General features: G+C 38.5%; 49 protein-coding genes and 1 tRNA gene (1 of these 50 running past the window's edge). 9 read left to right on the top strand and 41 right to left on the bottom strand.

All coding sequences use genetic code 11. The features are described 5' to 3' along the window. The 18 genes from galU to RWZ05_RS00165 form a co-directional block, all read right to left on the bottom strand. A protein-coding gene (galU, locus tag RWZ05_RS00250; protein ID WP_273299132.1) for a UTP--glucose-1-phosphate uridylyltransferase GalU crosses the window boundary here: on the bottom strand, positions 1-736 show its 5' portion. 128 nt of this gene lie to the left of the window's left edge; only the first 736 of its 864 coding nucleotides appear in the window; its start codon is at positions 734-736; the stop codon falls past the left edge of the window. 13 nt (positions 737-749) lie between these two features. Further along, positions 750-2,303 carry an LptA/OstA family protein gene (locus RWZ05_RS00245; protein WP_314640923.1) on the bottom strand — a complete coding sequence of 518 codons (1,554 nt, stop codon included), beginning with the start codon at positions 2,301-2,303 and terminating at the stop codon, positions 750-752. A gap of 37 nt (positions 2,304-2,340) precedes the next feature. Continuing rightward, entirely contained in the window at positions 2,341-3,453 is a 1,113-nt protein-coding gene (locus RWZ05_RS00240; RefSeq protein ID WP_314640921.1) for a hypothetical protein, read from the bottom strand. Between the two features lie 108 nt (positions 3,454-3,561). Beyond that, complete coding sequence (locus RWZ05_RS00235; protein WP_004693328.1) at positions 3,562-4,008, bottom strand: hypothetical protein; 447 nt, start codon at positions 4,006-4,008, stop codon at positions 3,562-3,564. Between the two features lie 256 nt (positions 4,009-4,264). Next, positions 4,265-5,272 carry a hydrogenase expression/formation protein HypE gene (hypE, locus tag RWZ05_RS00230; RefSeq protein ID WP_314640918.1) on the bottom strand — a complete coding sequence of 336 codons (1,008 nt, stop codon included), beginning with the start codon at positions 5,270-5,272 and terminating at the stop codon, positions 4,265-4,267. Between the two features lies 1 nt (position 5,273). Further along, positions 5,274-6,392 carry a hydrogenase formation protein HypD gene (gene hypD / locus RWZ05_RS00225; RefSeq protein WP_314640916.1) on the bottom strand — a complete coding sequence of 373 codons (1,119 nt, stop codon included), beginning with the start codon at positions 6,390-6,392 and terminating at the stop codon, positions 5,274-5,276. Continuing rightward, positions 6,352-6,603, bottom strand: a complete 252-nt coding sequence (locus tag RWZ05_RS00220) for a HypC/HybG/HupF family hydrogenase formation chaperone (protein ID WP_105097814.1) — start codon at positions 6,601-6,603, stop codon at positions 6,352-6,354. The genes hypD and RWZ05_RS00220 overlap by 41 nt, the downstream gene beginning before the upstream one ends. A 167-nt stretch (positions 6,604-6,770) precedes the next feature. Beyond that, on the bottom strand, positions 6,771-9,053 hold the full coding sequence (hypF, locus tag RWZ05_RS00215) for a carbamoyltransferase HypF (RefSeq protein WP_314640913.1): 2,283 nt from the start codon (positions 9,051-9,053) through the stop codon (positions 6,771-6,773). Positions 9,054-9,088: 35 nt separating this feature from the next. Next, positions 9,089-10,498 carry a thioether cross-link-forming SCIFF peptide maturase gene (gene scfB / locus RWZ05_RS00210; protein ID WP_105097812.1) on the bottom strand — a complete coding sequence of 470 codons (1,410 nt, stop codon included), beginning with the start codon at positions 10,496-10,498 and terminating at the stop codon, positions 9,089-9,091. 166 nt (positions 10,499-10,664) lie between these two features. Then, a complete protein-coding gene (gene scfA, locus RWZ05_RS00205; RefSeq protein ID WP_004693318.1) occupies positions 10,665-10,808 on the bottom strand; it encodes a six-cysteine ranthipeptide SCIFF in 144 nt (47 codons plus the stop codon). 68 nt (positions 10,809-10,876) lie between these two features. Further along, positions 10,877-11,677 (bottom strand): ECF transporter S component, encoded by an 801-nt coding sequence (locus tag RWZ05_RS00200; RefSeq protein WP_314640909.1) that lies wholly within the window; start codon positions 11,675-11,677, stop codon positions 10,877-10,879. A 50-nt stretch (positions 11,678-11,727) separates the two neighbouring features. Next, positions 11,728-12,570, bottom strand: coding sequence for a hypothetical protein (locus RWZ05_RS00195; RefSeq protein WP_314640907.1), 843 nt, complete (start codon positions 12,568-12,570; stop codon positions 11,728-11,730). Then, complete coding sequence (locus RWZ05_RS00190; RefSeq protein WP_314640905.1) at positions 12,563-12,967, bottom strand: hypothetical protein; 405 nt, start codon at positions 12,965-12,967, stop codon at positions 12,563-12,565. The genes RWZ05_RS00195 and RWZ05_RS00190 overlap by 8 nt, the downstream gene beginning before the upstream one ends. 114 nt (positions 12,968-13,081) lie before the next feature. After that, entirely contained in the window at positions 13,082-15,223 is a 2,142-nt protein-coding gene (locus RWZ05_RS00185; RefSeq protein ID WP_314640902.1) for a heavy metal translocating P-type ATPase, read from the bottom strand. Positions 15,224-15,239: 16 nt separating this feature from the next. Further along, complete coding sequence (locus tag RWZ05_RS00180; RefSeq protein WP_295793180.1) at positions 15,240-15,500, bottom strand: DUF6110 family protein; 261 nt, start codon at positions 15,498-15,500, stop codon at positions 15,240-15,242. Between the two features lie 109 nt (positions 15,501-15,609). After that, on the bottom strand, positions 15,610-15,810 hold the full coding sequence (locus RWZ05_RS00175) for a FeoB-associated Cys-rich membrane protein (RefSeq protein ID WP_314640896.1): 201 nt from the start codon (positions 15,808-15,810) through the stop codon (positions 15,610-15,612). 232 nt (positions 15,811-16,042) lie between these two features. Continuing rightward, the gene (gene feoB, locus RWZ05_RS00170) at positions 16,043-18,415 is read right to left on the bottom strand and encodes a ferrous iron transport protein B (RefSeq protein ID WP_314640895.1); all 2,373 of its coding nucleotides are present in this window, start codon (positions 18,413-18,415) and stop codon (positions 16,043-16,045) included. 12 nt (positions 18,416-18,427) lie between these two features. Then, entirely contained in the window at positions 18,428-18,658 is a 231-nt protein-coding gene (locus RWZ05_RS00165) for a FeoA family protein (protein ID WP_314640892.1), read from the bottom strand. Positions 18,659-19,215: 557 nt separating this feature from the next. Between RWZ05_RS00165 and RWZ05_RS00160 the strand changes: the two genes are divergently transcribed. Beyond that, positions 19,216-20,514 (top strand): DEAD/DEAH box helicase, encoded by a 1,299-nt coding sequence (locus RWZ05_RS00160; RefSeq protein ID WP_314640889.1) that lies wholly within the window; start codon positions 19,216-19,218, stop codon positions 20,512-20,514. A gap of 165 nt (positions 20,515-20,679) precedes the next feature. Here RWZ05_RS00160 and RWZ05_RS00155 read toward each other — a convergent pair whose 3' ends face one another. Beyond that, on the bottom strand, positions 20,680-22,989 hold the full coding sequence (locus RWZ05_RS00155) for a DNA topoisomerase 3 (protein ID WP_314640888.1): 2,310 nt from the start codon (positions 22,987-22,989) through the stop codon (positions 20,680-20,682). 178 nt (positions 22,990-23,167) lie between these two features. Here RWZ05_RS00155 and RWZ05_RS00150 point away from each other — a divergent pair, with 178 nt between their 5' ends. Next, the gene (locus RWZ05_RS00150; RefSeq protein ID WP_314640885.1) at positions 23,168-24,763 is read left to right on the top strand and encodes a peptide chain release factor 3; all 1,596 of its coding nucleotides are present in this window, start codon (positions 23,168-23,170) and stop codon (positions 24,761-24,763) included. Between the two features lie 491 nt (positions 24,764-25,254). After that, positions 25,255-26,502 carry a sodium/glutamate symporter gene (locus RWZ05_RS00145; protein ID WP_314640883.1) on the top strand — a complete coding sequence of 416 codons (1,248 nt, stop codon included), beginning with the start codon at positions 25,255-25,257 and terminating at the stop codon, positions 26,500-26,502. A gap of 51 nt (positions 26,503-26,553) precedes the next feature. On the opposite strand, the gene RWZ05_RS00140 is transcribed toward RWZ05_RS00145, so the two are convergent. Beyond that, entirely contained in the window at positions 26,554-27,231 is a 678-nt protein-coding gene (locus tag RWZ05_RS00140) for an ISL3 family transposase (RefSeq protein WP_314641450.1), read from the bottom strand. A gap of 94 nt (positions 27,232-27,325) precedes the next feature. Between RWZ05_RS00140 and RWZ05_RS00135 the strand changes: the two genes are divergently transcribed. Next, positions 27,326-28,573 carry a sodium/glutamate symporter gene (locus RWZ05_RS00135; protein ID WP_314640881.1) on the top strand — a complete coding sequence of 416 codons (1,248 nt, stop codon included), beginning with the start codon at positions 27,326-27,328 and terminating at the stop codon, positions 28,571-28,573. Positions 28,574-28,744: 171 nt separating this feature from the next. Here the strand turns inward: RWZ05_RS00135 and rsmA are convergent, their stop codons facing one another. Beyond that, complete coding sequence (rsmA, locus tag RWZ05_RS00130; RefSeq protein ID WP_314640878.1) at positions 28,745-29,599, bottom strand: 16S rRNA (adenine(1518)-N(6)/adenine(1519)-N(6))-dimethyltransferase RsmA; 855 nt, start codon at positions 29,597-29,599, stop codon at positions 28,745-28,747. 8 nt (positions 29,600-29,607) lie between these two features. Continuing rightward, positions 29,608-30,141: a ribonuclease M5 gene (gene rnmV / locus RWZ05_RS00125; RefSeq protein WP_314640875.1), complete on the bottom strand. Its 534-nt coding sequence runs from the start codon at positions 30,139-30,141 to the stop codon at positions 29,608-29,610. Between the two features lie 105 nt (positions 30,142-30,246). Here rnmV and RWZ05_RS00120 point away from each other — a divergent pair, with 105 nt between their 5' ends. The 3 genes from RWZ05_RS00120 to msrA all read left to right on the top strand — a co-directional run bounded on the left by RWZ05_RS00120 (position 30,247) and on the right by msrA (position 33,491). Then, entirely contained in the window at positions 30,247-31,185 is a 939-nt protein-coding gene (locus RWZ05_RS00120) for a LysR family transcriptional regulator (RefSeq protein WP_314640873.1), read from the top strand. A gap of 245 nt (positions 31,186-31,430) precedes the next feature. Then, positions 31,431-32,552 carry a 5-methyltetrahydropteroyltriglutamate--homocysteine S-methyltransferase gene (locus RWZ05_RS00115; protein WP_314640871.1) on the top strand — a complete coding sequence of 374 codons (1,122 nt, stop codon included), beginning with the start codon at positions 31,431-31,433 and terminating at the stop codon, positions 32,550-32,552. Then, positions 32,553-33,491: a peptide-methionine (S)-S-oxide reductase MsrA gene (gene msrA / locus RWZ05_RS00110; RefSeq protein WP_314640870.1), complete on the top strand. Its 939-nt coding sequence runs from the start codon at positions 32,553-32,555 to the stop codon at positions 33,489-33,491. A 251-nt stretch (positions 33,492-33,742) separates the two neighbouring features. Here msrA and RWZ05_RS00105 read toward each other — a convergent pair whose 3' ends face one another. The 19 genes from RWZ05_RS00105 to nhaA (RWZ05_RS00015) form a co-directional block, all read right to left on the bottom strand. Further along, positions 33,743-34,720: a 3D domain-containing protein gene (locus tag RWZ05_RS00105; RefSeq protein ID WP_314640869.1), complete on the bottom strand. Its 978-nt coding sequence runs from the start codon at positions 34,718-34,720 to the stop codon at positions 33,743-33,745. 426 nt (positions 34,721-35,146) lie between these two features. Then, complete coding sequence (ppk1, locus tag RWZ05_RS00100) at positions 35,147-37,264, bottom strand: polyphosphate kinase 1 (RefSeq protein WP_314640868.1); 2,118 nt, start codon at positions 37,262-37,264, stop codon at positions 35,147-35,149. Next, positions 37,254-38,819, bottom strand: coding sequence for a phosphatase (locus tag RWZ05_RS00095; protein WP_314640867.1), 1,566 nt, complete (start codon positions 38,817-38,819; stop codon positions 37,254-37,256). The genes ppk1 and RWZ05_RS00095 overlap by 11 nt, the downstream gene beginning before the upstream one ends. Continuing rightward, entirely contained in the window at positions 38,819-40,366 is a 1,548-nt protein-coding gene (locus RWZ05_RS00090; RefSeq protein WP_314640865.1) for a Ppx/GppA phosphatase family protein, read from the bottom strand. Before RWZ05_RS00090 ends, RWZ05_RS00095 begins: the two co-directional genes overlap by 1 nt. 202 nt (positions 40,367-40,568) lie before the next feature. Then, the gene (locus tag RWZ05_RS00085) at positions 40,569-41,339 is read right to left on the bottom strand and encodes a TatD family hydrolase (protein WP_314640864.1); all 771 of its coding nucleotides are present in this window, start codon (positions 41,337-41,339) and stop codon (positions 40,569-40,571) included. Then, positions 41,339-43,285: a methionine--tRNA ligase gene (metG, locus tag RWZ05_RS00080; RefSeq protein WP_314640862.1), complete on the bottom strand. Its 1,947-nt coding sequence runs from the start codon at positions 43,283-43,285 to the stop codon at positions 41,339-41,341. Before metG ends, RWZ05_RS00085 begins: the two co-directional genes overlap by 1 nt. A gap of 34 nt (positions 43,286-43,319) precedes the next feature. Continuing rightward, positions 43,320-44,168, bottom strand: a complete 849-nt coding sequence (rsmI, locus tag RWZ05_RS00075; protein WP_314640860.1) for a 16S rRNA (cytidine(1402)-2'-O)-methyltransferase — start codon at positions 44,166-44,168, stop codon at positions 43,320-43,322. Next, positions 44,158-44,883, bottom strand: coding sequence for a methyltransferase (locus RWZ05_RS00070; protein ID WP_314640858.1), 726 nt, complete (start codon positions 44,881-44,883; stop codon positions 44,158-44,160). The genes rsmI and RWZ05_RS00070 overlap by 11 nt, the downstream gene beginning before the upstream one ends. Then, positions 44,876-45,721, bottom strand: coding sequence for a stage 0 sporulation family protein (locus RWZ05_RS00065; RefSeq protein ID WP_314640857.1), 846 nt, complete (start codon positions 45,719-45,721; stop codon positions 44,876-44,878). The genes RWZ05_RS00070 and RWZ05_RS00065 overlap by 8 nt, the downstream gene beginning before the upstream one ends. Further along, a complete protein-coding gene (locus RWZ05_RS00060) occupies positions 45,722-46,762 on the bottom strand; it encodes a hypothetical protein (protein ID WP_314640855.1) in 1,041 nt (346 codons plus the stop codon). Positions 46,763-46,837: 75 nt separating this feature from the next. Next, a complete protein-coding gene (locus tag RWZ05_RS00055; RefSeq protein WP_314640853.1) occupies positions 46,838-47,524 on the bottom strand; it encodes a thymidylate kinase in 687 nt (228 codons plus the stop codon). Between the two features lie 2 nt (positions 47,525-47,526). Beyond that, a complete protein-coding gene (locus tag RWZ05_RS00050; protein ID WP_314640850.1) occupies positions 47,527-49,008 on the bottom strand; it encodes an aminotransferase class I/II-fold pyridoxal phosphate-dependent enzyme in 1,482 nt (493 codons plus the stop codon). 57 nt (positions 49,009-49,065) lie between these two features. Continuing rightward, positions 49,066-49,644, bottom strand: a complete 579-nt coding sequence (pth, locus tag RWZ05_RS00045; protein ID WP_314640849.1) for an aminoacyl-tRNA hydrolase — start codon at positions 49,642-49,644, stop codon at positions 49,066-49,068. A 10-nt stretch (positions 49,645-49,654) separates the two neighbouring features. Further along, a complete protein-coding gene (locus RWZ05_RS00040) occupies positions 49,655-50,608 on the bottom strand; it encodes a ribose-phosphate pyrophosphokinase (RefSeq protein ID WP_314640848.1) in 954 nt (317 codons plus the stop codon). A 126-nt stretch (positions 50,609-50,734) separates the two neighbouring features. Then, the gene (gene glmU / locus RWZ05_RS00035) at positions 50,735-52,108 is read right to left on the bottom strand and encodes a bifunctional UDP-N-acetylglucosamine diphosphorylase/glucosamine-1-phosphate N-acetyltransferase GlmU (RefSeq protein ID WP_314640846.1); all 1,374 of its coding nucleotides are present in this window, start codon (positions 52,106-52,108) and stop codon (positions 50,735-50,737) included. Positions 52,109-52,230: 122 nt separating this feature from the next. Beyond that, a complete protein-coding gene (gene purR, locus RWZ05_RS00030; RefSeq protein ID WP_314640845.1) occupies positions 52,231-53,049 on the bottom strand; it encodes a pur operon repressor in 819 nt (272 codons plus the stop codon). 219 nt (positions 53,050-53,268) lie between these two features. Next, positions 53,269-53,877, bottom strand: a complete 609-nt coding sequence (locus tag RWZ05_RS00025) for a peptidoglycan-binding protein (RefSeq protein WP_314640844.1) — start codon at positions 53,875-53,877, stop codon at positions 53,269-53,271. 261 nt (positions 53,878-54,138) lie between these two features. After that, on the bottom strand, positions 54,139-55,311 hold the full coding sequence (gene nhaA, locus RWZ05_RS00020) for a Na+/H+ antiporter NhaA (RefSeq protein ID WP_314640843.1): 1,173 nt from the start codon (positions 55,309-55,311) through the stop codon (positions 54,139-54,141). A 35-nt stretch (positions 55,312-55,346) separates the two neighbouring features. Continuing rightward, positions 55,347-56,504 (bottom strand): Na+/H+ antiporter NhaA, encoded by a 1,158-nt coding sequence (gene nhaA / locus RWZ05_RS00015; protein WP_314640842.1) that lies wholly within the window; start codon positions 56,502-56,504, stop codon positions 55,347-55,349. A 191-nt stretch (positions 56,505-56,695) separates the two neighbouring features. Here nhaA (RWZ05_RS00015) and RWZ05_RS00010 point away from each other — a divergent pair. Beyond that, positions 56,696-56,769: transfer RNA gene (locus RWZ05_RS00010), tRNA-Gly, on the top strand. Between the two features lie 103 nt (positions 56,770-56,872). Further along, the gene (locus tag RWZ05_RS00005; protein ID WP_314640841.1) at positions 56,873-57,082 is read left to right on the top strand and encodes a TOBE domain-containing protein; all 210 of its coding nucleotides are present in this window, start codon (positions 56,873-56,875) and stop codon (positions 57,080-57,082) included. The last annotated feature ends 589 nt before the right edge of the window (positions 57,083-57,671 follow it).

Below are 57,671 nucleotides of genomic sequence, written 5' to 3'. Positions count from 1 at the left end.
AGGCCAATGCATAAGTATCAGTCTTAGAAGCTGCTAAGGCATCTGTTAATTGAACTTCGTTACCTACGCCGGGTTTAGTATCTTCCAAGATGTTAAAGATATCTGGTGTCAGAATATAACGACCTAATACAGCAAGTTGAGATGGAGCGTCTTCTTGCTTAGGCTTTTCCACCAAATTATCAACGCGATATAAGTTATCAGCTAAAGCCTCACCAGATACGATACCATATGAGCTAACTTTATCTTCAGGTACAAATTGAGCCCCTAAGATAATACCAGGATGCTCATTATAACAATCGATTAATTGCTTTAAGCATGGATTTTCTGGGTTGTATACAATATCATCACCAAGTAATACTGCAAATGGTTCATCACCAATAAATGCTTTAGCACACAATACAGCATCACCAAGACCGCGGGGTGCTTTTTGACGAATAAAGTGAACTTTAATATCTGCTAAATCCTTGATCATCGCCAATTGTTTGTTTTTACCTTGGCTTTGTAACAATAATTCTAATTCAACACTGCTATCGAAATGGTCCTCAATGGCACGTTTATTACGACCTGTGATGATTAGGATTTCTTCAATACCAGAATCTAATGCTTCTTTTACAATATATTGAATCGCAGGTGTATCTACGATAGGAAGCATTTCCTTTGGTTGTGCTTTTGTAGCTGGCAAAAAACGTGTACCAAAGCCAGCTGCTGGAATAACGGCTTTTCTAATACGTTGCATAGTTATCTCCTAATTAAAAATCTTTGCCAACAAACTTGATCTTCCATTGATCATTTTTGCTTCTATGTGCATCCTTATAAGTTAAGTATAAGTCAAAGGAGTGTAAATCGCGATGCCATGTGTAGTAGATAGAATCAATATCCCCACTCATCATATTATTTTTAACACTTACAGAAATATCATCTAGGCGAGTTAATTTATAAGAGCCACCATAAACAAGCTCCTTAGGAAGCTCTGTCGTATCGAATCGATATGGAGAGTTATTGTAAGATATATTTCTTTGATCATAGCTAACCCAAACATTAGCGCGATTGCCAACTTTGGATTGGAAACGAGCACCCCAATATGGCATGCTACGAATAGTACCATCATAACCATAGTAGTCACGTTGGTAACCACCTAAGAATCGTAAATCTGCGTTTTTGCCGAGTTTAATTGGTTCATGAGAAACCTCTGCGTAGTATTCCTTATGAGAACCTTTTACAGAGCCCTCTTTCCAATAACCAGCATTAACACCACCACGTACAGTAATTGGAGAATTGCCTACATGATATGTATGAGTATCTAGGCGAACTTCACCGATTTTTTCAACCCATACGGTTTCATCATTATACTCATTAGACTCCTTACTGTATCCTACAGAAGCAGTACCCCAAGGTAAATATTGACGATACCCAATTTGTGGCTTGAAGCCAGATTTAGAGTACCAACGATAATCGATATAAGCTTCACCATTCTTACCGATTGGATATTCAGTACTACCATGCAAGCCAATCCCGTCATCACTATTATACGTAGGTTTTGGGATTAAGGAGAATATACTAAATTTCCCCTCTTTGTCATGGCGCAAAGACGCAGTATACGATGGCAACGATAATATTTTAAAGTTTTTAATGTAGAAAGATGGTTTTTTGATAACTACTTTATCCCCAGGATATACCTTTATATCTTGACCTTCCACACGATAGTCTGGAGTATGCACGAAAGCCATCGCATGTTTTGTTGTTAACATACCCTTTTCTATATGCCCAGTTTGACCATCAAAGGTTGCATTTTGCCCCTTTACATAATATGGATCAGTCCAGCCCATCGCTTGATCTGCCGTAAAATGACGATCACTAGTGCGATACGTCATATTTTGACCTGTAATATCTTTTGTTTTACCGCCATCTTCTAAGAATCGATAGCCACCAACTGTACGATACTCGGTAGTTTTCGTATTACCTTCAATACGGGGAGCCATTAAAGTTTGATTACCTTGAGTAACCACTACATCACCTTGTGCATATACATTACCTGTGGAACCACTATAAGCCATTTTATCTGCATCAATACGAGTAGGTAACTGCTCTGTAGGCTCAGCAGATTTTGCCTTTTCACCACGACGTACCACACGGATATTACTATATTCAGGTGTAGATGCTTTAGAGATTTCTCCTGCATAGGATTCACCTACGCTATCCAATTGATCTTGATATACCGTGGTTGACTCCGTAGCGGCCCATACTGGTTGTGCTAAACAAAACACACATGCCGCTGCCAGCCATTGTACTTTACGTTTCCTCATGGTTACTAGAACTCCTCTTGCTTTAAGAATTTGTTAATTATTGATTGCGTTTTACTACAACAATAGGTTGAGATACATTCTCTACCGCATCTTCTGGTTCTTCAACTTCAGTAGTATCTTCAACTACAGCTTCATTTTCTTCAACACCGTTATCTTCTACATATTCTTCAGTTTCACCAGTTGCATTTGGTACAGTTACTGCATCAGCTAATTCATCATCGCTATGCGCCAAACCGTCACCACCGATAACAAGACCTTGAATTGTTACAGAGTCTTGTGGTTGCACATAGATTGTAGAACCAGCAGGATACTCTATATTTTTGCCCTTAACAAATGCACCGCCAATAAGGCCAACAGGTCCAAGTAAAACTGCACCAGCTACAGAAGCACCAGCCGCTTTTATTTCATTACGAGTTTTGTCTTTAGCTTCTTTACCCTGTACAGCAGTGAATTCTGTACCATCGATAGCTGGAATAGTATCGAATGTAATATCTAAGGCACCATTACGACCAAAGGAACGCGCTTTTTTCAAAGACGTAATTGTACCAGAACCTACTGTCCCCGCAGGAACTAATAATACATTGCCATCCATTACATTTTCAGCCACAGTGAAGGATACCGTATCACCTTCATGACTTGTTTTAGATGAAACAGCATCATTTAAAGTCACTTTAAACACTTGATTACCTGCCAATGTACCTACTTGGTTTGTAAGAGTTACATTGCTACCATATACTTTAGTTTTTAAAGAAACAATACGTTTTTGCAAAGAGCCACTGCCAATACGACCATTTACGCTTCGTTCCATTTTCTCTACACGATCAACAAGAGATCCTGCGTTAATACTATTTTGATACGTATATTCTAATGCGTCCATTTCTTCACGCAAAGAAATATTTGTACCACTACCTTCTACGGAGTTATAGAGTGTATCAACACGTTTACTCAATGTCGCAGAGTTTCCATTGAAACCAGTACCATACACGGTTTCATCAAGTTGATTAATGCGGTCCACTACAGCACCATCTTGTACAGAACCATATACAGTAGTTTCCAAAACATTTGTTTTCTCTGTTACTGTACCAGGAGCAGCAAATGCAGTGCCTGAAATTAGGGATGCCATTAAAAGTGTAAGTACTTGCTTCTTCATAAATTCCTCCACAACGTATCTAATGTATAACTGTTATACAACAGAATAAGCACGGGCCTAAGACCGTGCTTATTCCCTGAGTCTACTATTTTATATGCTCAGTGGCCATTAAATTTTCAAATCGATAATAGCAGATACACCTACACCTTGAACGCGAGATGCACCAACTGGGTTTGTGCTATCAACAGGAACTAAACCTTTAACACGAACCATACCGTTAAAGCTACCTTCTACTTGAGCAACGGCTTTAACTTCTTCAATGCTAGATGCAGGACCAGTAACTTGAGCAGCACCAATGTAACCTTTTGTACCGATACTAATGATAGGTACAACTTTAGTTGTATATTCTGTGCTTAAGTTATTTTGTTTCAATAATTTATTTAAGAAAGAGTCAATTTGTGGCCCGAATTTATTAACAACGATACCGATACCACCAATTTTAGCTGCACCGCCAAGAATACTGCTTAGGCCACCAGCTTGAGTAGTCAAGATGCCACCAAATGCAGTAGTAGTTAAACAAATCCCTAGAACAGCTGTAATAATCTTCTTTTTCATAATAAGCCTCCTATAGATACTTATATTTTAACAAATTCTATACCTAGATTCTAGTGAAAGTATAAGAACTTACACATAAAGATACCAGTATTGTATAAAAACACGATGAATAAGTAGTGGATTTTATACAACTTAATTTAATGCTATCATCGTAAAGAATTCATGTCAATATCTATTATTCGGCATAATTAGTTAGTCTAAAACATAGAAAATTATACGCCAAAAAAATGTTAAAATAATTTTTTGATTTATGAAATTAACAAATACGTGGCACTTGATCCTCACCTAATAAATCGATTAGACGAATGCCGCCAATAGCTGTTTGCAATCCTACTTTACCAATATTTTTATCTAAGGTTTTACCAATGAGAACTGCTTCTTTGCCTTCTTCAAAACCATGTAAAACTTGTAGAACTTGGTCGGTAACCTCTGGTTCAACTACTAAAACGACTTTGCCTTCATTCGCTAAATATAGTGGGTCATAGCCTAGAATATCACAAACAGACTTCACTTCATCGTGAATGGGAATCGCCGTTTCTTCAACCTTAATGCCCAGTTGACTTTGATCTGCGATTTCTTTTAATACAGTACCCAAGCCACCTCTTGTAGGATCTCTCAATAAGGCAACTTGAAGCCCTACTTTATCAAGCACAGCATGAACCATCGTATTTAAAGGAGCACAATCTGTTGTTAATGAATCAGATAAATCTAAACCAAATCGCTGTCCCATAACCGCAATAGAGTGATCCCCAATAGCACCAGATAAGATAATATCCATACCCGCTTTTACGCGATGCGGTCCAATATCTATTCCGTCTGGAATCATACCAATACCTGCAGTATTAATATAGATTTTATCCACTTCACCTTTTTTTACAACCTTCGTATCACCAGTAACGATTTGTATATTTGCAGCCTTAGCCATCTCTGCCATGGTACGAAGAATTTCATCTAATTCTTCAAAGGCAAGACCTTCCTCTAGAATGAGGCCACAACTTAAATATTGTGGAACAGCCCCATTCATAGCAAGGTCATTAACGGTACCACATACTGCAAGTTTACCGATATTACCACCAGGGAAAAATGCTGGTTGTACTACATAAGAGTCCGTAGAGAATGCCATGCGCCCTGCTGTAACAGGAAATTGAGCCCCATCGTGTAAAGGAGCCAATAAATCATTAGTAAAATATTTTAAAATAAAACGCTCGGTCAATTCATGACTGAATCGACCGCCATTACCATGGACTAAGCGAACTCGTTCCATATTAATCCTCCCACGTCGATCCACCACTGGAATATCCATATTTGTACCAAGCAGCACAACTACCTTCTACAGAGACCATACAAGCCCCAACGGGATGATCAGCAGTACAACTTTTACCAAATAATGGACATTCACTTGGTTTTATAAGGCCTTGCAAAACTCGTCCACATTGACAACCTTTTGGATCAAGGGATGGTTTCTCTAACTTAATAGGTAGCGCACGCTCTGCATCATAAGCGGCATACTCATCTTTTAAAGCTAAGCCAGAGTTTGGAATAATGCCAATGCCACGCCATGCATCATCACATACGTCGTATACTTCCTTCATCATAGCTTGAGCCACAGGATTTCCCTTCTGCATAACTACAGAATGGTACGTATTACCGACTACAATATGTCCAGTTTTTCGTTGCTCTAAAATATTAGCAATAGCAGACAAAATTTCTAGGCCGTCAAAGCCAGCGATACAAGAAGGAATACCATATTCTTCAGGTAGGAAACCATATGGTTCTTCACCAATAATAACACTTACATGACCTGGCAAGATAAAGCCATCAATATGGCCTTCTTGTCTATCTAGTAATGCCCGCAAAGCAGGTGGTACTAATTTATGAGATACGAGGAAGAAAACATTCTTCAGGCCTGCCGCGTGAACAGCTTTCACAGTAGCACAAATGACTGCTATAGTCGTTTCAAAGCCAATAGCTAAAAAGACTATTTTCTTTTCTGGATATTTTTTACTTAATTCTATTACCTCTAAAGGTGTATAGATTACATGGATATGAGCACCCTTAGTTTGAGCTTCACTGAGGCTACTATAACTACCTGGGACCTTCAACATGTCACCAAAGGTAGCAATAATAGTATCCTCACGTTCTGCATAGGCTAATGCCTTATCCATATATGTTTGATCCGTTACACATACAGGACATCCTGGTCCACTAACAAGTTCAATGCCACTTGGCAATAGTTGACGAAGACCTTCTCGAAAAATTGATACCGTATGTGTACCACACACCTCCATAAGCCGCACAATTTCACCGGGCTCATGAAGTGCATTGATACGTTTTAACAATGCATCAGCTGTGTTCTGCTTTTCCTGCAAAGTAAGCTTCTTCAAGTTCTTCTAACTCCTTAAAGGCTTCTAATGTTTTTTGAGCCTCTTCTTCATCAACAATTTGTACTGCAAAACCTGCATGAACTAATAGCCAGTCCCCTACCTTTGCTTCTGGTACGAGGAGCAAGCTACAGTCTCGTGTAGCACCCGTCAATTCAACAGTGCCAATAGCATCATTTACAGCAATTAATTGGGCTGGTACAGCTAAGCACATACAATCTCCTTATCTTTATTTCTAATAACACTCGTTTATATAGTAAAAATTTACTTTACGCAGAATCTTTAAAAAAAATTCTTGAGAATATATAAATATATCTAATATGATTGTAACACAATTACAATCATTATTTAGTGATTGACGCTACAAGTAACTCAGCATAACTATTGAATTTGACTTCCCAGCCATAATTGACCTAAAGCAAGCCCTCCATCATTAGCTGGTACAGCTTCATTCATATATAAATTGCCTACATGCCATGCACGATACATCAATTCTACTAATTTACGGTTCTGGAATACGCCGCCTGAAATAGCAGCATCACTAATTTTATAACGTTCCATCAAATCCGCTGCAGTTTCACAAACTGCAATAGCAATCGTTTTATGGAAAGATGCAGCTAGATGGGCACGCGATTCACCTTGTACAACACCATCCATAATGGCTTCTACAGTAGGCGTAAAGTCAAGAACTTTCCCATTATAATTATAGTCAAGTAAAGAACCTTTTTCTTCGCCGCATAAGGCTTCTAAGGCAATGGTAATTTGTGCATCATATGTATGTATCATACCTAGCCCTAAGAGAGAACCTACAGCATCAAATAAACGACCACAACTAGTTGCTTGTATCATCGGCATTGTAGATTGTAATGCTTTATCTAAAATTTCCCAACCTTTCGGAAGATTTTCCATCCATTTTTGGTAAGTAGAAGGAATATCATTTCCATAATAATTACGTATGTACCACAAGGCTTGACGCCAAGGTTCAGAGACAGCTTTTTCCCCACCTGGTAAAGGCGCCTCATGAATATGAGCAAGTCGTTGATATTGATTACCTTTACAGAGAAGGAATTCCCCTCCCCATATTGTTCCATCTGGACCATAGCCAGTGCCATCCATAGCAATGCCTAGTATAGGGCCCATCAAATTGTGTTCCGCCATAACAGAGGCTATATGTGCATGATGATGCTGAATAGTCTCAACTGATATTTGTGAGCTTGCACCAATACATACCCCTAAATGAGAGGAGAAAAATTGGGGATGACTATCCACAATGATTCTTTCAGGTTCTATGGAAAATAAATTTTCATATCGATTAATCGTCCACTCTAGCGTTTCATGGGTAGATGCATTTTCTAGGTCACCAATATGAGGCCCTATTAAAATTTCATGCCCTTTATTTAGAGCAAAAGCATTTTTTAAATCACTGCCCATAGCCAGTATCGGCGTTGTCTCTATGCTTTCACAATGAATCGGTTCGGGCACATAGCCACGACTACGACGAATAAATCGTGGTTTATTATTGATAACCATCACCACAGAATCATCAAGAGGTGCGTAGATTTCACGGTTATGAACGAGAAAATAATCTGCTACCTCACCTAGCTCATTAAACGCTTGGTCATCGTTATATAATACGGGATCACCACTTCTGTTACCACTAGTCATAACCCAGGCTGCATCAGAAGGTAATAAGACCTCATGCATCGGTGTATAAGGCAACATTACGCCTAGCATATGATTATCAGGTGCTACGTGAGAACTTAACCGGACAGCGCTATTATGATTTCTTTCTAATAGCACAATAGGACGTTCCATCCCCGTCAATACATCTAGTTCTACATCGCTAATTTGAACTAACTCTATAGCTGTATCTAAGGAACCAACCATAATAGCTAGTGGCTTATGAGGCCTATTCTTACGATTCCGTAAACGTTGTACAGCTGCGTCATTTCGCGCATCGCATACAAGATGATAGCCACCTACCCCTTTTATAGCGATAATACTACCTTCATTGATTAGTTCACGCGTTGTATTCCATACATTTACTGTATCTACAGCCGTGCGATTTACCTTGTATAAAGTATAACGAGGACCACAATAAGAGCATGCATTGGGTTCAGCTCTATACCGACGCCCCTCTATATCTTCATATTCAGCTCGACAAGCTTCACACATGGGAAACTCGTTCATCGTCGTTCGCTCTCGATCATAGGGCAAAGATTTGATGATTGTATATCGTGGACCACAATTTGTACAATTGATAAAAGAATATTCCTGTCTTCGCTTATCTTGTTGTAACTCTTTAAGGCAATCTTCACAAGGAGCCGTGTCTGCACTGATAAAAGTGCTAACATCTTCTCCTAATGGAGATGGTTCAACGGAAAATGTAGTTTCCTCATCTTTTATTGTAAGAGGCTGTACTGTTTGACTAGTGATACGGCATAAACGAGGTTGCTCTTCTTGAATAGCATCTAAAAATAGTTGTAATGCTCCTAAAGGACCTTGTATTTCAACATATACACCACGGCTATCATTGTATACAATACCAGTTAATCCTAGAGAATGGGCACACATAGAAACAAGGGGCCGGAATCCGACCCCTTGAACTATACCGGTATAGCGAATTCCCCAGCGTTCTATAGTTTGATTACTATTTTCTTTCATATGAACTCCTACTATACTCGGAGAATAATTGGTAATTAACCTAAAGCGACAGGAATGCTACCATCGATGCCCGCTTGTTCCAACTCAGCTTGGATCATGATGGCACATTCGATACGTTTCTTTTGCAGACGACACCCAAATTCATACGGTGTTTCTAAGTCGCCACCTAATGTAATATTATTAGCATGGCAGCCACCAGAACAGAAGAATTTAGCCCAGCATTCAGCACATGTTGGTTTTGAGAATACATGGGTGTTACGGAAGTCTTTAGGGATTTCTGTATTTTGCAAGCCTTCATATACATTGCCGATTACGAAACCGTCTTTGCCAACGAATTGATGACAGGGGTAAATATCACCATTGGGAACAATAGCCATATATTCATGACCAGCACCACAACCACGAAGACGTTTTGCCATACATGGACCACGGTACAAATCCATCCGGAAGTGGAAGAAGTTAAACTTTTCCCCCCAACCTTCTAATTGACGTTCCAAATAGATATCTGCCAATTTTTCATATTCTTTTTCAAGCGCTGGCCAATCTTCTTCACGAAGAACATAGTCCCCTTCTTCACCTACAACAGGCTCCATGGACAAATGTTCAAAGCCTAGATCAGACATAGCCATAACATCTTTAGTAAAGTCTAAGTTTTTATGTGTATATGTACCACGCACATAGTATTCTAAACCATGACGCTGTTTTACTGCATTGATAAGGTTTTTAGCAATATATTTATAAGACTCAGCACCACTACCTGCTACTGGTCGCATTGCATTATGCACGGATTCACGACCATCCAGGGATAATACGAGACTCATCTTATGCTCGTTTACATAGTCAATTTTATCTTGTGTTAAAAGCATGCCATTCGTAGTTAATGTAAGCTTAAAGATTTTATTGTGCTGTTCTTGAATGGACTCAATGTATTCAACGGTTTGTTTAACAACATCCCAGTTCAATAGCGGTTCACCACCAAAGAAGTCAATTTCACAATGTTGACGAGGGCCACTCATTTTAATGAGAAAATCTACCGCCCGTTTTGCTACATCAAAGCTCATTAGCTCACGTTTTACACCGCCGTAATCACCTTGGCTAGCAAAGCAGTATTTGCATGCTAAGTTACAATCATGAGCAATATTAAGACATAAAGCCTTAACGATAGGCTTTTCACCTACTACAAGTTTAAATTCTGTACTCATTGGAGCAAATAATTGCTCTGCTTTAATGAGCTCATCTAACTCGTCCATAATCTCATCGAGTTCTACGGCATCTTCTTTAGCATCTAACGCAGCATGTACAGCATCGCGATTTGTGCCATCATATATGTCAAGAACTCTATCGATGAGTTCGTCGATAACGTGAATAATACCGCTATTTACATCTAAGCAGTAATAGTTATCCTTCATCCGAAACTTATGGATCATTGGTTTTAATTCTAACATGGTACCTCCAATTGATATGTATGGTAAAAGTTCTAGTATATAGAACTTTCTAGATAATTGTACCACATTTCTAACGTAAAGGTTATGAAAAGAGTCATAAAGATATACCATACAAGGTATGTATTTAAAACATAAATAAAAAAGGCCCGCTAAGCGAGCCCCTTTATTATTTTTGTTTGCAAACTTGGTTACCAACTGTGCAGCTTGTTTTGCAAGCGGATTGGCAAGATGTTTGACATTCCCCACAACCGCCAGTTTTAGCAGTTTTTTGTAAGGATTCAGTGTTGATAGTACGAATGCGTTTAGCCATGGTTATCCTCCTCAATACTTATCGAATGATATTTATTTTATCATATTTATAAAAAGCCTGTAAAATACTTATTTTGTTATCTTTTCTTCTACAACGCTAGATTCTTTAGTTTCTACTACAGCAGTTCCTGCTAATTCAGGTTCTGTAACGTTAGGTTCTGTTACATTTACATCTTCACCTTTAGTTTTCTTAGGCTTATCTTTGCGCAATACTTTACGCAATGCCATGGCAACTGGTGTAACGATAACAGCCGCAAAAACAGCTTCTGGAATACCATGAGTAACAGATAAGAAAAGAATAGATCCCAATACTTGATCTGGGCTAAGGTTCATTTTAAGGGCAAACATATCTCCGTAAAGCAAGAAGATTAAACCCATAACCATGATTGTATGGAATATTGTTCCCATAAATGCGGTAATGATGATACGTGGGCCTTGAGACACTTTCCACAATACTAGATATACTAAATATGCTAAGATTGGGAATAATACACGAGGCAACACGGAAATAATCGGATTGATAAATAGTGGAGATAAGATATTAGGCGCTGTAATATTTTGCCACAAGCTATAACAACCAAAAATAAAACCTACAAAGCCGCCTACCTTAGGGCCCTCTACAATGGCACCAATCAACGCTGGTACATGTAGTGTTGTTACATTAAGTGGTCCTAATGGGATAATACCATAACCAGAAACACCTAATGCAATCGTAATACCGGCTAATAAACCAATAATAGTAAGTTCACGAATAGTAATACTACTTTTCTTTTGGTTTTTAGCCTTTGGACTCTCCACAGGGCTTTTCTTTTCATTGTCTGGGATTGATACAGTTGTGTTATCATCCGTTAGACGTTCATTGTTGTTCATAAATCCTCCTTCGCTCTCATTCCATTTTGGATATAAGTCGAAACTAGAAATTAAATACTTTCACGACGTCGTGAAATAATACCACGCTCTACCAATGCACCAATAATTACAGCTACACCTATCATACCAGACTCTAAAAGAGCGGGCGTTATAAATACAAGCGGATTACCTTGGTACGTTGGGAAAACGGTGGGAACTAAAGATAAAATAAATTCAGGAATGTAGCCACCATATAAAATATGAGCATTCATAGCAAGCCACATACCTGCAGTAATAACAATGCGCAATAAACGCACACCTTTATATGCTAAATCGCGAGGATATAAGTAAAATACAAATACCAATAAAGATACTAGCAACAAGACAAGCTCAGCAAATAATATATTTACATTTATTGACGATGCATACATAAAATATACCATGGGATCTTGCAAATCAACATATAGAATGGAACCGATATACAAGAATGGAATTGGTATAATATAACCAATCATATCTAGGGCTTCATCAATCATGCCCCAACGATGGGTACGGTTGAAAAACTTTGTTCCTAGTAAACCGCATAGTTCAATAAGAACTTGAACAATAAAGTACACTATAAATAAAAGTAATGCTTTAGTTATATCATTGTCTACATTAAAGCTAAACGGTGTGTGAAGAAAAGAAAATACAGTCCACCACGCCCAACTATATGTATGATAGCCCATATGCAATGGTAAGTCATCATTAAATTTTGCATTCTTTAGGCGGCGCACCATCAATGGTATCACCAGCGATAATACAGGAAATACTAATACTGGTAATGATAAGGCACCACTTAACGAAAGTACTGTTGTAACGGCACTAACAAAGAGCGCGCAAACAAAGGTAAATTGCCAAAAACTTTTATTCATTACGGCCTCCTACTAATCGAGTTAAGCCGTAAGCAACAATTAGACTAATTGTGACACCAATATACATGGACACTAAAAAAGCCACATCTCTGCCTACCGTTGGCCAAGCCCACAACATAGATAAATCTAAACCTAGGAAAATACCTTGGTATGTAATGCCATGAATAGCAATCCAACTCACTACATACGCAATACGGCTTATAGATTTACCATCACCAAAGGTACTGTCTTTAAACGATAAATACGCCCAAGGCATACATAAGGATAATAACAAATACCATACTAAAGCTACTGTCGCACTCGATCCATTATGAATCATATACGTAATAATTGGAATTACCACGATAAATAGATTCAAATAAAAAGATCGTTTACAAATATCTATCAAAATGTTCATATAGATCTCCTATGATATGTAATCTCTTTGTATTTTACAATAATCAAGGATAAAAGTCATCAAAAAGAAAAACCTCCACACAGGTATATGATTACCAAGTATGGAGGTCTTTTATTAAGCTACTACAGAGTCAGCTGTTACATCAATGGTAGGAACAACCTCTTCTTGCTTTTTATCTTCTTTCAACAATGGAGTCATGCTTTCAATGCCTATACCCAATGTGAATAAGTTGTGCAACCAAGCTGTTTGGTTCGGAGGCATAATGCCAAGAACACCGCCGCCTACAAGAGCGCCATTGAAGCCAACGATACCATTGTAGTTAGCTTTGATACGTTTCATCAAGGCTAAGGAAATACGACGTAAATCTACAAGAGCTTGTAAGTTATCGGAAGAAATAGTAACATTCGCAATCTTTTGAGCGATTGGAGCACCTTCATTCATCGCAATACCTACATGAGCTTCAGAAATAGCTGGAGAGTCATTGATACCATCCCCTACCATCATTACTGTATAGCCTTCAGCTTTAGCTTGTTTTACATAAGCCGCTTTATCTTCTGGTAATACTTCTGCATGCACTTCATCGATACCGATTTCTGCAGCTACGCGTTCTGCGTTACGTTTGGAGTCACCAGTCATCATAACAACTTTCTTGATACCAAGATCATGTAATTCAGCTACTACTCGCTTAGCTTCTTCACGAACAGGGTCTTTAATGCAAATAACCGCTGCTAATGTACCGCCAATAGCGAGGTACAAATGAGAAGATGTATTTGGTAAGTTATCAAATTTTTCTTGCTCATCTGCAGGAATCTTAGTTTTTTCATCATCAAAGATATAGTGAGCACTACCAATACGTACACGGTAGCGACCAACTTTAGATGCAATACCATGAGCTACTACGTACTCAACATCAGAGTGCATTTCCTTGTGAGGCAATGCATGGTCTTTTGCAGCACGTACTACAGCTTTAGCCATGGAATGTGGGAAATGCTCCTCGATACAAGCAGCTAATTTTAACATTTCATCTGCATCATGACCGTTGAACGGAATAATTTGTTCAAACTCAGGTTCTGCTTTTGTAAGCGTACCTGTTTTGTCAAATACGATCATATCTGCTTGTGCAATTTGCTCTAAGAACTTACCACCTTTAACAGTGATACCGCGTTTAGATGCCTCTTGCATTGCTGAAAGTACAGCCAATGGAATAGACAATTTCAATGCACAAGAGAAGTCAACCATTACGAAAGACAATGCTTTCATTACATTGCGAGTCAACAAGTATGTTAAACCAGCACCAATAAAGCTAATAGGTACTAATTTATCAGCCATGCGGTATGCTTGTTGTTCCATACCAGATTTCATTTGTTCAGACTCTTCAATGAGGTTAACGATTTTTTCGTAACGAGAAGTTTTAGATGTGCTGTGTACTTCTATGATAGCTTTACCGTCTTCAACAACAGTACCGGCATATACGGAAGTATCTTTATCACGGCGAACCGCTTCTGGTTCACCAGTCATGGAGCTTTCATTAACAAGAACTACACCATCCACAACAACGCCATCCAATGGAATCACTTCACCTTGACGAATGATAATTTGATCGCCAGCTACAACCTCGTTAACAGGTTTGCTCACTTCAATATCATCTACCAATACCCATACTTTATCTACGTTCAAAGACATGCTTTGAGCAAGATTTAATACGGATTTACGGTGAGTCCATTCTTCTAAGATTTCACCAATACCTAGTAAGTACATTACTGCACTTGCTGTAGGGTAATCTTTTTGAAGTAAAGATGCGCCAATCGCTACACCATCAAGAACCTCTACAGTCAACTTGCGTTGCCATAAAGTCTTAATTGCAGTGCCGATAATTTTAAGACCATCCCACCAAGCCCATGCCGCGGCAATTGGAGCAGGTAAAACAGCTTTTTTACCTAAATATAAAGCCGTTTTATTAAGCATCATTTCGCGATACTTTTTATTCACCAAACGCGGAGAATATTCGTTCAAAGCAGGTGCTTCGGACAAGTCTAAATCGCGTAGACCTAGCACTGCTTCACGTACAGCATCAACATCGCCAGTATGTTTAATGGCAACTTGACTGCTGCGAGTGTAGAAGGTTACATCTACAATTGCATCATTAAGCAACAATGTATCCTCTACATAAGCAGCTTCTGCTTCTGTAAAGCGATGACCTGTAACCTTTACATGCAAGCGATTTCTGAGTTTTTTTACTACAGAAAATTGTAACATATGTGCAATCCTCTAATTATTTGTTTTCTTCAAAGATTTCTTCGTTGCGTGCTTCGTTGATTTCTTGAGCTTCTGCCAATACGTCAGATGCAGATGCTTGTACTTTTTCAGCAGTTTCTAATACAGTTTCTTTAGCGCGAAGGCCAGCTGCCACGATACCAGCATATACTTTTTTAGCATCTTTAGAAGTCAAAACTTTAAGACCTACAGTACCCAATGCAAGACCTGCTGCGAATAAGTTAGCGTTTTTAAGATTTTTTGGATCGATGTTGAACATAATGATAACCCTTTCTACTAAATATGATAAAAGATTTAATAACTATATTTGAAAAGAGGAGCCATTATAGAGACTCCTCTTTTCTTACATAACTTGAGTGTTGTTCTGATTACTTATCAGCTCGTTTAATGCCTAATGCTTTATTGGAACCATCACAACAGCAGCTTCCACCACAGCTAGATGATTTACCGGATTCAGATCCACCGCCGCCACAGCCGCAGCCACCTTTACCGCCAACTTGTTTAAACACTTTAAAACCAATATAAGCTAATGCTAGAACAACTATGAGTCCTATAACAAGATTATCCATTATTATGCCTCTTTCTCAATATCAACTAAATCACAATATCTGTCTTAGTGATAAATAAGATAAAAGCAATATCTAAATGATATTTCCCCTTTCTCATTATCATTTAACCACGAATATTGATAATTAGCAAGTATTATTTTTAAATTAACTATAACTAAATCGCAATTATTCAATGCAGTTTGATTTAGCTACCTATAAAGTGGCTAAAACACTGTATATAATGACTCACGAATTAGAAACCTAATGCACGGCCTACATTAAAGAAGATGAAACAAGCAATCCAAGCAAATGTGATTTCATAGAAGAACATGAACGCAACCCATTTCCAAGAGCCAGTTTCACGTTTAGCAACTGCTAATGCTGCTATACATGGTGGATAGATTAAGACAAATAACATCATTGTCAAGGCGACTAGCGGTGTGAAATGAGGGTCATTTTGCAGGTACTCAGTCAATGGTGCTGGATTATCTTCATCGCCACCAACAGCGTAAATAGTACCTAATGTAGAGATAACAACCTCTTTAGCTGCCAAACCAGCTACGAGAGCTACGCCCATTTTCCAGTCAAAGCCCAATGGTTGAAGCACTGGATTAAGTGCTTTACCGAAGGAAGCCGCATAAGATTGTTCAAGTTTTTCCGCTGCTTGTTCTTCCTCAAGTTTTTGGGTTTCCTCATCTAAATTAACGCTATTTTTGTACATAGCCCATGCTGCAGGGAACAATTCTTTATTTTCTTTTTGAATAGAATTGAATAATTCAGGTGCTGCAGAATCTGGTTCTACTGCTATTTCAGGAGCATCTTCTTCTGCGTCTTCAGCCGCTTTAGTAGCTTCTTCTACTTTATTTTTCATATCTTCCACAATTCCATCTACTGCTTCTTTTTGATCATCTGCAGTAATGCCAAATTGTGCTAATGTAGCTGCATCTTTTACTTCAAACTCTTGAGCAACTTGTTCTTTCATTGCATCGAAATCTTTAGAGTATTCTACATCCATAGGGTATGCAGTGATAAACCAAATCAAGATGGATGCTGCCATGATGAAAGTACCAGCTTTAATGATGTACAATTTAGCACGTTCATACATGTGCAACGAAGTAGCTTTCAATGTAGGCATATGATAAGGAGGTAATTCCATTACAAATGGTTCAGCCTCACCAGAGAAAAGGAATTTGCGGAAGATTTTCGCAAAGATAATACCGAAGATAATACCTAAGAAGTATATAGAGAATACTACTAATGTACTATCCCATCCATTTGGGAAGAACGCGTTAGCAAATAAGATGTATACAGGTAAACGAGCAGAACAGCTCATGAATGGTGTAATCAAAATTGTAACCATTCGATCCTTATAGTTATCAAGGATACGAGAGCCCATTATGGATGGAACGGAACAACCAAAACCTAATAATAAAGGAATAAAGGATTTACCATGTAAACCACAAGCGCGCATTACGCGGTCAATAACGAAGGCTGCACGTGCCATATAACCAGTATCTTCCAAGAAGGAAATACCAAGGAATAGCAATAGAATCAATGGCAAGAAGGAAAGTACGGCACCTACACCGGCGATAATACCGTCAGATATGAGGGACTGTAATTGACCTTCAGGAATATTTTGAACTGCAAGAGTTTGTAATGCAGCAAAGCCATCTTCAATCCAACCTTGTGGGATACCACCTACGATGTTTACGAACGCAAACAATAGGTACATAACAATCATGAAGATTGGTAAGCCCCAAATACGGTGCGTTAAGATTTTATCATAACGATCGGAGCGCGTTTCTATTTCTGTTGGAGCTTGTAGTAAAGATTGGTTATATACTTCAACAGCAAAACGATGACGATATTCTTGGAATACTACATCAAGATCAACTTGATCCTTGATTTCTTCGCGGATAGAAGCGGCCTTTTGTAGAACTGTGTCTGTATTTGCAAAGCCTTTAACTTTTTCCACAACATCTGGATCATTTTCTAATAATTTAATAGCAATCCAACGTAGTGGATACGTAACTGTACCAGACTGTTCAAGTGCTGTTACAAGTTCACCGATTTTACCTTCTAATAAATCACCATAGTTAATTGTTACACCAGGTGTTTTTTGAGAAGCAGCTACGCTAATTGTTGCTTCTAATAACTCTTTTGTACCAACATTTGTACGACCTACTGTACTAACGATTGTAGCGCCTGTTAATTCAGCCATTTTTTTTAGGTCGTATTTAATGCCCATTTCTTCAGCAACGTCAGACATATTTAGAGCAATAACCATTGGCTTTTCAAGTTCCAACAATTGTGCTGCTAGATATAAGTTACGTTCCAAGTTAGATGCATCAAGAACGTTTACGATTACATCTGGGTTATCGTTTACGATAACATTACGAGCTACTAACTCATCCAAGGAGCGAGCTGTTAAGCTATATGTACCTGGTAAGTCAATAAATAATAACTCTTGACCATCAAAATTAGTATGGCCTTCTTTTTTTTCTACCGTAACGCCGGCATAGTTACCAACGTGTTGCTTTGCCCCTGTGATATTGTTAAACATTGTAGTTTTACCACAGTTAGGGTTACCTGCTAAGGCAATACGTATTTGCCCTTTTTCTGCCATGTGGACCTCCTATTATATCTCTACATCAATCATACCAGCTTCACTTGTACGAAGTGCTAATTCAAAGTTTTTAACTTTAATTTCTACTGGATCACCCAAAGGGGCAAACTTCATAACATGAATTTTTGTACCTTTTACAAGGCCCATGTCAATCAGACGATGTTTAACATTGCCACTGCCATGTAGAGCAACAATAAGACCGGACTCACCGGGCTTCATGTCTTTCAACTTTTTGATAGCCATACTACACCTCCTATTTATATTTTGTACCTAACAACCTCATATTAACCACACCAAATAAGAATGCGTATTAATATCTTAAATTATTATATCAAATCGAACGTTAATTTCAACAATTATTATCAAATTTATGGTTATTTTCTATCTCATATGTATATTTTTTTCTCATATTAACTATGAAATTTACTTTATCATCTTCCAAGATAAACCCTGTAGGTATAGTATTTATCTATCTACTCTTAATTTATAGCAGAAACACAAAATAATAAATATTACTAAGATTATCATTACTGATAATTTAATCATTCTCATTTATAGCTTTAAGATTTATTTAAACATTAATATTTTAATGTTGTTCATTCTCATAAACATTTTTATATCGTTATTTTTCAATTTATTATCAACTAGTTGTGATTTTCCATATAATTTCACATCTACTTTATTTAAAATCGTCTATGTATCCCCACTAATAATGGTCAAAGATAAGAGTTCAATTTATTTGCCCCTACTATATGCATAGGGTATAATTAATATAATATGTATTAAAGAAAGGACGATCCATGAAATCTTTTAAATCTCTAGGTGTTTGTGATGAACTCATCCAAGCCCTTCAAAAGCAAGGTATCAAGGAGCCGACGCCAATTCAAGAACAAGCCATTCCTGTAGTTTTCAAAGGAAATGATGTAATAGCAAAAGCTCAAACAGGAACAGGCAAGACGCTTGCCTTCTTATTGCCTATTCTTCAACGTGTACATACAGATGTCCATCAAGAACAAGTGCTCATCATTGCACCTACACGTGAACTTATAAAACAAATCGCAGATGAGGCGAAAGAAATTGGATCTATTCTAAATGTAGATATCCTTCCTCTTATCGGTGGTAAAACAATTGAAGCCCAATTACAACAACTAGGTCGCCGTCCACAAGTAATTTTAGGTACGCCAGGTCGCCTACTAGATCACGCTAAACGAGGTTCTTTACATTTAGATTGCATTCGCCGTGTTGTACTAGACGAAGCGGATCAAATGCTTCATATGGGTTTCTTGCCTGATATTGAAAGTCTCATCAGTCAAACAGATGCGAATAGACAATTATTACTATTCTCTGCAACGATTCCAGACAAAATTCGCAACCTTGCAAAGGCATATATGTCTAAACCGGTTTCTGTTACAGCCGAAGGCAAACATGTTACTCTCGAATCCATAGATCAACGAGTGTATATGATGAACCCGGAAGAGAAAACTGAACGGCTCATTAAAATGATCGAAGAAGATAATCCATTTTTGGCAATTGTTTTCTGTAATAAACGAGAAGGTGCCGTTCGTTTATCCTATGAATTAACTGCTGCTGGGCTTAACATCGCAGAAATGCACGGCGATTTGACACAAGGTCGCCGCACACAAATATTACGCGATTTTGCAAAAGCAAAGACACAAATCTTAGTCGCTACAGATATTGCTGCTCGCGGTATCGATATCGAGGGCATTACACATGTTTACAACTATGATGTACCTCGCGATGTAGATTACTATATACATCGTATTGGCCGTACTGGTCGCGCTGGTAATTCTGGTGTGGCCGTAACCTTTGCAACACCACAAGATGAATCTTGGTTGCGCCGCATCGAGCGTGCCATTCAAGCAACACTTACAAAATACACTAAAGACGGTCAGATCAAAACTAAAGGTAATGCTAGCGCTGCACCTAAACGTGCAAAAGCATCTGGTAAACCAAAAGTAAATAGCTCTTATCAAGCTACTAAGGCTAAGGCACACAAAGCACGTGGTCATAAGGGTGCCAACACACGCCAACGTCGTACATCTACGTCGCAAACAGGACGTCGTGGCAAACGTAGATAATACAACCTTTATATTTATTGCTTAATCAATGAAGATACTATTTCTCTACAAAAAATATATCAACAAAAAAGACGCGCACAGCATAGCTGTACGCGTCTTTTTGTTGTCAAACTTGATGAGTAGTTTCTATATATTATTATATATTTAACTATACTAGAATAGTATTTACTTATGGGCATAAATACTTGGTACTCCATCTACATCGGAGCATTGAGTTTTACATTGAGAACGATTACTGCAAATCCAGTTTACTCGACCTCTCACCTCTTGCTTTACAAAGTAACCTTCTTTACATCGTGGACATTTATATTGTTTATCGTCATCAGATATTGCAATATTACTTTCACCATTAGGATTCACACCTTCAATAGATTGCGTATGCTTGCATGCAGGATAATTGGTGCACCCTAAAAAGGCGCCAAATTTACCGTTTCGCTGTTGCAAACGGCCCTTATTACATTTCGGACAAATAGGCAAAGAAGATACATCAATGTCACTATTATCCATAGGACGTTTCCGATTTTGTTTCGTTATAGTGCGAACCACGTTTGGCATCATCTGACCGGAGCTACCTTGTTTATCAAAGCCCAGTTTATCAATCAAATGCTTCAAAAACTGAATCTGATCAGATAAGAAAGAATCTAATGTATCCTCTCCTTCACTCATGAGTGCCAATCGTTCCTCCCATACTGCCGTTTCATCAGGATATAGCAATTCATCAGGCAATGCATCAACTAAGAGATAGCCCGTTTTAGTTGGTGATAGAACTTGCTTCTTTCCCGATGTTTTCATAAATCCACGACTGATGAGCTCATCAATAATATTAGCGCGGGTCGCCTCCGTACCAATACCAGACACCGCTTTTAATTGCTTTTTCAAGTCTTCGTTTTTTACAAACTTGTGAATTTCCTTCATCGCTTGTAACAAAGTAGACGGTGTAAATCGAGATGGTGGCTTGGTTTGCTTCGCCTCTACAGAGGAATCTGTATATAAAACAGTGTCGTTCTTTTTAACCACCGGCAAGTGATCCGTCTCTTCAGGAGCTTCTTTTTTAGAATCTGATTCGGCCCCACGTTCATCGGTTAAATCCGGTTCCTCATTATCTGTTGTAGACTTAGACTTTTGTCGTTTATAAAGGGTCTTCCAGCCTTCTTCAATAACTACACGACCATTAGCAACAAACTCTTCTTTACACTGCTCTACTACAATTTTAGTTTGCTCATAAACATGCTCTCCATAAAACTGAGCAATATAAGCTTGGCTGATAAGGAAGTAAATATTTCGTTCCTCCCGTGACAAGCTATTTATATTACAAGCAACCGTAGTGGGAATAATAGCATGATGGGCCGTAATTTTCTTTTCATTCCAAGCACGACTTTTAATAGAGCGGTCAGCATCACTAGCCCACTGTGCTAAACGCTCATCACCAGCATTCTGTAAATTGTTGAGAATCGCATTACGATCACCATACTGATTCGGTGGTAAATATTCACAATCTGAACGAGGATAGGTGGTCAATTTCTTCTCATATAATTTCTGTGCTGTATCAAGCACAGTTTGCGGATCATAGGAGAAGGCTTTACCTGCCAAAACCTGTAAGGATGACAAGGATAATGGTAAACGCTGTACATCTTTTTTCTTAGATTTAGTAACAGCCTTAATAACACCATCTAATCCACTTTGTAATTGTTCAACTAATGCATCAGCTATAGCCTTATTGATGAGACGACCATCAGGATCTAACCCTTTCTGCTCATCTGTCGGTTGCCATGTGGCCCAAAATACACCGTTAGTATGGTTATATAAAACTTTTACAGTAAAATAATCTACGGGCTTAAATGCAGCTAACTCTCGTTCTCTACGTACAACGAGCGCCAAGGTAGGTGTCTTAACGCGCCCTATCGGCAATGTCACTCTATTACCTTTATAACGTTCAGCTAAGGTGTACGCTCGAGATAAATTCATACCAATGAGCCAATCTGCACGTGCTCTTGCTAACGCCGATTGATATAGATTATGAAAGTCCTTATTATCGCGCAAATCATCTAGTGCAGAACGAATAGATTTTTCATCCAGCGCATTTAGTAGAATTCTCTGTACTGGCTTTGTATTACCCACATAATACAATACTTCGTCAACCAACAGTTGCCCTTCCCTGTCCGGGTCACCTGCGTTGACGATAATATCCGCTTTATTGATTAGGTCTTTTACGGTCTCAAACTGTTGACGACTGCTATCTGTAACGAGTAATTTCCACTCATCTGGCACAATCGGCAGATCTTGAGGGCGCCAACGAATATATTTATCGTCGTAATCGCCTGGTTCTGCTTGATGTAACACGTGACCAACCACCCAAGTCACTACATCATCACCTTGGATAAAATAGCCATTCCGCTTTTGGATATTTTTATTTTCTGGCAAGCATTTACTAATTTCACGAGCCATGGATGGCTTTTCCGCAATAAATAACCGCATGGTCCCCCTCCTTAACATGAAGATAACGGCTATTCCCCAAGCCGTTCTATGAAATCTCATTATACTACAATTTAGTGGTCATAACTAGAAAAATCATGTATAATTTTTACGATATAGACTGTAAAAGTAGAACCGTAATATATATCTACTTATACAAACATACTAATAGAGGTGAACCATGACATTTTTAGAAGAAGTACAACGTCGTCGTACGTTTGCTATCATATCTCACCCGGATGCGGGTAAAACAACATTAACAGAAAAATTACTATTATACGGTGGTGCCATCCACTTAGCAGGTTCCGTAAAGTCTCGTAAAACTGCAAAACACGCTGTATCTGACTGGATGGAAATCGAAAAACAACGTGGTATCTCCGTAACGAGTTCCGTGTTGCAATTTGACTATGACGGTTGTCGCGTAAATATCCTCGATACGCCTGGTCACCAGGACTTCTCCGAAGATACATACCGTACATTGATGGCAGCCGATAGTGCTGTCATGCTTATCGATGTAGCAAAAGGCGTGGAAGCACAAACGAAAAAACTATTTGCTGTATCTAAAGAACGCGGCATTCCTATCTTCACATTCGTAAACAAAATTGACCATTTTGGTCGTAGTCCATTTGACTTGATGGAAGAAATTGAAAATGTTCTTGGCATTCGTACATGCCCTATGAACTGGCCTATCGGTATTAATGGCGAGTACAAAGGTGTATATGATAGAGAACATGAAACTATCGAGCTCTTTGCAAAAGACGAAACACATGGTCAAGAAAAACTAGCCTCTGAAAAAGGTGCTTTAACTGATCCTCGCATGAAAGAGTTATTAGGTGATGATGTATATCAAGCTTTGCTTGATGATATTGAGTTGCTTGACGTTGCAGGTGATCCCTTTGACTTTGATAAGGTTCGTACCGGTGAGTTGACTCCAATGTTTTTCGGCTCTGCCATGACAAACTTCGGGGTTAAACCATTCTTAGAGAAATTCTTAGAACTGGCACCATCCCCTGCTCCACGTCAGGCTGTAGAAGAAATAGTACAACCTACTAGCGAAGACTTCTCCGCCTTAGTATTTAAAATCCAAGCTAATATGGACCCTAACCATCATGACCGTATCGTATTCATGCGTATCTGCTCTGGCAAATTCGAAAAAGGCATGTCCGTATTACATCGACAATCCAACAAAACAATCCGCCTATCTCAACCTCAACAATTCTTAGCTACAGAACGTACTATCGTAGAGGATGCATATCCCGGCGATATTATCGGTGTCTTTGATGCTGGTACTATGGGCGTAGGCGATACTCTATGTGCACCAAAGCACAAGGTAACCTTTGGTGACTTCCCTGTATTCCCTCCGGAATTCTTTGCTCGTGTATCTCCAAAGGATACGATGAAGCGTAAGCAATTCCAAAAAGGTATGACTCAATTGGCTCAAGAAGGTGCAGTCCAGATTTTTGAGCAACCAGGTGCATTAGACGCCTTCATAGTTGGCGCGGTAGGTATGCTTCAATTTGAAGTATTAGAATATCGCCTCAAAAATGAATATGGTGTAGATTTACTAAATCATACATTGCCATATAGTGTAGCTCGATGGATTGACGGTGAAGTAGACATTGCTTCTTTAAAAGGTGTTGATAATGCAATGATCGTAAAAGATAATCGGGATCGTACGGTAGTCCTCATCTCCAACGAATGGCAAATGGGCTGGGTTCAAGAACGTAATCCAGATGTTACCTTCCTAACTACGCCGAAACTACATCATGATCTATAACACTTATACTTTCTATAATGTTTATACAATCTTTAATAGCTATAACTTCTAATTATTTTATGTAGTAGTATATATTTTTTAGTTATATCATTATATGTATATACGGGTTAAATTTCCCCCATATAACTTCAAGAAGCTAAGCAAAGTAAGACTATATAAGAATTTTAAAATTTAAAACTGGAATATATTTCATAGAATTATAAATTTAAGAAATATATTCCAGTTTATTTTTTTATATGAAGAAGGAAAATCACAGCTTTAAGTCGAATACATATAGTATGATTATGTAAAGAAGTAATTTAAAGTATTACTTTTTGACATTTTATGTGTATAAGTAAAAATAATTACTCAAGTATTAAAGGTTTTAATGTTGTTGTGAGTGTTGAAACGAAAACATATAAGATTTTTATACGATGTATATTCTATAGTATTTTTCAACCATTCATGATACCATAAAATACAGGTTTATTTTTATTTAAAGGAGTGATTTTATGCCACTGATTGACTTAGCCTTAGTCAACAATGTATGGACCTTAAAACTGTCCATGATCCAAACCGTAGGTCTCGCTGTTATTACCTTGTTCATAGGTACATGGATTAACAAGCATTCTAAATTTTTACAAAGAATGTGTATGCCTGCACCTGCTGTAGGGGCTCTTCCATTTGCATTTTTAACTGCTATTCTTTCTTATTACAAGATTCTAAACATTACATTTGAAGACTCTCTACAAACATTCTTAATGCTCGCTTTCTTTACCACTATTGGTTTGATGTCTTCCTTGAAAGTCCTCAAAAAGGGCGGTATCTTCATTATCTTCTTCTTCCTCGCATGTGCAGTGTGGATTGTAGTACAAAATACTGCAGGTATCATGATTGCTAAAGCTTTGGGCATTGAACCAATCATCGGCATCATGGCAAGTTCCGTAGCCCTGATGGGCGGTCTTGGTACAGCTGGTGCCTTCGGTCCGTATTATGAACAATTACTTGGCATCCCTGGTACAGCATCTACAGCAGTTGCAGCCGCAACATTCGGTATGGTTGCTGGTACTGTCCTAGGTGCTCCTGTAGGTGAACGTATTATAAAAATGCACAATGTAAAAACACCTTATGCGAATCCTGAATTATTAGAAGATGACGGCATCGACATGATCGAAGATCACGTTGAAGGTGGCGGCAAACAATTCAACTCTCAAGATCTTTTAACTATTTGTATGTGGATTGGCCTTGCATTAGGCCTTGGTACTATCGTAAGTGCTGGTTTATCCATCCTTACTCCACTACCTGCATACATCGGTGCCATGATTTGTGCAGCTGTAATTCGTAACTTTGGTGACTTCAGTAAAGCTTACAAAATCAATGATGCAGCACTCGATGCCGTATCTAACGTAGCATTGTCCTTTTTCGTTACAATGGCTATCAATAGCTTGAAACTAGTTCATTTAATCGATCTTGCATTACCATTGATTACTATTTTAGTAGCGCAAATGGTACTTATCTGTGTATTTGCATACCTTATCTACTTTATCTTTGGTCGCAACTACGATGCTGTTATGCTCGGCGCTGGTGCTATCGGCTTCGGTTTAGGGGCTACACCAAATGCGTTGGTTAACATGTTATCCTTAGCAAGCAAACACGGTCCATCCCCTCGTGCATGGCTCGTAGTTTCCTTGGTAGGTGCATTCTTAATCGACTTTGCGAATGCTTTCCTTATTACAACAATGGTAGGCATACTATACTAAAAAAAGAGTCCTTCGGGACTCTTTTTGGTTCTCTGTCAAATGTTGGGGTGTTCACCCCACGAGTCTTCTTTGGCACCAATCATACGTATGGTTGGTGCCATTCTTTTTGCTCAAAAGTAGAATACGTACTCTAAATCTACCAAAGTGGCGAAGTCCATAGCTTATTCGTTTTAATACCTTAATCTTGTTGTTAGTTCCTTCTGTGTATCCATTAGAATATGGGAGTAAGAAAGCATTGGTTAATTGCGTCATCCATGCAGGAAATGATGTAAAGAAGTTATTAAATTCATTCAAGCCAGATGCTTTCACTAATTCTAACCAATGCATTAAATGTGCTGCTATCCCTTGTTTACCATAGGTCGAAAAGATTTTTCTAAAAGAAAGTTTTAAAGCATATGCTTTTCGTAAATCATCCGAAACTCGGAGTATTTCACAGAGCTTGACGTGCTCAGTTTCCGTTAAATGATCTGGATGTTTCATTAGCACACGTCTATTCTGTTTTAACATACGTGAATAAGCAGCCAGTTTATGTTGCTCACGCTTTCTAACTCGCTCTACCGCCCAATCTACAAGTCGACATACATGGTATCGATCACAGATAATATGCGCATGTGGAAATAGCGCCTCCATGATGCGCTTAAATTGTATGGACATATCCATAACAATAAACTTAACTTGTAGGCGATCCTTGTGCTTGAATGAGGTAAGTGAGTGTTGTAAAGAAAATATATAAGATTTTTATTCAGTGTATATTCTATAGTATTTTTCAACCATTCATGATACCATAAAATACAGGTTTATTTTTATTTAAAGGAGTGATTTTATGCCACTGATTGACTTAGCCTTAGTCAACAATGTATGGACCTTAAAACTGTCCATGATCCAAACCGTAGGTCTCGCTGTTATTACCTTGTTCATAGGTACATGGATTAACAAGCATTCTAAATTTTTACAAAGAATGTGTATGCCTGCACCTGCTGTAGGGGCTCTTCCATTTGCATTTTTAACTGCTATTCTTTCTTATTACAAGATTCTAAACATTACATTTGAAGACTCTCTACAAACATTCTTAATGCTCGCTTTCTTTACCACTATTGGTTTGATGTCTTCCTTGAAAGTCCTCAAAAAGGGCGGTATCTTCATTATCTTCTTCTTCCTCGCATGTGCAGTGTGGATTGTAGTACAAAATACTGCAGGTATCATGATTGCTAAAGCTTTGGGCATTGAACCAATCATCGGCATCATGGCAAGTTCCGTAGCCCTGATGGGCGGTCTTGGTACAGCTGGTGCCTTCGGTCCGTATTATGAACAATTACTTGGCATCCCTGGTACAGCATCTACAGCAGTTGCAGCCGCAACATTCGGTATGGTTGCTGGTACTGTCCTAGGTGCTCCTGTAGGTGAACGTATTATAAAAATGCACAATGTAAAAACACCTTATGCGAATCCTGAATTATTAGAAGATGACGGCATCGACATGATCGAAGATCACGTTGAAGGTGGCGGCAAACAATTCAACTCTCAAGATCTTTTAACTATTTGTATGTGGATTGGCCTTGCATTAGGCCTTGGTACTATCGTAAGTGCTGGTTTATCCATCCTTACTCCACTACCTGCATACATCGGTGCCATGATTTGTGCAGCTGTAATTCGTAACTTTGGTGACTTCAGTAAAGCTTACAAAATCAATGATGCAGCACTCGATGCCGTATCTAACGTAGCATTGTCCTTTTTCGTTACAATGGCTATCAATAGCTTGAAACTAGTTCATTTAATCGATCTTGCATTACCATTGATTACTATTTTAGTAGCGCAAATGGTACTTATCTGTGTATTTGCATACCTTATCTACTTTATCTTTGGTCGCAACTACGATGCTGTTATGCTCGGCGCTGGTGCTATCGGCTTCGGTTTAGGGGCTACACCAAATGCGTTGGTTAACATGTTATCCTTAGCAAGCAAACACGGTCCATCCCCTCGTGCATGGCTCGTAGTTTCCTTGGTAGGTGCATTCTTAATCGACTTTGCGAATGCCTTCATTATTACAACAATGGTAGGCATACTATACTAAAAAAAGAGTCCTTCAGGACTCTTTTTTATAAAACTCTAAGTAACAAAATGGTGCTAGTAAGATCGTTAATCTTACTAGCACCGTTTTAATTTATTTGCCTTTATTTGCTTTTATTGACTTTTATTTGTTAAATATAAAAATCGTCCATTGTATTAAGAATACAATTATTAATTATGCTTGTATTGACGCCCATGCATTAGCTACGTCAGCAAATTCTTGGAGGCTGAAGGTTTCCCCTCTTCGTTGACCGTCAATATTTGCTTTTGCTAATAACTCATCGATTTGATTCTTTGTCAAACCTGTTGTTTTCATCGTATTAGAAAATGTTTTACGACGTTGCGCAAAACCAGCTTTCACAACGCGGAAGAATAGTTTCTCGTCAATCACATCTACAGGAGGTTTATCGCGCAATATACAGCGAATAACGGAACTCGTTACCGCTGGAGCTGGCAAGAAGGATTTAGGTGGTACATCAAGAACAATATCTGGCTCAGTATAGTATTGAACAGCCACAGACAATGCGCCGTAATCCTTTGTGCCCGGTTTGGCTACCATACGCAAGGCTACCTCTTTTTGAACCATTACAACGAGACGCTCAATAGGTAATTTACTTTCCAATAAAGACATGATGATTGGCGTTGTAATATAGTACGGCAAATTGGCAACCACCTTAAACGGTTTATGATTCATGATGGTTGGTACATCAAGTTTCAATACATCACCATGAACGATGCGTACATTGTCATAGGATGCTAAGGTTGTATCTAGTACTTCTAATAAACGACGATCAAGCTCAATAGCCGTTACATCCGCACCGCTTTGTGCTAAACCTTGTGTTAAGGTACCAATACCAGGGCCAACCTCTAATACAGGTTCTCCAGGCGTCAACTCCGCAGCATGAACGATTTCATCGACGATGCCTCGTTTAATAAGAAAGTTTTGCCCTAGCTTTTTACTCATTTTAATGTCGAAGCGTTTACATATATAATGTACTACCTCAGGGCTTGCAATTACTGATTCTAACATTGTGACTCCTATTTCAAACTATTTACTGCCGCTTCATAAGCATCTCGCGTTATACCGTAATGATTTAACCGATATAAGAACTGCTTACCATTTCCATAGCCAATCCCTAATTTTGCACCGATAACAGCTCGACGAGCTGCACTATCAGGCATACCAGATAAACCATGACGAACGAGGTCTACCATTGAAAATTCGTTAGAAGATTCTAAAGAGTCTACATGTAATGTAGATAAAGCTTTTCTGATTGACTCTGGGGATGCTTGTTCTATGCCAATATCATCATTTGCAAAAGCTTCGTCGCGAGGGACAAAGGCATGTTGTGCATGGGGAAATTTTTTCGTCAATACTCGACGAATTCGCTCCCCTGCCGTATCAGGATCAGTTAATATGATGATGCCTCGTTTTTCGTAAGCAACTCGTATCATATCGATAACACCTTTTCGAAGGGTGAAACCCTCAGTTGCTATGCAGTCAGCCTCTACAGCTTGAGCAATACGTTGTATATCAGATTTTCCTTCTACGACGATGACTTGTTTCAGCATAGGTCCTCCTTTATTCTATTAGTACATTGTAACATATATATAACATTGCTTAAATACTTATAATCGAGTAGTATAAGTAGTGTAATATATAAAAGGAGGCCAATTATGACCTTACAACAACTAAAGTATGTCACAACAATTGCCAATATAGGTAGTATTAGTGAAGCTGCCAAGAGATTATTCGTATCTCAACCTAGCCTTACAAAGGCTATCAAAGAACTAGAAAAGGAAATGGGCATTACCATTTTCGATCGTACAAATAAAGGTATTACTGTTTCTAAAGAAGGTGAACGCTTCCTTGGCTATGCACGCCAAGTATTAGAGCAAGCTGCTCTTTTAGAGGAGCAATACAAAAGCCAAAGCGGTGGTAAAAAACAATTCTCTGTTTCTACACAACATTACTCCTTTGCAGTTAACGCCTTTGTAGAACTGTTAAAAGGTGCAGGCATCGACCAATATGATGTATCCTTACGGGAAACACAAACCTATGAAATCATCGATGACGTAGCTCATATGAAGAGTGAAATTGGTTTACTCTATTATAATGATTTCAATCGTCCTGTATTAGAAAAATTAATTCACACCAACGAATTAACTTTTACAGAATTATTTACGGCTCACCCTCATATCTTCATCGGTAAAACACATCCTTTAGCTAATAAAGATGTCGTATCCATGGATGAATTAGAAGACTATCCTTATATCTCCTTTGAACAAGGCGATCATAATTCCTTCTACTTCTCTGAAGAAATCTTTAGTACCGTAGTACGCCCTAAACATATTCGTGTTCGCGACAGGGCCTCCCTCTTTAGCTTACTACTAGGTCTAGATGGATACACTGTATCTAGTGGTGTAATCGATAAAGAAGTAAATGGTGAGAATATCATCTCAGTACCGCTTGCAGAAGAAGGTCTAATGCATATCGGCTACATTACGAATAACAAAATGCAACGTAGTCGCTTAGGCCAAGAATATATCCAAGCCTTAGAGCAATACGTTGGCAACTATGGCAGACATATTCAACTGTCAGAGGATAAAAATTAATTAGAAAACCAAGCACTCTCTTTTATGAACTGCCCCAAACTTGGACACAATTTTGGGATATAGCTCATTTCAGGAGAGTGCTTTTTTATACCTTGATATAACTTAATAAACAAATTCACGTTTCTATATAGCTTTAGGTTATATACAACTCTAATATATTGATATTTTTACATATAGTCATACTTCGTTATAATAAACCTATCGAAATTATCGGTTTTACCGTTTATATAAGGAGGATTATTATTATGTCCAAACAATTAGCACCATTTCATTTTGATATTGTAGGTTCTTTCCTACGCCCTGAAGAATTAAAAAAAGCTCGCGAAGCATTCAATAATGGAAATATTTCTAGAGAAGAATTAACAGCCGTTGAAGATCGTCTCATTACAGACCTCATTCAAAAACAAAAGGCTGCTGGTCTACCAGTTATTACAGATGGCGAGTTTCGTCGTGCCTATTGGCATCTAGATTTCATGTGGGGATTTAACGGCGTAAAAGAAATTGAACTGGAACACGGTTACAAATTCGTTGGTCAAGAAACAGCGCCAGGTTCCCTCGCCCTTACTGGCAAAATCACAGGCACAAACCACCCATTTGTTGAACATTTCAAATTTGTAAAACAATTTGAAGACGAAAATTCTACGGCCCGTCAAACAATCCCTGCTCCATCCCAATTCTTAGCTGAATTATTCCGTGAGGATAACGGCATTACGACACGCTCCTTCTATCCTGATTTAGAAGAACTCATCCAAGACATTGCCACTGCGTATCGTCAAGTTATTAAAGACCTATATGACGCTGGTTGCCGCAATATTCAATTTGATGATTGTACTTGGGGGATGTGCTGTGACCACGCTTACTGGACAGGTCGCCAAAAGGATAAAAGCGTAACCATCGAAGGTGAAACCGCTAAATACTTACGCTTAAACAACTTAGCCATCGAAGGTCGACCTCAAGATTTAGCCTTCACTACCCATGTTTGCCGTGGTAATTATAACTCTACTTGGGCTGCTAGTGGCGGTTATGAACCGATTGCCCCTATTCTATTTGCCAAAGAAAATGTAGATGCTTATTACCTAGAGTTCGACGATGATCGTTCCGGTGGCTTTGAACCATTACGTGAAGTATCTCCTAATAAGAAGGTCGTATTAGGTCTAATTACATCTAAACGTCCAGAGTTAGAAGATAAAGAAGTTATAAAAAAACGTATTCAAGAGGCTACCCAATATATTCCTCTTGAAAGACTTTGCTTATCCCCTCAATGCGGCTTTGCTTCTTGTGAAATCGGCAACCAATTGACCGAAGAAGAACAATGGGCTAAACTAGCATTAGTTAAAGAAATAGCTCAAGAAGTATGGGGTGATTAAATGAATGAACATACTATATATTTAGGAGGCGGTTGCTTCTGGGGCTTGCAAGGATATATTAGAAAAATCGAAGGAGTCATTTCCACCGAAGTAGGCTATGCCAATGGCCCTACTGAAAATCCAAGCTATGAAGATGTCTGCCACAATAGTGGCCACGTAGAAGCCCTCAAGGTGACCTACGATGCAGACTCACTTTCCTTGGACCATTTGATTCAATATTTCCTACGCGCTATCGATCCATTTAGTGTTAATAAACAAGGCGGTGACGTAGGTATTCAGTACCGTACTGGTATTTACTATACTGATAAAGCAGATAAATCGATTATTGAAAGCACCTTAGCCCGTGCTCAAGCCTTTGAAGGCAAACCCTTTGCTATCGAAGTGTTACCTTTAGAGAACTACTACTCTGCTGAGGAATATCATCAAGATTACTTAGATAAAAACCCTAACGGTTATTGTCATATTCCTTTAGGCCTATCTGACGAGCCACTTATCGATGATAATGCGTATAATAAACCTTCTAAAGAAGCTTTAGATGCGCTATCACCACAAGAGTATGAAGTTACCCAAAATTCTGCTACAGATGCTCCTTTTAGTCATGAATTAACAGATGAATGTAAAGCAGGTCTCTACGTAGATATTACTACTGGAGAGCCCCTCTTTGTATCATCACATAAATTCAACTCCCACTGCGGGTGGCCAAGTTTTACCAAACCAATCGCTAAGGATGTTATTAAATACTACCAAGATGACTCTCATGGTATGAACCGTATCGAAGTACGTAGCCGCATTGGGAACGCTCATTTAGGCCATGTGTTTGAAGATGGACCTAATGGCTCCCTTCGCTACTGCATTAATGGATCTGCCTTAACCTTTATTCCTAAAGAAGAATTAAAAGGCACAAAATACGAATATCTCTTACCGTATATTGAAGATTAAATGACAAACGACGACTTATATTTGTAAGTCGTCGTTTTTAGTATTTTTCTTACAATTCCCAACAATATAGTAAAGAAAATAATTGAAATAGTGTAAATATAAGCTATCATATATCCTCGAATATTATCTGTCTTATTGCTTTTAATATAAGCTGTCTAACGTAACATTCACGGGTATAAAATAGTTATATATAACATAGTCATAAATAAGAAAGAGGATATATCTATTGATATATCCTCAAATCGTTTTATTTAGTCTAGAACGTACACTGTTACGTCTTGGCGACCAAAGTCCATAGCCTCGCCATAAGAGTCCATTACAAGGTCAATTTTATTGCCTACAATCGCACCACCTGTATCGGCAGCAATCGCTTCGCCGTAACCAGGGATAAATAAGCGTGTACCTAATGGAATAACATCTGGATCAACCGCCGCAATACCACGTACTGCAGGAACACCTGTAGCCGTAATACCAGCACCATCACCATCGCCTGCAAGGTAAGCAGATGCTTCCATTACGATAGCACGAGATGAACGGCCCGCCACATTACGAGATGTAGTCACTTCACGAGTACCTTCTTTAATAATAGTAGGTACCATTGCACGTTGTGTTACTTTAGATACATCATTTGTTTTAATAACTGTACCATTGCTATATAATGTTTCACGTTGTACTCGTTCTAACCCAGGTTGACCAACTTGAACAACCTCTTCTTCGCCTTTAGCCATTGTATCATCTTTTTGACGGATAACTTCAATAGCAACCTCTTGATCTACTGTAGATAAAGAGCGGCTTGTTACTTGAGCAATTGTAATATGTGTACCACTTAATACAGAACCGTTTGCATCACCTACAACTACATAGTTAGGTGTTTTAAAGCCAAGCTCATTAGCAACGCCTTGAGCCGTTGTTTCTGTAGTGAAAACAGCTCTTGTTTTACCATTCACAGTTACATAAACTGGAATAGCGCGAACAACAGTTAATGTTGTACCATTTTGAACTGATGTAGAGCTGGAAATAACTTTATCATTTGGATTTAACTTAACCCCAGCATCGCGTACGATGCCTTCGTTAGAATTTAAATGCGTTCTAACAGTATGCGCTGCACCATCTACCATAACGGTAACGGTTTTATCATTATAAGAAAAACCTGTCATAGTTACAGCTGTTACAATCAATCCGGCAACAACAGACGAAATATATCGTTTGTGTGTCTTATGAATTCTCATATTGTAATCCCTCCTGTAATATCATTATTCTACTACAGATAGATATAACCTGTCAAACATCGTAGGTTAACAATAGCGAGAAAACGCTTATAAACACTATGTTCTTTGTATTTATGATTTCTATATTTTTTCCAAAAGTCCACTGTGTACGTACATATCTATATTTTTTAACACTATACAATATATTCCGAATTGTGTACATATATACAATACCACTACTATATATAGTATGCAGCTTTTTTTTATAACTTAAATTGTATTTTTATGTGTTTTCGAATTGTTACCAAAATTTTCTACACATCCAAAAACTTCATTTTTATCTCATTTTCAAATATATGTGTATACAAAAAAGCCTGTAAAAACAGGCTTTTTCACTAATGTATAAATGTATTAAAATTCATTAATCAACACAGCGTGAGAATTTCATCATCTATTCATCTTAAACATCGGTTGTAAACGTTCGATGACGGTCATCGATTCCTTGTGTTCATTCTCAATAGCTGCTTTCATAAGCTCTTCTTGAGCAGAAATAGGGTGCTCTCGGTCATTAATTTTACGGTAGGAACCATCAGCTCTCATAATATGAGCTTTTAAGGTATCCTCTAAATAAAGATCCAATATACCCTTCACACGTTCTTTATGACGCTTATCTTCAATAGGAATCATGAGCTCTACACGGTCATTTAAATTACGAGGCATCCAATCTGCGCTAGATAAGTACAGACTTTCATTACCACCATTACGGAAATAAAATAAACGATGATGTTCTAAGAAACGCCCCACTATGGATCGAACCGTAATATTATCACTTACACCGGCAATACCAGGACGAAGTGTGCAAATGCCACGAACGATGAGCTCAATACGAACACCTGCAGTAGACGCTTCATATAGCTTGGCAATAACATTTTTATCAAGTAAGGAATTCATCTTAGCGATGATACAAGCATCCTCTCCTTTTTTAGCCCATTCAATTTCACGATCAATCAATTCTATAATTTTTTCCCGTAAATTTAAGGGCGCTACGATAAATTTATTCCAAATTGGTGGATCAGAATAACCAGAAATCAAATTGAAGAAGCGGGATGCATCGTCACCATATTCATCATTACACGTAAATATACCACAGTCCGTATAGATACGAGCAGTTTTGCCATTATAGTTACCTGTAGCAAGATGAACATAACGCCTTATACCATCATTTTCTCTACGTACCACCATAGTGATTTTAGAGTGCGTTTTAAGACCTTTCAAGCCATAAATAACATGGCAGCCCGCCTTTTCGAGGCGACGAGCCATATGAATATTGTTTTCTTCATCAAAGCGAGCCTTAACCTCCATAAGAACGGTTACTTGTTTGCCATTATCTGCGGCTTTTATTAAAGATGCAATAATTGGAGAATCGCCACTTACGCGGTATAAGGTTTGCTTAATCGCCAGTACATCAGGATCTATAGCAGCTTGTGCAATAAACTGTTCTACTACAGCAAAAGTTTCAAAGGGATGATGAACAAAGAGATCTTGCTTACCAATAACGGAAAATAAATTCTCCCCCTCATGATCAACTAATTCACTAGGAATCTTAGATTCAAAGGGCTCGTATCGAAGTGCATCTAAACCTGGATAGTTACAGAAATCAAAGTACATACGACAATCTAGATGCCCATCGATGCGATACACATCCTTTTGTTCTAATTCTACACTTGTAAGAACAAAGTCTAACAAGTGATCTTTTACTTCACCACAAACTTCAAGGCGTACCGCATCACCACGACGGCGGCGACGCAAGGATTCCTCTACCTCCGATAGTAAATCTGTTGCCTCTTCTTCATCGATTTCTAAGTCCGCATCACGTGTAATACGGAATACCATGTAATCTTCAATACCGTAACCTTGGAAGAATTGGTTTGCATAGTAAGTAATAACATCCTCTAGGTACACAAATCGATGTTCTTTATTACCTCGACTTGGAATTTCAATAATACGATCTAGTACAGATGGAATAGGCAAGATAGCAATCTTATAATCCTTTGTGCCATCCGGTAGTATTTGAAAAATACGCACAATAGCATTGATAGTATGATTTGTTAAAAACGGAAACGGATGCCCAGAGTCAACGGCTAATGGCGTTACAACAGGATAAATATGTTCCTCAAAGTAATGACGTAACCAAGCTTTTGATTTTACATCGAGTTGCTCAGGTTTAGTAAAGAAGAAACCATAGTTTTCAAGTTCAGTGAGCACATTATTTAAATATATACTTTGCATAGAAACGAGGCGTTGTACAGATTCATCTATAGCCTTTAATTGTGCCTTTGCATCCATATGAGCTGCATCATATTTAACGATACCATTAATAACCTGATGTCGTAGCCCTGCCACGCGGATCATAAAAAACTCGTCTAGATTGGAACTAGCAATAGCAATAAAGCGCAGCCGCTCTAATAGAGGCGTATTGCTATCTATGGACTCTAGTAGTACACGTTGATTAAACTTTAACCAAGATAATTCACGATTAAAATAGTATTTCGCATTACTGAACATGGCGGTCACCTCCTCTTATAAGTACAATTTCCATACCAAATACCTCTGTAAAGTATTCAGAATCTCTAGTGAATGTCCACCACTCTAGAGAAATATCTTCGTTCGTGCGACAGAACACATACAATACATTGTCTCGCTCTTCTAATGTAACATCTGTAATTTTTTGATTACTTCCCGCATCAAGTGAGCAAGCTACACGAATAATGGCTACCAATTTAGTAACTTGAATCTTTTGTAATTCTGTTAGTGCATTAAAGTAAGCATCGTCATCAGATGGAGTGCCTTTGTAGTGATAATATACAACATTGGCCACTACTTGTTTTTCTTCTTCTGAAAGTCCAAAAATATCTGTGCCCATCACGATATGATAAGCATGCTCCCCATGATTTCGCAAATTTACAAATTTACCTACCGAACAAAGGATAGCAGCTATACGACATAAATAGCCCCACCGCTCTGGTAAACCTTTGTGCCGTAATGTTTTACAGAATAATGAGCTAAAGCGTTCTACCTCTGCATCGTGAATGCTATCAGTATGATATCTCGCAGCAACAGCACGAGCTAATTGAGCATTTTGTTCACGTAGTTGGTACATAAACGGATTGTTTTCAGCCTCTACCCCATAGAACCAACTTATACCTTGGGAGAAGGAGAAACTACTAAAAATCAAAGATTTAGGCTCTATAGCCGTAATGATTTCATTAAACAAAATCATAGTAGGCATCAAAATATTGGCTTTATATTCAGGCAATTTATAACGGTTCATCAGCTTGGTAGCCGTTACACCATCAAAGGAGTTAATGAGCCCTTTAAATCGTTCAGGTTCAATAGTAATAATATCGTCCTTATTACTTCCCCCCCCCATGAGACGAGCCATATACTGAGCTTCATCACCAGATAAAATGACACTATTAATATTGAAAGTTTGAAGTTCCTCACGCAATGGGCCAATCATGCGATGCAAATATTCGGTAATTGCCATAGGAAACGACGTAGAAGAACGTTGGTTACGATTAAAAGATTCCATAACACGCAAGGAACCACTATGCATATTACGTTGGAATAATAAACTTTCACCACGCCATACTGTTAATCCCACGCCACCAGATGTAATATCAAGGAACAACGTCGCCTGGGTAGGATCCGTCAAGCGATACTGATTCGTCATCTTATAATATAGCAAGGCATATTTATAATATACCTCTTTTGGCATGTCGATAACCTCAATACGCATACCTGTTTGGATGTAGATTTGATCTAGAATACTACGACGATTAGTAGCCTCACGAATTACGGTTGTCCCATATAATCTAGAACGAGTTACACCATAATCTGCCATTAATTGCTTATAACCTTTTAAAATATGACAAATTTCTTCTATTGTTTTAAAGCTCAATCGAGATGTTTGAAATAATTCTTCTCCAAAGGTTACCTCTCTCGCTGCATAATCTATAACCCGTACATCATCGATTCCCTTATATTCTAAAATGGTAATGCTCATGCTACTAGAGCCTACATGTAGTACTGCATATCGTAGCGCTTTTGGTAATACCATTATGCCTCCTTACGAGCTTCTTTCCACTCTATTTCTAACTCTTTTTGGAATTCTTTTTTGAAAGATTTGACTAATTTTTCAACAGCCCCTTTCACAACGCTCACATCACGGCCTTCTACATAGTGTACCTTTAAGGCCACACTAGCATGTTTAATAACTACCTCTAATCGTCGAATAAATTGTTCATGACTTTCATCGAGAGCCTCCGCCAAGGCTAAAATAATAGATAATTTTTGACCTAATAAGCGTTGATCTTGGTCTAGTAATTTACCGTATAGGAAGTTTTTATACTCTTTAGGTGTCAAGCCATGGGAGTTCATAACTAAGAACGCACTAAAAGCTTGTTCTACGTGAGAAAGGCCATACAAATTACTATTTACCAGCATATAACAACCGTGACGTGCGTGGCTGTAGTAGTTAACCCGTTTACCAATATCATGAAGAAGGCTAGCCGTTACCAAGCATCTTCTTGCGTTGTTATCTGCTTTATGAAGTGACTCTAGTTCATCAAACAAAGTAGTCGCTAAACCATTAATATATTTGGCGTGTACTAGCTCATGTTTAGTCATACCTAAAAGTACATTTTCAGCAGAGTGAACTAAAATATCATCAATAATAGGATTTCCACCTAAATAGTGCGTCCCATAGTAGTCATAGAATAAACCTTCACGTAAACCACAACCACCAACAACGAGAGCTTTAGTATTTACGTAGTTAAATAATTCTTCCACAATGGTAAGGCCTGCAATAATGATATCTGCACGCTCTGAAGACAAGCCACTTATCTTTTTACGCTCCTCTAAAGATTTACCTTTTACGTCTTCAAAAATTTCGTGGAATCGATGATATGGTATTTCATAGTTATGTAGTTTTGTAATAGGATATGATAACTTTCGTTGATCCATTTTAGCTATATTACGTGCTGTACCACCAATACCAAGGAGTGGCAATTTTACATTGCGAAGCCAAGAATGTTCTCTAATTACTTTCCTCACTGCTTTGGTCATTTTTTCAAACTCTTCAGGGGTATACTCATCCCCCTTTTGATAAGTACCAGTCAAGGTAAGTGCACCAATTGGCAGGCTTATAGCCTCTGCAATATGACGATCTCGTACAAGGGTTACCTCCGTACTAGCCCCACCTAAATCAAAGATAATAAAATCTTTGAGGCCAATGGTATTGATGACACCTAGAAATCCTAATCGCGCCTCTTCTTCGCCTGCAATACATTCTAAATCTAGGCCAGTTCGTTCTTTTACAGTCTTTATAAACACATCACCATTTTTAGCAAGGCGCACGGCTGCCGTAGCAACAGCTTTAATCGTATCAACTTCCATAGCTTTTGCCATATGAACAAAGGCTTTCAAAGAACTCAAAGAACGTTCCATTGCTACATTTGTTAGTTCGTGTGTGTCCCACATGTTTTCACTAAGGCGTACACTTTCTTTTTCTTGATATATTAGTCTATAACTACCCGTCTTAGAGATCTCATAAATGACAAATCGAACGGAGTTAGAGCCTAAATCTATAAATGCAATACGTTTCATGCTATTATCCTCATCCTACTACATATTCAGTATGAATATACTTTAGTATACCATAGAAAAACGCGATTCTCACCGATATGAGAGAATCGCGTTTGTAATTTATCATTTAAAATGTTTGTAAGAATTATTCTAATATCCAAACTAAGGCTATTGTAAGTCTACGAATATTACTTTCAAGCCTCTGTATTGGCGAGTATCAAAATTAATCAATACCGAATACACGTTTACCATTATTATAGGCAATCTCACAGAACTCATCTACATCAAGACCTTTTAGACGTGCAATTTCCTCTGCTACAAATTGAGTTTTGCTTGGATCATTGCGACGGCCTCTAAATGGAGGTGGTGTCAAATATGGCGAGTCTGTTTCAATAAGAATTCTGTCTACTGGTACTTGTTTGGCTACATCCTTAAGCTTTGTAGACTTAGGGAATACTACGGGACCTGCAAAGGAAATGTAAAATCCTAATTTAATAGCTTCCTTAGCCATTTCCCAGCTACCAGAGTAACAGTGGAAAATACCCCAATTATCCCTCCCTTCATTGCGCAAGATATCCATAATATCACCATGCGCATCGCGGTCATGAATAATAATTGGCAAATCTACTTCACGAGCTAACTCCAACTGACGAATGAAGACCCGTCTTTGTGTTTCACGATCAGAGAAATCATAGTAATAATCTAAACCGATTTCACCGATAGCTCGTACCTTATCGTTATTGAGTGCTTGCTCCTTATAGAACTCATAGTCTTCCTCTGTAAAGTCTTTAGACTCATGAGGATGTGTACCTACTGCAGCATAAAGACGGTCGTACTGTCTTGCTAATGCTAAACCAGATTCAACTGTACTGCGGTCTACACCAGGAATCATAATGTATTCTACGCCTGCATCAAAGCAGGCTTGTAACATTTCATTGCGGTCATTATCAAAACGGCCATCATTTACATGAGCATGTGTATCAAAAAGTTTCATTATTTAACCACACTTCCTGCTGGTAATGATTCAATATTTGTCACTTCCAAATGTTCTTCCCAATCAGAAGCAGACAAAATCATGCCATAAGACTCAATGCCCATCATTTTTTTAGGAGCCAAGTTAGCCAAATAAATTACCTTTTTACCAACCATAGCTTCTGGTTCGTAATATTGAGATATACCACTCAATACTGTGCGTTCTTCAATGCCGATATCCAATACAAACTTCAACAATTTTTTGGACTTAGGCACTTTTTCACAGCTAACCACTTTTGCTACTCGAAGATCGAGTTTTTCGAAGTCGTCATACGTAATATTTTCTTTTAATGGTGGAATATTGGATGTATCTACAGATTCTTCAATTTTTTCTTCCACCACAACATCTACCATTTCAGGAATGTCGAAACGTGGATAAATAGGATCGCCTTTTACAACTTTTGTACCTGTTGGCAATAGACCCCAAATTTTAGCATCTTTCAATGTAGCGTCACCAAAACCGGAAAGACCTAATTGGTCCCAAATTTTTGGAGCACCTACAGGAATAACAGGACTGACTAAGATAGCAATGATACGCAATGCTTCTGCCAAGTGATACATAGCAGATTGCAAGCGAGCTTTATCGTTAGCATCTTCAGATTTAGCCAATACCCAAGGCATTGTTTCATCGATATATTTATTCATGCGACCAATAAATGCCCATACGGATTTAATTGCTTTATTAAGTTCCATATTTTCCATGGATTCTTCAAAGTCTTTTGCAGTTTGAATAGCTAATGCAGATACATCGCGGTCTAGGTCGTCCATATCATCACATTTAGTAATTACACCAGCATGGTATTTTTCAATCATTGCAATGGTACGGTTCAATAAGTTACCTAAATCATTAGATAAGTCTGCGTTGATTTTTGTAACGAAATTAGGCAATGTGAAGTTACCATCATTGCCAAGAGTGATTTCACTTAATAAGTAATAACGCAAAGAATCTGCGCCATAAGTATCAATCAATGGGATTGGGTCGATCACATTCCCCAAAGATTTACTCATTTTTGTACCGTCAACAATCATCCAACCGTGACCAAATACCTTTTTAGGTAATGGCAACTCAAGGCTCATGAGCATCATAGGCCAAATGATAGTATGGAAACGTACGATTTCCTTACCTACTAAATGGAGATCTGCAGGCCAGTATTTTTTATATAGTTCACCATCACCATCAAATGGAGAGAGTGCACTAATATAGTTTACCAATGCATCGAACCAAACATATACTACATGTTTAGGATCAAATGGAACCTTGATACCCCAATCAAAGGATGTGCGAGATACAGCTAAATCTTCAAGACCTTGTTTTACAAATTGAATCATTTCGTTACGACGAGATTCAGGTTGGATAAAATCAGGGTTCTCTTCGATAAATTTCAACCATTGATCAGTATATTTGCCGAGTTTAAAGAAATAACTTTCCTCTTTAACACGCTCTACAGGGCGACCGCAATCCGGACAAGTATGATTAGGTCCTAGCTTCTGCTCTGTCCAAAAAGTTTCGTCTGGTGTACAATACCAGCCTTCATACTCAGCCTTGTAAATATCACCTTTTTCATAAGCTTTAGTGAAAAGCTCTTGCACAACCTTTTCATGACGTTCATCAGTAGTACGGATAAAGTCATCATTGGAAATATGCATCTTTTCCCATAAGGCCTTGAAACCATTTACGATATTTGTGGTGTATTCTAAAGGTGTAATACCTTGCGCTTCTGCAGCGCGTTGGATTTTTTGACCATGTTCATCCGAACCAGTCAAGAATCGTACATCATACCCAGCTAAACGCTTGAAACGAGCAATCGTATCAGCTACAGATGTACAGTACGTATGTCCAATGTGCAACTTAGCACTTGGATAATAAATAGGTGTCGTAATATAATACGTTTTTTTTGTGTCTCCCATGATGAGTCTCCTTCTAACCTTCGAATGAGAAGGTTTAACGTTCTACAAGATTATATACATCCCGGCGGGAAACGTTAAATCGCTTTGCCACCTGGCGAATTGCTTCTTTTTTAGACACCCCTGTTTCTACAAGGGCTTGTACAGCATCTACATAAGATACTGGTTCATCTGACACTTCACTAATGTCAGATTCCACTGTATCAGCACCACCTACGATGAGGACGAATTCCCCTTTATAGGTGAGCTGTTCTAAATCGTTTACAAGATTTTCCAAATCGGTGCGCACAAAGGTTTCAAACTTCTTGGTTAACTCCCTTGCCACCGTAATAGAACGATTACCAAAGGCTTCATACATATCTTGTAAGACCTCTTGCAATCGATGAGGTGCTTCGTAAAACATCAAGGTTCCCGTTACTTGTGAAAGTCGTTGTAATTCTTCACCCCGATGTTTTCCCCGTTTAGGTAAAAATCCTGCAAAGGTAAATGATTTCGTATCTAAGCCGGATGCAATAAGCGCTGTTAACGCCGCATTTGCACCGGGTAATGGCACTACCGTTATGCCTTCTTCAATAGCTTTTGTGACCAGATTAGCCCCTGGATCAGATATAGCGGGCATACCCGCATCACTGACACAAGCTATAGACTGTCCTTCCAATAATAGCTCAATAATATAAGCCCCCTTTTCTTCCTTATTATGTTCATGATAAGAAATCAAAGGTTTCTTAATATCAAAGTGTTTTAATAATATACCCGTATGGCGCGTATCCTCTGCAGCGATAGCATCAACTTCACCTAGGATACGAACTGCACGATACGTCATATCTTCTAAATTACCTATCGGTGTAGGCACCAAATATAAGGTGCCCCATTTGTTATCGTTCATACCAAGAGGACACCTCCTTTGTGTACACATTAGGTTTGTCATAAACGATGAGTGGCGGCTCTAGTACAAGGCCTGCCTGACCTTGATAGAGAGCCTCTATGAGCACCAGCTTAGCGGGCTTATCTACCATGCCATGAATAAAGCGAATGCGTTTAGCTTGAAAGTTGGCTACTTCTAAATCATGCAATGCATATTGTAAGCGACTAGCACTATAAATCATCCACAAGCGACCTTTACACTTAATAAAGGACTGTACAGCTTTCAAAACCTCTTCTAATGTTGTATGTCCATCATGAAGTGCCAAAGCCCGTTCTTCAGACCTAGGCTTTGCACCGCTTTCACAATCATAAAAAGGAGGATTTACAATAACGCCGTCAAAGGGCTTATCTTGTACATCTCGATACGACATATAGCGATAATCCCCACATAACATTGTTACCATATCTTGTTTACAATTGTGCTCAACACTACGCTGAGCTAACTCAATAAGAGTTTCGTTGATATCTATACCCGTTATATGGCCCGCTCCTAATGATGTCCCTATAAGCGGCATAACACCCGTCCCCGTTCCAAGATCAACATAAGTATGACGACTATTGAAACGACAAAAGTGAATGAGTGCTATAGCATCAAAGGAAAAGCGAAACATATCAGAACGTTGATAAATTTGTAAGCTATCTATAATTAAATCATCAAGTCGTTCTTGATCATTCATCGGGCAATGCCACCTCGGACCATTTCAAGTCGATAGTGCGACCTGCTTCAAGCTGGACCTTCACCGTATGTTTATGATGATTTACTTTCAAGACTTTACCAATACCTTCGTCGGTAACAACCTCCTTACCAATACCTGGAGGTGCTACATCTTGAGAAGCTTGAGGGCGTTCCTTCTTCACATATAGGTCGCCGCCCTTTTTATATAAATCATCTTCGTAGTTAAGGCAGCACATCAAACGACCACAAACACCAGAAATTTTTGTAGGATTTAGACTCAAATTTTGATCCTTAGCCATACGAATCGATACTGGTGTAAAATCACCTAAGTAATTAGAACAGCATAAAGGTCTACCACAAGCGCCGATACCATTTAAGACTTTTGCCTCATCGCGCACACCTACTTGACGTAATTCGATACGCGTTCTAAATACTGTTGCTAAATCCTTAACAAGCTCACGAAAATCGATACGACCATCAGCGGTGAAGAAGAATATTATCTTATTCATATCAAATGTGTATTCCACATTGATGAGTTTCATCGGTAATTTACGATTACCAATTTTTTCAAGACAAATTTCAAAGGCTTTTTCTTCGCGCTCTTTGTTTTTCTCAATTTGTTTTAAATCCTTTGGTGTCGCCTTTCTAATGACAGGCTTAACAGGAGTTACAACAGTATCTTCATAGACCTCTTTAGGTCCAATCACAACTGTACCGTATTCAACGCCACGTGCCGTTTCTACGATAACCCCATCCCCAATGGATAGTTCTAATTGTTCAGGCAGAAAATAATAAATCTTCCCCGCCTTTTTAAAGCGTACGCCAACTATGGTTAGCATTTAATCCTCCTCCCGAGCATCATGAAGGGCGATACTGAGACCGTCCACCACGAGAGCGGTTTTTATATGTAAGCGCAAAGCCCGTTCTGCTTGCAATGTTTCGGTAATAACCTCTGACAGTGCTTGCATAGACCAGCGCGGTAATAATCGTAATAATTGAGTTTTGTACATAGGTACTTGTAATTGTCCGTCTTGAGCCCCCATTTTAAGAGCCATCATATCTCTACTTACAAGGCGTAGCCAGTGCATTAACTCTGTTAGACTTTCACGAGGTAAGCTTTCACAAGCTAGAGAAATCATAGAAAACCATCTCGTTTCAAAGGCCAGAATATCCATTATCTTAACAGCTAACTCTAGCATCTCAATGCGACCTTGAGTGGCCAACTTTTCTACTAATTGTGGATTACCGTGACCGACTAACAAGGCTTGCTCTATATCACCAGTAACACCTCGTGCTACGAGAGCCTTGCGAATCGTATCTATATCAACGCTGTTAAAGCCAACACCCATGCATCTTGAAATAATGGTGGGCAATACGGTGTTAATTTTATTCGTAATAATGATGAAATACACCTGTTCAGGCGGTTCTTCGATGGTTTTAAGCATGGCATTTGCCATGACTGCATTGGCAGTGTGAAAGTCCTCCACAATGACAACGCGGTTACCATTACCTGCTACTGACAGATGATCCTGCAATAATGAATACCACTGCTCCACCTTTAGGGTTGTCTTCATGGGACGAATCCAAAAGGCATCGCCCTTATCCATATAGATAGGCAAACCTTCTGCTTCAATGCGTTTTTCGGTTTCACCATTGGCAAGACGTGCTTCTTTAACGGCCTCTAAATAAGCTTCCCCCTTAGGTTGAGAAAATACTTGCCGTCCCAATAATAAAGACCCGAGACCTATGGCCATATCTAGCTTGCCAAGACCGGCTTCACCATAAAATAAAAGGCTATGCGGTAATGCATTACGACTTACAAGTTCCGATAGGTGTGCCTTGATCGAATCTTGACCAATTATAGAATCAAAATATGTCATAGCTCCTCCTATCAATACATGCTCAATATTAATATTATATAAGAAAAAGGCGACTTTTAAAAGAGTCGCCCTATCCTAAGGTAGCAGATTGACTACTGCTTGATATACATCGTTATGAATTTCTTCAATGGAGCGCAACACATATTGACTTAATGCGTCTTTGCTCGTACAAGGGATGCGATGCCATTGGTAGCGTTCTACTAGCTCTTCATAGGCATCATGAACAGCTACTAAGTACTGATGATTTCCTTCGTGAATATCACCAGTATTACCTCCCGTTTTGCCAGTGCGCTCCGCCATAAGGGCTTCACTTACTTCAAGAGGCATATCTAGTAAACATACTGCATCAGGTATGGGCAAGCCAAATTTTTGGAACTCAAAATCTTCAAGCCAATCTAAAAAAGCAGTCCGTTCTTTAGGATTGTCGTATTTTACCATTTGGTGCACCATATTAGACGTCGTGTAACGGTCCGCAATGATGATGCCACCACTTTTATAGAACTCTTCCCAATCAGTTCTAAAGGAAGCAAAGCGGTCGATGGCGTACATAGAACTTGCCACATAAGGATTTACATCATGTACATCTTTGCCAAATTCACCGGCTAAATACATTTTGATAGGCATAGCTGCACCACTATCGTAATTTGGGAAGCTTACAGATTTAACTGCATGCCCTTCCTTAGTCAAGCGCTCTACCAATAGTTTAGTTTGCGTAGCCTTGCCACTACCATCTCCGCCTTCTAATATGATTAAAGTTCCCATAATTACTCCTGTAACACCCAGATTGTTTCTAATGTCATATCATCGGCTCCATTTGGTACATAACCTAGAGCCTTTCGCTTCTCTATATATTGTAACACAGACTCACTAATCACTTCACCTACAGCTACACAAGGAATTCCTGGAGGATAATAAGCAATCGTCTCTCCAGCAACACGATGTAATGCTTCACTTAACGGAACTTGCTCACGATGAGTATACATGGCATTGCGCGGTGTCACACGAACTTGAGGAAGTGGTAACAACGCGGAATCTTTACTAAGTGATTGAGCCACCTCATCATTTGTACCTATAGCTCTAGAGGCCTCACCTAATACATCATCACTTACAGCTTGCACAGCCTTAATAAGAGCATCTACCGAGTCTTTTGTATCACCAATTGTAATGAGTACTAATACATGATTTGCTTGTACCAATTCTACCTCAATAGAGTATGCTCGTAACATACGTTCAAACTCAACACCTGTTAAACCGAGTTCTTTTGCATCGATTACGACTTTAGTAACATCATAGTTTTTGATCCGGTCTTGAATATCTGTGTATTCCATGGTAGTAATACCAGAAATCTTATGTAACTCATTCCGTAAATATAGGCTCAATTCTACGGTACGGCTTACTAGGTCCTTACCAACTGTGGCCAATTGATGGCGCGCCATATCTAGGGAAGCAAGGAATATATAATTAGGACTCGTACTTTGGAGCATTTGATGCATTTGCGTAATACGACGTTTATTAATTCTTTCGCCTTGGCCTAGTAACCAAGAGGTTTGTGTCAAAGAACCAACTGATTTATGCGTGCTTTGTGCTACTAAGTCTGCGCCCGCCTCAATAGCACCTATAGGTAAGGATTCAGAAAATGGTAAATGTGGACCGTGTGCTTCATCAACAAGAACTATTAAACCTCGTTTATGAGCCTCTTCTACAATATTAACAATATCTACACCTACGCCATAATAATTTGGGTAGACTAAGAGAATCGCCTTTGCCTCAGGGTGGGCATCCATAGCTTTCCTAGCACTTTCTAATGACACACCTAGTGGAATCCCCCAACGTTTATCAAATTGGCAATCCATATACACAGGCTTTGCACCAGATAAGACTAAACCACTTATAACAGAGCGATGAGCCTCACGAGGGATGATGATTGTTTCATCGGGACCTACAGCTCCCATAATCATGGCTTCGATTAGCGCTGTAGTACCATTAATAGAAAACCAACAACAATCTGCGCCATACAATTCAGCTGTTAAGTCTTGAGCTTCTTTTAACGCCCCTTCTGGTTCATGTAAATCATCTAAGGCGTACATAACGCCTAAATCATATGGCAATGCAGGCCCCATCCAGTCTTTTAGACGTTGAGGAGCTTCAGCACCAATTTTATGACCTGGAGTATGAAAGGGCACAAAACGTTGTTCTTTATATGATTCTAAGGCCTCAACAAAAGGCGTTCTTTCTTGATTACTCATATATACCTCGTAAAAAGGGCATGAATCTCTATGAGACTCATGCCCTTATGCATGTATTTATCGATGGGGACGACGTTTGGGATTGAATTGATTCATTCCCTTATCGATACCCACTTCTAAGGTACCTAATACAGCTTTCACTGTATCCTTAATACCTTTTTGTACTTTCTCTTGTGACTCTTCACTAAATGGTGCTAACACATGATCTATGACAGTCCACTGTGGTAATGGACGACCAATACCTACGCGGAAACGAGGAAACTCCTCTGTTCCCAAGTGAGCTATTAAGGACTTAATACCATTGTGACCGCCAGAGCTGCCATTTGGTCGAATTCGCAATTTCCCAACAGGTAAATCCATATCATCATAAATGCAATACACATCTGATGGATCAATCTTATAGTACCGCATCAACGGCCCTACAGACTCGCCACTTGCATTCATAAATGTTTGTGGCTTCACAAGCAATACTTTTTCACCAGCTACGGTAATACTGCATACCTCTGCACGTTGCTCCTCTCTCCAAGGCGTGTGAGATACGCTATCCGCGATGGCATCGATAACCATAAATCCAATATTATGTTTTGTCTTTTCGTATTGCTTGCCCGGATTACCAAGGCCTACTACTAATTTCAAGAATCACCTATTATTTATCAAATAAATTACTTACTGAAACTTCATGAAAGATACGCATAATTGCTTCGCCTAACAATGGAGCTACAGATAATTGCGTTACATTATCTAATTTGCAATTTTCTGGTAATGGCATTGTGTTTGTTACGATAAGCTCTTTAATGTTGGAGTTTGCAATGCGTTCACTTGCTGGATCTGTTAATACAGCATGGGTAACGGCAGCCATAACAGATTTTGCACCAAATTCTTTTAATGCTTTAGCACCTTCTACAAGGGAACCTGCTGTATCTACAATATCATCAACGATAATACAGTTTTTGCCTTTTACATCGCCAATAAGATTCATAACTTTAGCTACGCCTGGTTCAGGGCGTTTTTTCTCGATGATTGCGATTGGCGCACCAATGCGGTCAGCCAAATCACGCGCTCTTGTAACACCACCAAGGTCTGGAGATACAACGATAACATCTTCAAGATTTTTTTCGTTAATATATTTTGCTAAAATGGATGCACCATACAAATGATCCACTGGCACATCAAAGAAACCTTGAATTTGACCTGCATGCAAATCAATTGTTACAAGACGTGTAATGCCAGAAGTTTGCATCAAGTTAGCTACCAGTTTAGCTGTAATTGGTTCACGACCACGAGTCTTACGATCTTGACGAGCATAGCCATAGTAAGGAACTACTGCAGTGATATGACGTGCAGAAGCACGTTTCAACGCATCAGCCATAACCATTAATTCCATTAAATTATCGTTTACAGGATAGCTAGTTGGTTGAATGATAAATACATCTTTGCCGCGTACGCTTTCATCAATCATAATTTGTACTTCGCCATTGTTAAAACGACCTACAAACGCTTCACCTAAAGGCAAACCTAAATAATCACAAATTTCCTTTGCCAATGCTGGATTTGCATTACCTGTGAAAATTTTGAGTTTTTTGCCGTCTTCAAATGCCATTTTGTTACCCTTTCATTTGTTCCTATATTGGTTACTTATCCATAATCATCCATTACAGATACACACTATTGCCTTTTTATTGTATACTATTTTGCTCAAATTGTGTTAAAAATTTATAATATTTTTTTATTTCTTTTTGAAAGTATCGTCTGTTACCCAATTTTCTTTCACAATTTGCTTGCTACGGCCTACCGCTAATGCCTTATCTGGTACATTTTTAGTAATAGTAGAGCCTGCACCTACATAGCTATAATTACCTACTGTTACAGGAGCTACTAAGTTACTATTACAACCTACGAAAGCACCGTCGCCAATTGTGGTGCGATGTTTAACTTTGCCATCGTAATTTACAGTAATCGTACCACACCCAATATTAACGCCAGAACCTACGTCGCTATCGCCAATATAAGATAGATGTGGGAACTTAGTTCCTTCTCCCACATTAGAGTTTTTAACCTCTACGAAATTACCTACATGAACCTTATTGCCAAGCACAGTATTAGGACGTAAGTGAACATATGGACCAACATCTACGCCATCTTTTACTTCGCAATCATGACCATATGTGAAATGGATAATCGTATCATTACCAACTTTCGCATTTGTTAAACGAGTATGTGGACCAATTTCACATCGCTCACCAATTACAGTATTACCTTCAAGGATTGTACCAGGATACAAGATTGTATCTGCCCCTACTATTACCTCTGGCGCTACGTAAGTATTTGCTGGATCGATAATTGTTACACCTGCTGTCATTAATTCAACATTTTTACGGTGTTTTAAAATATACTCAGCTTCAGCTAATTGCAAGCGAGAGTTTACGCCCAGAGACTCTTCAAAGTCTTTAGTCATATACGCACTTACCTTGTCACCGCCATTTACAAGAATACCGATTACATCCGTAATATACAATTCACCTTGTGCATTATCGTCAGATAGTTGATCTAAGCAAGGCCATAATTTTTTGCTATCAAAGGCATACATACCAGTATTTACTTCTTGAACAGCTAATTCCTCTGGTTTACCATCTTTTTGTTCTACAATACGTACTACGGAACCTGATTCATTACGAATAATGCGACCATAACCAGTTGGATCAGGCATATGTGCTGTTAAAATCGTAGCAGCTGCACCAGAGTTTTTATGCTCCTCTAAAAGAGCTTCTAAACTTTCCTTTGTAACAAGTGGAGTATCACCGCACAACAATAAGATTGTACCATCATAATCACCAAGCACTGGTTGAGCCATTTTTACGGCATGTCCTGTACCATTTTGTTCTTCTTGGCGAACGAATTCAGCGCGATTACCTAAATAATTTTGTACCGCATCACCACCAAAACCTACGATAACCACGTCACGATTTGTACCAATTGACTGAACTGTTTCAAGAACGCGCTCTACCATAGCTTTACCGCCAACCTTGTGCAATACCTTTGGCAATTTAGACTTCATGCGCGTACCCTTACCAGCAGCTAAAATGAGGCTTGCAATATTCATAGTAATCTCCTATCTATTATCTCTTATATGTCAGACATTTTAATATTAATTACATTTTAATTATTAGCCAATATTTACTATTAAACTATTATACCAGCCTATGATGTGCTTAATATTAACTTTTATTCTTCATCAAATACAGGTTCAATACTTATTTTCTTTGTATTTTCATCAATACCATAGAAGGTAAATAATGATTCATAATCATCGATTAGCTTTGGATTTGGTTCTGCTGTTGCCACTAAAACACCAGTCCCCACAACGACACCACTCATTTCAAGGACAAGTTCTTTTAATCCCTTTGCAGTACCACCAGCTTTCATAAAATCATCGATAATCAAAACTCTAGCATTCGGTGGAATAGCGCGCTTAGTAAGCGTCATAGTTTGAATACGACCAGAGGAACCTGTTACATAGTTAATACTAATGGCCGAACCTTCAGTCACCTTACTATCACGACGGGCAATAACAAGAGGTTTATTGAAAGCTCTTGCTACCATGACAGCTAAGGGAATCCCCTTTGTTTCTACGGTCAAAATATAATCTGGATTGCGATCCATAAAGCGAGTCATAATAATTTCCCCAAGGCGAGTCATTACATGCCAGTCGTAAAGAATATCAGACATATAAATAAAACCGCCAGGAATGATACGATCTGGCTCCATTAAACGAGCTTGTACATCTCGTAAAATATCATTGGCTTGAGAGCCTTTACGATGAGGAATAAATCGCACCCCACCAGCTACACCTGCTACCGTTTCTAAAGTGCCCAGTTGAAAGTGTTCCATAGACTGTCTTACGCAAGTCAAATCTTCACTAACTGTCGATTTTGCCATGCCAAAAAAGTCACAAAAATAATTTAAAGGAATCAATTTTTGCGGTGAATCAACTAACAATTTTGTCATTGCCACCATTCGTTCCACGCGCCGTACTTTATCCATAGAATTTCCTTTACCATTCATCATATAACCATTGATTATACTCATCTAATAAAAATCATGAGTTATCTCAAATATATCTTTTATTTATTATATCATAATTTCCGAATATTCGAGGTTATAAAAATACTATAATTCGGTAAAATAAAAAACTCTCTAGTACATATTTCTTGAGATAAGTCGATTAAACCTATCTTAGAATAATATACTAGAGAGCTTTGATTATAAAACGTAAACTTTTACAGTTTGACGACCAAACTGCAATGCTTCAGCTCGAGAGTCATACGCTAAGTCAATGCGATGTCCTTTAATAGCACCACCAATATCGTCGGCTACAGCATACCCATAACCTTCAATGTATAATCTCGTACCTAATGGAATTAATTTAGGATCTACAGATACAATGCCCTTCTTTAAGCGACTACCAGTAGCTGTATAATTGCCATTTCCAGGATCTTGAGCAGAATAAGCACTTGCCTGCATAGTTAAAACTCGAGAGTATTTATTCGGTACACCATTATGACTTAATTCTGTACCATGTCCACCATAACGAGTCTCCATCTTTTCTAAAGCATTCATCGTGGTCGGACCAACACGGCCATCTACAACAAGCCCTTTAGACTTTTGAAATTTTCGTACGGCCTGCTCTGTATTATGACCGTAGATACCATCTACAGAATCATGTAAAAAACCTTGATGCTTTAACATAGTTTGCACCTTGCTAACATGATGCCCCCGTTGTCCCCGATCAATCGTTTTTGCCAATGAAACAGAAGATACCATTGTAGTCATACAAACAAGCGTACATGCAATAATTATTTTTTTTACCATATACACCCCACCTTACAACAAGTAGTATACTATATAGTTTTAAATAATCTATAAACCATAGATTCTCTGTCAATATCAAAAATGCATATATATTAAGTTTTTAATAAAGATTTCAAAGGATGTATCCCATATATATCATAAGAATATAGGGTAACAATGAAAAATCTCCACTGCATACTGATAAAGTTTTCATTTAGAATTATTCTTCTAAATTTGAAATACCATTCAGACTACAATGGAGATTAATACATTTATTTAAATTTAGCAGTTATGATATACACCAATATGGCATTCCTTACGATTCGCACCAACAATACGTAAGAATACATAGCCAATTACTGCAGAGATTAAGGAGCCTAAAATTACACCACTTTTAGCCATTTCTCGCGCATGTCCTGGAGCAAAGGCCAAAATAGATACGAAGATACTCATTGTGAAACCGATACCACATAAAATAGCTGTACCATATACATGTTTCCAATTTGCTTCTGTTGGCATTGGTACAAGACCACATTTTACCATAGCAAATACAGCGCCAAAGACACCAAGTTGTTTACCAAGGATAAGGCCTAATGCAACACCAAGTGCTACCGGATGAGATAATTCATTAATAGTTACATTACGTAAATCTATACCTGCATTAAAGAAGGCAAAGATTGGTACGATCAGGAAGCTAACCCAGTTGGATAGTAGATGTTCCCAATGTTGCATGGGGCGAACGTACTTACGGCCACGTCTACCTTTTTCAGGAATTGTCATGGCTAAGATTACACCAGCCATGGTAGCATGTAGACCAGATTTTAATACACAATACCAAAGGATAAAACCTAAAATGATATATGGTAAAGGTCTTACATAGCCTTGTTTGTTACAGTAAATCAACGCACCTACAACTACCGCTGCAGCTATTAGATAGAATGTTTGTATGCTTGCAGCATAGAAAATAGCAATTACAATAATAGCCATTAAATCATCAATAACAGCAAGAGCTGTTAGAAATACCTTCATCGAGTTTGGCACTCGTGAACCTAAAGCGGAGATGATACCGATAGAGAATGCAATATCTGTAGCCGTCGGTATAGCCCAACCACGAATATATTCAGGATCAAAACCTGCAATTAAGTAGTAAATAAAAGCTGGCGTAAGAACACCGAACAAAGCAGCAATACCAGGCATTATACGCTTGGCATTCGTATTAAGCTCACCTGCTACTAACTCACGCTTAACTTCGAGTCCCACAAATAGGAAGAATATCGCCATCAAAGCATCATTAACCCATTCAAGAATTGTTAAATTACCGATATGGTGATTAACAATCTGGAAGTATTGTTCAGATGCTGGAGAGTTCGCTAAAATAAATGCGAGTACTGTTGCTCCTAATAATACAGACGTAGCTGCACCTGGAGAACGTAAAAATACAAATATGCGTTCCATTTGAATCCTTTCTATACTTTCAAAAGATTACCTTATTAAATTTTACCACGCACCTTGCGTATTTGGTAAGCTAAAATTAGAACAACTGCACCTAGTAAACCAGCTACAATCGAACCTATAAAAATACCTACCTTAGCCATCTCTTGAGTTATACCCGGTGGGAAAGCCAATGTCGCAACAAAGAGACTCATAGTAAAGCCAATACCACATAAAATGGCTGTACCATAAATCTCAGGCCATGTCGTATTAGATGGCATCTTAATCACTTTAGATTGAACCAAAATATACACGGCAGAAAATATGCCTAATTGCTTACCTAAAATTAAACCTAATGAGACACCTAAAATCACGGGATGGAATAAGTTTTCCATAGAGAAATCCGTAAAAGATACACCAGCATTCAAGAAACTAAATAGTGGAATAATAAGGAAGTTTACCCAATTTTTTAAGGCATGAGCCCATTCCTCCATTGGATATACTACTGTATCCAAAACTTTACCTTTAAATGGAATCGTCATTGCTAATACTACACCAGCAATAGTGGCATGAACACCAGATTTCAAAACAAAATACCAAAGAACTAAACCAAGTACACAATACGGTAATGGTCGTAAATAGCCTTGTTTATTAGTATATACCAATAAACCTGTCACCGCAGCTGCAGCTATTAAATCCATAAAATTGACGCCAAATCCATAAAAGAGAGCAATAACCACTATGGCAATTAGATCATCAATAACAGCTAAAGCAGCTAAGAAGGCTTTCATCGCTGAAGATACCATATTACCAAGCATTGTAATAACGCCTATAGCAAATGCGATATCGGTAGCAGTTGGAATCCCCCAACCCGGTCTAAACTCTGGCATATATCCAGCAGCAAAGTAATATACTATAGCTGGAGTAATAACGCCTGCAAATGCAGCTAATACAGGAAGAACTCGCTTTGAATTCGTATCAAGCTCACCAGAAATCATTTCCTTCTTAATCTCTAAACCAACATATAGGAAAAATAACGCCATTAATGCATCATTTACCCATTCTAATATAGTAATAGGGCCAAGATGTATATGCATTGTAGCAAAGTACTGATCAGCCATTGGTGAGTTAGCAACGAGCACACCTAAAATAGCCGCGGACAGGAGTGATATGCCACCTGCAGACTCTGATTGGAAAAATGCTTTTATATAGTTCATTAAGCACCCCTCTATTCTATTATTTAATATACGAAAAGTACGTATAATTCAATATAATGATAACATATTATTTCGAAAATAATCAATACAGTTAGTATGTATACATAGACATAGGCTATATCAAATTAAGCATATAGATTTATTTAGTATCTATTCATATCAATATTTATATGTTACAATATGTACATCGTGCGGGCGTAGTTCATCGGTAGAATGCGAGCTTCCCAAGCTTGAGAGGAGGGTTCGATTCCCTTCGCCCGCTCCATATATAAAATAATCGTGATGTGATATACATCACGGTTATTTTTTTGTATAATGTTATAATAAATATGAATTTGTATTGTATATTTTTTTACAAGGAGTATTTCATGAAATTAAGCGCAAGAAACCAATTAAAAGGTACAATTGTTGAAATTCAAGAAGGCGCTGTAAATGCGATCGTAAAGATTAATGTAGGTAACGATAACATCGTTACTGCTGATATTACAGTTCAATCTGTTAAAGAATTAGGATTAGCAGTTGGCAAAGAAGTTGTAGCTGTTATCAAATCCACTAGCGTAATGGTTGGTGTAGAATAATAAAAAATAGTCGCTTCGGCGGCTCTTTTTTGTATATAAATTAATAATTTTGTATTATATTGATATGAATAAAAATGAGCCATGTAAACTATTTTAAAGTAGCTTATTGGGCTTTTATGTTTTATATAGTTAGCGCAATAGAAATTATAATTACCGATCTATGAAGTAACTCAACTGGTTTACGGTACGATACCATAGTTGGTACATACTGCAATATCAGTTAGATAAAGCAAATTTTCATAAATTTAGAGTTGCTCGACTGGTTTACGGTTCAGTAACATTGGCACATTGTGCCGCGTTACCATGTAAATTTAATTTACCTCCTACCACTAGCCGCAGCTTCCTATCACACTTGCCCATGGCAGTATTTAAAATAGTCTTTTAATGTACGGTACTGATTGTAGGGCTTCGTCGAAGGTGATGTGTGGGCCCCATGCGTCGCATAGACTTAATTACTTCTCGGTGGCCCTACTTGCTTCCTCACTGTGGATTTCCCTTCTCTGCTTCGCAGCTCGATAAATCTTACGTTCGGAAGAAGGTGATGTGTGGGCCCCATGCGTCGCATAGACTTAATTACTTCTCGGTGGCC

This window comes from uncultured Veillonella sp., assembly GCF_963543145.1.
In the GTDB taxonomy this organism is placed as follows: Bacteria; Bacillota; Negativicutes; order Veillonellales; family Veillonellaceae; genus Veillonella.
The sequence above is the reverse complement of the archived record's forward strand: the minus strand, read 5'-3'. Positions and strand labels throughout refer to the sequence as shown.

Excerpts from the sequence above, each read along its gene's own strand:
- RWZ05_RS00245 (WP_314640923.1), bottom strand. The coding sequence starts at position 2,303 with ATGAGGAAACGTAAAGTACAATGGCTGGCAGCGGCATGTGTGTTTTGT.
- RWZ05_RS00240 (WP_314640921.1), bottom strand. The coding sequence starts at position 3,453 with ATGAAGAAGCAAGTACTTACACTTTTAATGGCATCCCTAATTTCAGGC.
- RWZ05_RS00235 (WP_004693328.1), bottom strand. The coding sequence starts at position 4,008 with ATGAAAAAGAAGATTATTACAGCTGTTCTAGGGATTTGTTTAACTACT.
- hypE (WP_314640918.1), bottom strand. The coding sequence starts at position 5,272 with ATGGAACGAGTTCGCTTAGTCCATGGTAATGGCGGTCGATTCAGTCAT.
- RWZ05_RS00220 (WP_105097814.1), bottom strand. The coding sequence starts at position 6,603 with ATGTGCTTAGCTGTACCAGCCCAATTAATTGCTGTAAATGATGCTATT.
- hypF (WP_314640913.1), bottom strand. The coding sequence starts at position 9,053 with ATGAAAGAAAATAGTAATCAAACTATAGAACGCTGGGGAATTCGCTAT.
- scfB (WP_105097812.1), bottom strand. The coding sequence starts at position 10,498 with ATGTTAGAATTAAAACCAATGATCCATAAGTTTCGGATGAAGGATAAC.
- scfA (WP_004693318.1), bottom strand. The coding sequence starts at position 10,808 with ATGGCTAAACGCATTCGTACTATCAACACTGAATCCTTACAAAAAACT.
- RWZ05_RS00200 (WP_314640909.1), bottom strand. The coding sequence starts at position 11,677 with ATGAACAACAATGAACGTCTAACGGATGATAACACAACTGTATCAATC.
- RWZ05_RS00195 (WP_314640907.1), bottom strand. The coding sequence starts at position 12,570 with ATGAATAAAAGTTTTTGGCAATTTACCTTTGTTTGCGCGCTCTTTGTT.
- RWZ05_RS00190 (WP_314640905.1), bottom strand. The coding sequence starts at position 12,967 with ATGAACATTTTGATAGATATTTGTAAACGATCTTTTTATTTGAATCTA.
- RWZ05_RS00185 (WP_314640902.1), bottom strand. The coding sequence starts at position 15,223 with ATGTTACAATTTTCTGTAGTAAAAAAACTCAGAAATCGCTTGCATGTA.
- RWZ05_RS00180 (WP_295793180.1), bottom strand. The coding sequence starts at position 15,500 with ATGTTCAACATCGATCCAAAAAATCTTAAAAACGCTAACTTATTCGCA.
- RWZ05_RS00175 (WP_314640896.1), bottom strand. The coding sequence starts at position 15,810 with ATGGATAATCTTGTTATAGGACTCATAGTTGTTCTAGCATTAGCTTAT.
- feoB (WP_314640895.1), bottom strand. The coding sequence starts at position 18,415 with ATGGCAGAAAAAGGGCAAATACGTATTGCCTTAGCAGGTAACCCTAAC.
- RWZ05_RS00165 (WP_314640892.1), bottom strand. The coding sequence starts at position 18,658 with ATGGCTATCAAAAAGTTGAAAGACATGAAGCCCGGTGAGTCCGGTCTT.
- RWZ05_RS00160 (WP_314640889.1), top strand. The coding sequence starts at position 19,216 with ATGAAATCTTTTAAATCTCTAGGTGTTTGTGATGAACTCATCCAAGCC.
- RWZ05_RS00155 (WP_314640888.1), bottom strand. The coding sequence starts at position 22,989 with ATGCGGTTATTTATTGCGGAAAAGCCATCCATGGCTCGTGAAATTAGT.
- RWZ05_RS00150 (WP_314640885.1), top strand. The coding sequence starts at position 23,168 with ATGACATTTTTAGAAGAAGTACAACGTCGTCGTACGTTTGCTATCATA.
- RWZ05_RS00145 (WP_314640883.1), top strand. The coding sequence starts at position 25,255 with ATGCCACTGATTGACTTAGCCTTAGTCAACAATGTATGGACCTTAAAA.
- RWZ05_RS00135 (WP_314640881.1), top strand. The coding sequence starts at position 27,326 with ATGCCACTGATTGACTTAGCCTTAGTCAACAATGTATGGACCTTAAAA.
- rsmA (WP_314640878.1), bottom strand. The coding sequence starts at position 29,599 with ATGTTAGAATCAGTAATTGCAAGCCCTGAGGTAGTACATTATATATGT.
- rnmV (WP_314640875.1), bottom strand. The coding sequence starts at position 30,141 with ATGCTGAAACAAGTCATCGTCGTAGAAGGAAAATCTGATATACAACGT.
- RWZ05_RS00120 (WP_314640873.1), top strand. The coding sequence starts at position 30,247 with ATGACCTTACAACAACTAAAGTATGTCACAACAATTGCCAATATAGGT.
- RWZ05_RS00115 (WP_314640871.1), top strand. The coding sequence starts at position 31,431 with ATGTCCAAACAATTAGCACCATTTCATTTTGATATTGTAGGTTCTTTC.
- msrA (WP_314640870.1), top strand. The coding sequence starts at position 32,553 with ATGAATGAACATACTATATATTTAGGAGGCGGTTGCTTCTGGGGCTTG.
- RWZ05_RS00105 (WP_314640869.1), bottom strand. The coding sequence starts at position 34,720 with ATGAGAATTCATAAGACACACAAACGATATATTTCGTCTGTTGTTGCC.
- ppk1 (WP_314640868.1), bottom strand. The coding sequence starts at position 37,264 with ATGTTCAGTAATGCGAAATACTATTTTAATCGTGAATTATCTTGGTTA.
- RWZ05_RS00095 (WP_314640867.1), bottom strand. The coding sequence starts at position 38,819 with ATGGTATTACCAAAAGCGCTACGATATGCAGTACTACATGTAGGCTCT.
- RWZ05_RS00090 (WP_314640865.1), bottom strand. The coding sequence starts at position 40,366 with ATGAAACGTATTGCATTTATAGATTTAGGCTCTAACTCCGTTCGATTT.
- RWZ05_RS00085 (WP_314640864.1), bottom strand. The coding sequence starts at position 41,339 with ATGAAACTTTTTGATACACATGCTCATGTAAATGATGGCCGTTTTGAT.
- metG (WP_314640862.1), bottom strand. The coding sequence starts at position 43,285 with ATGGGAGACACAAAAAAAACGTATTATATTACGACACCTATTTATTAT.
- rsmI (WP_314640860.1), bottom strand. The coding sequence starts at position 44,168 with ATGAACGATAACAAATGGGGCACCTTATATTTGGTGCCTACACCGATA.
- RWZ05_RS00070 (WP_314640858.1), bottom strand. The coding sequence starts at position 44,883 with ATGAATGATCAAGAACGACTTGATGATTTAATTATAGATAGCTTACAA.
- RWZ05_RS00065 (WP_314640857.1), bottom strand. The coding sequence starts at position 45,721 with ATGCTAACCATAGTTGGCGTACGCTTTAAAAAGGCGGGGAAGATTTAT.
- RWZ05_RS00060 (WP_314640855.1), bottom strand. The coding sequence starts at position 46,762 with ATGACATATTTTGATTCTATAATTGGTCAAGATTCGATCAAGGCACAC.
- RWZ05_RS00055 (WP_314640853.1), bottom strand. The coding sequence starts at position 47,524 with ATGGGAACTTTAATCATATTAGAAGGCGGAGATGGTAGTGGCAAGGCT.
- RWZ05_RS00050 (WP_314640850.1), bottom strand. The coding sequence starts at position 49,008 with ATGAGTAATCAAGAAAGAACGCCTTTTGTTGAGGCCTTAGAATCATAT.
- RWZ05_RS00040 (WP_314640848.1), bottom strand. The coding sequence starts at position 50,608 with ATGGCATTTGAAGACGGCAAAAAACTCAAAATTTTCACAGGTAATGCA.
- glmU (WP_314640846.1), bottom strand. The coding sequence starts at position 52,108 with ATGAATATTGCAAGCCTCATTTTAGCTGCTGGTAAGGGTACGCGCATG.
- purR (WP_314640845.1), bottom strand. The coding sequence starts at position 53,049 with ATGGATAAAGTACGGCGCGTGGAACGAATGGTGGCAATGACAAAATTG.
- RWZ05_RS00025 (WP_314640844.1), bottom strand. The coding sequence starts at position 53,877 with ATGGTAAAAAAAATAATTATTGCATGTACGCTTGTTTGTATGACTACA.
- nhaA (WP_314640843.1), bottom strand. The coding sequence starts at position 55,311 with ATGGAACGCATATTTGTATTTTTACGTTCTCCAGGTGCAGCTACGTCT.
- nhaA (WP_314640842.1), bottom strand. The coding sequence starts at position 56,504 with ATGAACTATATAAAAGCATTTTTCCAATCAGAGTCTGCAGGTGGCATA.
- RWZ05_RS00005 (WP_314640841.1), top strand. The coding sequence starts at position 56,873 with ATGAAATTAAGCGCAAGAAACCAATTAAAAGGTACAATTGTTGAAATT.